The sequence below is a fragment of the uncultured Hymenobacter sp. genome, assembly GCF_964242765.1.
Lineage (GTDB): Bacteria > Bacteroidota > Bacteroidia > Cytophagales > Hymenobacteraceae > Hymenobacter.
Genome location: NZ_CAXTBM010000030.1, coordinates 1 through 57,671 on the forward strand (window position 1 = coordinate 1; position 57,671 = coordinate 57,671).

Sequence of the window (57,671 nt, forward strand, 5' to 3'; positions counted from 1 at the left end):
CGAGGACATTTTGCGGCGCATTTTCAATAATGCTCCCGTTACCAGCATGGGCAACTACCGCCAGACTATGCAGACGCAACAACTAGAGCAGCAGCGGCGCATGGGTTTGGGGCCTTCATTGCAAAGCAACAACCCGCTGCTAAACCCCTTTAGCTGGTTGCAGCTCATCAAGCAGGTGAAGGACGGAGAATTCAAAAAGAAGGAAGGCGAGGATTATTGAAAAATTGCCGTTGCATGCAGAGGCGGTGGGCACAACTAGCCAACTGCCACCGACTTTCTTACAGCAAACTGCATTTTCAAACCCAGAAGCCCTCGATGCTCATGCAGCTGTCGAGGGCTTCTCGCATTTCGGAAGAAGCCCTTCAACAAGAAGAATGGCTTTGTCGCATCGGCTTGCCATAACGGCTGTTAACGTAAACTCATCCATAACCTCAGCGCCGGTTTCGCGGTAAAGGAAGTGTTTGATCTTGTCTACTCGAAATGGATACCAACATACCTGTCACCTCGCAGCCGCGCATTGTTATCGTGGGTTGCGGCTTTGCCGGGCTGCGGCTCGCCAAAGACCTAGCGGATGCTCCCGTGCAAGTGGTGGTCATCGACCGGAATAACTACCACAACTTTCAACCGTTGCTCTACCAGGTAGCCACTGGCGCGCTGGAAGCCGACAGCATTGCCTATCCCATTCGGAAGATTTTTGCGGCTCAGCAAAATTTCTTCTTCCGCATGACGTCGGTGCAGCGTGTCGATACGGCCCGCAACGTTGTGGTGACCAGCATCGGTGAGATTCGCTACGACCACCTCGTGCTGGCTACCGGCTCGCTCACCAACTTCTTTGGCATCGAGAGCATCGAACGAAATGCCATGCAGATTAAGAGCATTCCGAACGCGCTGAACTTGCGTAGCTACCTGTTCCAAAACTTCGAAAAAGCGCTGCTGAAAGAGAACCCCGAAGAGCGGCAAGCCTTGCTCAACGTGGTGATTGTGGGGGGCGGACCAACCGGCGTCGAAATTGCGGGTTCGTTGGCCGAGATGCGCAAAGATGTGCTGCCCAAAGATTACCCGGAACTAGATCTGAAGCAGATGGAAATCTATCTGATGGAGGCAGGCCCCGCGGTGCTAGGCCCGATGTCGAAATTTGCGCAAGATAAAGCCAAGCGCTACCTCGATAGCATGAACATTCATGTGCGCTTGAACACGCCCGTAAAGCGCTTCGAAGATTGCAAGGCCTACATATCCGACACCGAATTCATTCGGACCGAGAACCTGATTTGGGCCGCCGGGGTGAACGGCAACGAAGTGCCAGGATTGCCAACCGATGTTATTGCGCGCAACAAGTGCATCAAGGTGAACCGTTGGAACCGCGTAGAAGGTGAAACCAACGTGTACGCCATCGGCGACGTGGCCAGCATGGTAACCGATGACATGCCCCGCGGTTTCCCGATGCTGGCGCCCGTGGCTATTCAGCAAGCCGAGCAGCTAGCTGCCAACTTCAAGCGTTTGCTACGCGGCGAAGCGCCCGTGGAGTTCAAATATTTAAATAAAGGCAGCATGGCCATTGTGGGCCGCAACCGCGCCGTAGTGGATTTGCCCGGCAACAAGCACTTCAGCGGCTTCCTGGGTTGGCTTACGTGGTTGTTTGTGCACTTAATGACGCTGGTCGGCTTCCGCAATAAAGTCGTGACCTTCATCGACTGGGCTTTCAGCTACGCCAGCTCCGACCGGGCTCTGCGCCTGATTATCCGCCCATATAAGCGCTCTGATTTCAAGGACGACAAAGGCAAAGTCACGGCCGAGCAAAACGCGCAAACCCCGCAGTACAATCCGTCCGTGCCAGCGCCTGATGCACAGGTGGTAGGAAGGTAGCACCAGGTTGTACGTACAAAAAAGCCCCGCACTGCGCTTCAGTTGCGGGGCTTTTTATTTAAGCAAAAGGGCTACTACTTGGTAGTACAGGCCGTGTGACTAACGTTTTCGAGATAAGCAAACGGGCCTGCCTGCGAGCAAATAGCTGTTCTAGGCCCTATAGCAGCCAGTTCAGTATCCGTGGCTTGGCGCACCGTGCAGAAGAAGGTAGCTCCGGCCTGCTGATAAGTAACCGGCACATTAATGGCCTTGATAACATACTCTGTGGCACCCGTGGTAGGATTAACCTGCGTGGTTGATTCCGCAACGGGACGTTCTAAACGCAGAAAGTAGCCCATCCTGCCACTGGCGGCTTGGCAGTCAGGGCCGACGACGTTGGCTTGCAAACAATCGGGCGCTGGCTCCGGCTCCGGGTCTTCGCACTGCCAGGCGCACAAAAGCAGGGTACACAATAAGAAACTACTGATACGGCGGAACATCGTCGTTAAGCTTAAAAAAAGTAGAGCAATCAGCAGGTAGATGCCTCCACCGCCCCAGAAGTTGCAAGCCTGACTTAGTAATTACAGCGCGTACTCGGCCAAGGCCCGGTTTACGTCGCGGATGCTTTGGTCGTCGCGGAAGGTTTTGCTGATAGGATCGGCTTGGCCACGCACCCATATTTTCAGTTCCGATTCGAGGTCGAAGTGGCCAGTGGTTTCCATCGAAAACCGCTCTACGCTGCGGTACGGAACACTGAGGTATTCCACCTTTTTGCCGGTTACGCCCTGCTTGTCCACTAGTATCAGGCGCTTGTTAGTGAATACTAACAGGTCGCGGATAACCGCGTAGGCCTTTTCCACTTGCTCGCCGTTGGCTAGCAAATGCGTCAGCTCTTGCTGAATAGATTGGGCGTCGCTTTCAGAAGCGTTGCCGAGGAGGCCGTCGAGAAGTCCCATGATTATTTATGTGTTTAAGAGAAATTTAACTTAAGCTAACGCAAAAGCCCCAAACCGAACACGATTTGGGGCTTTCCATTTGTTGTTCCGACCGGAGCGAGAAATCCGAGTGTGTTGGTCTACTCATATCACCCAGGTTCCTCTTTCCGGTTGAAATGACTGCCTAGTTGGTCCCACCAGCACCGGCGCCCGTGCTGCCGGGCTTCTGCTCTTTCTGCTGCATCGAGGTCTGCTGCTGCATGGGGTTGGGCTGGCTGCGCTGCTGCTGCTCGAACAACTCGAAGCGTGAGGGCGCGGCTTTTTGGGGCCAGGAGTTGTTACTCAGGTCGATGTCGGCAGTTTCCAGGTACGGGTCCAGCACGAAACTTACCACGGGCTTTTCGGTGATGAACACCTTGGTAACCTCGGCGTTGTTCTTGCGCCAGATTTCGGCCGGAATGTTTACCACTTCCTGTTTGCCGTCTTCATAAGTCATCTGCACGATGACGGGCATCGTGAGGCCGCCTAGGTTTTTCAGGTCAAGTTCGTAGAAATTTAGGCCCGCACTTAGACGTTGTTGCTGCTCGGGCTTGAGGGCTTTAACAAACTGCTGGTAGCGCTGCTTGTCGGCGTCGGTGGTGGCTAGCGGGTCATAGTTGTTGTAGAAGTCCTTCAGGTCGGGCTTCTCGTCTACCAAAGTTTTCTTGATGTCTTGGAGGTTGCGCTGCTGCGAGAGAGTTTGGGGCGCAGCGTTGAGCTGTTGGCGCTTGACGGTGTTTTCCAACTCCGGATTTTTGGAGTCTATCTTGTACCACTTCACAGTTTCCAAGGCTAGGTCGGTGTGCTCGGTGGTGTAGAACCAGCCGCGCCAGAACCAGTCGAGGTCGGTGCCGGAGGCGTCTTCCATGGTGCGGAAGAAGTCGGCGGGCTCGGGGTGCTTGTAGGCCCAGCGGCGCGCGTATTCCTTGAACGCGTAGTCGAAGAGCTGGCGGCCCATGATGGTTTCGCGCAGAATGTTGAGGCCGGTAGCGGGCTTGGCGTAAGCATTAGGCCCAAATTGCAGCACCGATTCCGAGTTGGTCATAATCGGGGTTTGCAGGTTTTTGCCGGTGCGCATGTAATCCACAATGTTCTTGGGTTCGCCGCGGCGCGAAGGGTAGTTTCGCTCCCATTCCTGCTCGGTGAGAAACTGCACAAACGTGTTCAACCCTTCGTCCATCCAAGTCCACTGCCGCTCGTCGGAGTTGACAATCATCGGGAAGAAGTTGTGGCCCACCTCGTGAATAATCACCGAAATCATGCCGTATTTCCGGTCGGCGGTGTAGGTGCCATCCTTCTCGGGGCGGCCACCGTTGAAGCAGATCATCGGGTACTCCATGCCACCCACCGGTCCGTGCACCGAAATAGCCACTGGGTAGGCGTACGGAATCGTGAATTTCGAGTAGGTTTTGATGGTGTGCGCCACTACCTCCGTCGAATACTTGCCCCACAGCGGGTTGCCTTCCTTGGGATAATAGCTCATGCATAGCACTGGCACGCCGTTCTGCTTGATGCCCATGGCATCCCAGATAAACTTCCGCGACGAAGCCCAGGCGAAGTCACGCACGTTTTTGGCGCTGTAAGTCCAGGTTTTGGTGCCCTTAGCGCGCTTCTGCTCGGCTTGCTCGGCCTCTTGCGGCGTCACAATTAATACCGGCTTTTTAGAAGTCACGGCTTGCGTCATGCGCTGCCGCTGCGTTGAACTCAGTACTTCAGAAGCGTTTTGCAGCGTGCCCGTTGCGCCCACTACGTGGTCGGCAGGAGCGGTAATGCTTACCCGATAATCGCCGAAGGGCAGCGCAAATTCGCCGTTGCCAAGGAACTGCTTGTGCTGCCAACCCTGGTTGTCGGAGTAAACGGCCATGCGTGGGTAGAACTGCGCTATTTCGTAGAGGTAGTTTTTATCCTCGGGGAAATATTCGTAGCCGCTACGCTGGGTGATTTTCGTTTGGTCGTTGATGTTGTAGCTCCACGCCAAACTGAACGTAACGGCCTGCTTGGGCCGTAGCGGCGTGGGTAAATCCACGCGCATCATGGTGTGGTTGATAACGTAAGGCAGTGCCTTGCCGCCTTTCAGTTCCACTTTAGAAATCTTGAAGCCACCGTCAAACTCGCTGCGCTGCAAGTACTCCAAGGCTTGGAACGGCATTCGGTCCTGAATCCGGCCGACCTGCGTAGCCGTGGTGATGGACGTTTTGTCCATGATGTTCTGGTCGAGCTGCACCCAAAGGTAGGTCAGCACATCGGGCGAGAGGTTGGTATAGGTGATGTCCTCGGAACCCGTAATAGCCTGCTTCTCATCGTCGAGCTTAACGCGGATGTTGTAGTCGGCCCGCTGCTGCCAGTAGTCGGTGCCGGGCGCGCCGGAAGCCGTGCGGTACGAGTTGGGGGTGGGCAGCTCGGTGCCGAGCTGAGCAAATTTATCGGTGCCGGAGTTAGTGGTCTGAGCCAGCGCTGGCCCCGCCAGCAGCATAGCCAGACTGGCGGCCGGTAGTAAGGTTTTCATCATAAGGAAGGGCAAAGAAGCGAAAAGCCGAAGAAGTAAATTTACAAGAAATCTGCCTAAAATACTGGATTAATGATTTATCGAGCAGGTGACTTTTCGATTTAGCTACGTAATTCGCGCTAACAGAACAGCAAGACTATCAGTTCATTGCTACTCTCTTCCCCTATTTTATAAGTTGTTCAGCAAAAGTATCATGGCAATACCAGTGGCAGCACCGGTCACGAGCAGCAGCCAGTCGCGGCGGGCAACACCGAGGACGCGCAGCAGAACAAAGCCCAGCAGCAGGATAATGCCAACAATAAGCAGTTGGCCCAACTCCACGCCTACATTGAAAGCTAACAGCTCTAACAGTGGTCGGCTCTGCCGGCCAAGCAATTCGCGCAGATAACTGGAAAAGCCTAAGCCGTGAATCAGCCCAAACAAGGCCGCTAGCAAATTAGGCCACGCGAGCAGCACGGGTTCCGGCCGGCGGCGGGTGGGCAGCCGCTCGCCAGTTCGTCCCATTTCTGTTGTATTTAGCAGACAAGTGAGCAGAATAGTCACCGGAATCAGTGTTTCAATCAGCTTGGCGTTGTACTGCAAGAAGCCCATGGTGGCCAGCGCCAGCGTGAGCGAGTGGCCAACTGTGAAGCTGGTAACCAGCGCCACCACTCGCCGCCAGTCGCGCAACACGTATGGCGCGCATAAAGCCAGCAGAAACACGATGTGGTCGTGGGCCCGCAGGTTGAAGATGTGGTAGAAGCCGAGCTGGAGGTAGGTTTGAAATACCGACATGGCGCAAATCTACGCAAGCCAGCTAAGGTTCACTGCGGTTGAGTTGTGGTAGTCTTGGCAGTGGGCTCTACTACTGAAAGCAGCCAAGGCCCTGCAGTACTACCTGCGAGGCCTTGGCTGCTTTCAGCAACAGAGCCGCCGCTACTGCTTTATGATGCGACGCACATCTGAACCACCTTCCGTACGAGCGCGCAGCAGGTACACGCCTGCCGGTAGTTGGTTGAGGGGTAGCGTTGTGCGCTGAATTCCGGCTCTACCCGGCACATCTACGCGCAGCACCTGCCGGCCCACGGCATTATAAACGCATAGTTCAGTGGCTTTGGAATAGCCGCTTAGCTCCACTTCCAAACGGCTCATTGCCGGGTTCGGAAACACGCTTAAGCTGCTGCCAGCCAAAGGCTTCGCGTTAGTGCTAAGTACCGTGGTGTTTTCTCCTTTCACCATTACGTTTTTCAGCAGGGCATACCGACCGGCACTGGTACTGCAGCAACTGAAGTAGAGCCGGATGGTGAGGGTCTGGCCCGCTAGCAGGCTAACACCGGTTGCGTTGTTGAGGGTTAGGCGGTAAGTGAGCGTGGGGCCACCGGTTTGGTTGGCCAACAGAATAGGGGTTAGGAAGGCCCCGTTGGCCGTACTCGGCAACCCACCGGTGGGGCCAGTGCCGCCCGTTGCATCGGCAGAATCGGTGGTGAAGTTGCTGCGCGAGTACGCCACGGCCAGCTTGGTATTGCTGGATGTATTGTAGAAGGCCGAAGTCAGGAGCAGCGAGTCGAGGCGCACCGTGGCGTTGGCAGCGGCCGTCACCGTGAATTGCTCATAGACGCGGCGACTAAGGTTGCCGCCGGGCCCGCCAACCGTTGTGGCCCAAGAGCCGTCGCCGTTGGGGGTGGCTCCAAAAGCCTGCCCGAACGTGTTGGAGTACGCCCGAATAGCCGGGACGGTGGTACCGTTGGAAACCGTCAAGCCCCGGAGGGTAGGGGAGCTAGCCACTACCGCCCTCGAACGCACCGCGCTGCTATCGGCGCTATTCGCCTTCAGCGGCCACCATTGCAGCGGCCCCGACACGGGAGCGGCAGTATTTACTTTGGTGCCGCCTACGGGCACGCTCACGGCGTTGGCTCCGGTACTGACGTGCGCAATGTCGCCGGAGTAGCTGCCTGCCGCCGTTGCATTCAGCCGTACACTAATTGAATTAGCCAGCGTATTGCTGGTGGGCACGAGTACCAGCGGGGCGGCCGCGGTAGCCCAACTAAGGCCGCCGTTAGCCGATACTTCAAAGCCTGCCGGGGGTGTAATGGTTACGTTGGCCGTGAGGTTGGTGCCCGCCAGCAAGTAGGTTTGCACGCCTGAGGCACCGGTTTGGAATTGGGCAAACGCACCTAATGTACCCGTGGCGGTAAGGGTTGGCGCGCTGGACACTTGAATGGTTTCGGTGGTGTGCGTTGCCAAGCCGGCTTTCGAAGCCCGCAGGTAATAATAGTAGATGCTGCCAGCCGGTGGCACAGCGTCGGGCAACTGAAAGTTGTAGAGCGAGTCGGTGAGTGCGGTTACTTCGCCCACCTTGCCGAAGGTGGCATTGTCGGAAGACCGAAACAGCTCGTACTTTATCTGGCTCATGGCCCAGCTGATGTTCCAACTCAGCGTGGAAGGCGTGGAGGCATTGCCTTTGGTTGCTCGAAAGTTTGAGACGGCAATTTCGGGCGCATAGCTCCCGCAAAAGCCCGCTGCCGTGGCACACGGATTCCAGGTGCCGCCAAACGCGCTAGTCACCGTGTAAGCGGCCGTATCCGCGGCTACCAACTGCCGCGACCAACTGACGCGCTGCCTCACGGGCACCAAGTTGCCGCTAAATGTCCTGCTCTCGTACTCGGCGTAGGTGATGAGGCTGGTATTGGTGCCCGCATCCCAAACAGCCCAACCGGTCGGCTGAATCAGGCCCGCGCCCAGGGTCGTTTTCATAAACACCACTTTGTTGTGCGTGGGCACGGCAAAACCAGTGGAATTCTGCCAAGGGCGGCCCAGCACATATTGCGTCCCGCCGGTGTTGGCCGGCAGCGTGCAGTTGCGAAACACATAGCCATACGGCTGGCCCGGTGGGGTATTGGCCGCCGTGATGTACGACGAGCCATTGCTGGTGCGCGTCTTGGCGTAGATCACGCAGCGGTCGAACACGGCTACCGAGCTGCCAAAGATGAAATCCACGTTGCCGTCGATGTAGCAGTCGCGAAAGTAGTGCCTTGGGGTGCCGTTGCCTTTGGTGTAGAGCGTATCTTGGTTGCCCAGGAAGCGGCAGTTTTTGAACGCGGCCCGGTCGGCGTTTAGCAGCACCGCTACAGCCTGCGAGCCATCCCCGAACGAGTTTTCAAACGTGATATTCAGCGCCGAAAAGTCGTCGGCATTCACCGAAAAGCTGGCGGAGTTTTGGGTGCCCAGCGTGCCACCACCGGGCGCCGGAGTGCTGGCGCCATCCTCATAAGTGAGAATGGTGTTGGCCACGCTTTCGCCTACAAGTTGCAGAAAGGGCTTGTTGGCCGGAATCGTGATTTTCTCTTTATAACGGCCATTTTCAATGAAGATGGTAAATACAGTAGTGCGGCTGGTAGGGGCCGCATCAATAGCGGCTTGCACGGTGGTGTAATCACCGGTACCATCCTTGGCCACCGTGAAATCGTAGCCAAAGGCGCGCGGCCCCAAAGCGGCGCAAAATACAAGTAGACAGAGCGTTAGCAGTGTTCGGCAAGCCGGCCCGCCACGCCGAAAGCATGTACAAGTTGAAGTCATAGCGTGGTAGGAAATTTTGGTGAGACTGTATAAAGTAGTGGTTACAAACTACACACTATTGGGTTGAGGCCAACTTTAATTTGCGCAGTCGTTGCCATAGCCGTTGTCGCTAACTACGAACGTGCAGAAAGGTGCGAGATAACTTCTTTCCGCATAACATAATAAGAACTGAAAGCAGAAGCCCCATTAGCAATCAGCTAATGGGGCTTCTTTATTGTAAGCTACGCAAACCAGTCCGTACGACGGTGTGCTAGGCTTTCAGGGGTATCTAGCTTTCTGAGAAGGTAATAGCTTAGAAACGGGCTTTAACAATCTCGAAGAACGGGGAGGTGCTTTGGTAAGGATATAGCACGTAGGCATCCGTTAGGCCCCGACGCGTGATAGTGGTAGGGCTAACCGGGCCGGTAGCAAAGGTGCCCGTAGTGGTAGAGCTAGCCCACCCATTGGTGCTGGACAAGCGGAACACGGTAGTTTGGCCCCCCGATACAACCAGCAGCGTTTGCGCATTCTGTAGCAACAACCCGTCGGCACCTGTCAAATTCTGATTGGTAGTCACTCGGGTGAAGCTGCTTGGGTTGTTGAGAGGCACCTTGAACAAGGTACCGTCATTGGATTTAGCCGTCAGCAGGTAACCGCCGGGGTGAAACACGATGCCGTTCAGCCCGAAGCCCGTGCCGCCACTCAACTGCTGATCTTCCAGAAACACAGAGGCATTTCCCTGCGGATCTACCTTGTAGATGATAGGCGAAGAACTGTCGGTCACGTAGGCATTGCCCTGAAGGTCGACCGCAATATCGTTGGCAAAGTGGTTTTGGTTTGGGCGCAACGCCCCCAAGTTTACGTATCGAAGCAGACTGCCATTGTTGGAGTTGAAAACCGCCAAGGCCGCCAAACGGCGCAGTGTGGCGGGCGTTGAGCGGGTGGTGTTGGCGCCGTTGTCGGAAACGGCGGCGAACAAGCGGCTGCGGCTTACGTCGAGGTTCAGGCCGATAGTGGAAATCAGCCGCGCATCGTCCGCAAATACAGTGTAGGTGCTGTCGTCTTTCACCGTGCCGATGCGTCCGCGGGTCCGGGAACTAACCAGGAAGCGGCGGTTTAGCTCGTCATACTGAATTCCTTCGGGCGACACCCCGGGTTGGGCCACGGTAATTCTGGTGGGCGCAACTGGAAACGAGATGTTGCCGTCATCATCTACGCAACCAGGCAGCAATCCAGCAATACCTACTGCCACTATTGCTAGGCGAATGATGCGCGGTAAAGCAAACCGGTTTGTTTGATTAGAAGAGAACGAGTGGGACATAGAGAAGGGGGTTAAGGAGCAACAATTCAGTCAAGTACCTACTACGCACACCAGCAGGAAATAACCAAGTAGAAATGGCATTATCTGCGGGTAAGATAGCACTCTTGAACTTGGAACCTGTGAATAAGTTCATGCTCTGTCCAGCGCCTGATTAGGCCCGTAGTGTAGTAGTTACTTGCTGTTAGCGTTCCTAAAAGCTTCTATTGACAACCTAACTCCGTTTCTCAACCTACTGTTTAGCTTGATTTTAACAATATCTTACACGGAATAAGTACTATGTACAAGTAATTAAGACAACTAAACCAACTTAGGTAAGCTCGACTATACGCAGTACGTTTAATCGAAGTACTATCTATATAGGGGTTTCTAGATTCGGGGGTTAGCAGGTATATTGCTGCCATTTTGTTGCTGTCATTCTATCAATTAACAACTAGCTTATGCTATTGCGCATACTTTGTGTTATTTCTATGTTGGCCGTAAGCACTGCCACTGTAAGCGCGCAAGCTCTGCCTGTTGCCGTGGCTTCTGCTGTCCCGGCGGCTGTTCCAGTGCCAGCTACAGCCATTTCCCTGACCCGCGCCGACACTGCCCGGGCCGTGCATGAGCTGTTTCGAAGCCGGCGCGGGGGTGGCATCGGTTGGTTTGCACTGGGAACGGCTGGCATGCTGGCCTCCATTTTGCCGGCCTAGCAGTCTACTAGTGCCGGGGTGTGGACGCCCGGCGTGGTAGCCGGCTCCGCGTTTGTTGGCCTTGGGCTAAACAAAGGCATTCAGTTCCGCCGAAGCCGCGAGCGGCGCTTACTGCGCGAGTTGGCTGCCACCGGCCACTTGCCAACCAGCATCAGCCGGCGTTTGAAGGGTAACTTCATGCCCTTGCACGGCACTGCTTCCGAAGACAACCCACTATTAGCGAAAGGAGTGGCTCCTGGTGGTCTTACGCCCATCATCCCAGCTGCCACCCCCGCTCAGGTGCTAGCCGATGCCCAGCAGGATACGCTCGATGCCGTGCAGGGATTCTTCAATGCCAAGCGCCTTGGTGGGCAGTTGCCCATTCTGGTGGCGTTGCCGGGGCTGCGCCTCATGACCGGTTCCAACGCTAGCAGTAGCTCTGGCTCCCCTTATGTACAGTCCCAAAACAGCGAGCCATCTGGGGGCCAAGTGGCTGCGGGCCTGTTGCTCGGGGTGGCTGGGGTCACGTACATGTTCGTGCACAACGCTCCTTATTCCGACGCCAAGTTTGCCGAGCTGCGCGCTAGCTACTTGGCTGGCGCGCCACTGCCCCCAGCCATCCGAACCCGGCTAAAGGAAAAGCATGTTGCTTTGGGGCGTACTTACCGCGCAAGAATGGAGCGCAAAGCCGCTCGTCGCCGTCGTTAGCCCGGTCCCTTATTCGCTTAGGCAACGATACGGTAGCGCAAAGAGAAAACCCCGCTGGCACTATGTCAGCGGGACTTTTTTATTATAGGAGTATAGGAGCAGCTACTATGGCAAGCATTTACTCTTGTCCAAGTTGTTTGTCTTCCTGAGTATTCTTTTCGTCTACCTGCTCGGTTTTGGGGTCTGTATCAATGAACCGCTCCCGCTTCTGATGGATAGGAGCGGCGCCTGTGAGTCCGACTCCCGCCGCAGCCAATAGCAGCATAGCCACCAAGCCGACCATGCGGCAAAACCGTTTAAAGCTTTCCATAACCGAGCTAAAAAAGAAAAAGCCCCGCCAGGGTGGGATGGCGAGGCTTTTAGGTTTAGAATACTCTAGGTGAACGAGCGGCCAGACTACACGCCGGGAATTTCCACGTCCACGTTCAGGAACCGGATCTGGCCGTCTTCTAGCACGGCTTCCACTACGGCGTCCTTGCTCACACGGCCCGACAGAATGTCTTTCGACAACTCGTTCAGCACCAAGCGCTGCAACACACGCTTCAGCGGACGAGCACCGAACTGCGGGTCGAAGCCTTGCTCGCCGAGGAAGTCGAGGACTTCGTCGGTGGCTTCCAGACGGATGCCAGCTTCTTCCAAGCGCTGCTGAATCTGACGGAACTGGATGTCCACGATGCGGCGGATTTCGCGGCGCTTCAGCGGCTGGAACATCACAATCTCGTCGATGCGGTTCAGGAACTCGGGGCGCATGTGCTGGCGCAGGCGCTCCACTACTTCCTCGCGGGTGCGGTCCACCACTTCGTCGTGGTTGTACTCGTTCAGCTCTTTGAAATTGCGCTGGATGATGTCGGCACCCGTGTTGGAGGTCATGATGATGATAGTGTTCTTGAAGTTCGCCACCCGGCCTTTGTTGTCGGTAAGGCGGCCATCATCGAGCACTTGCAGCAAGATGTTAAACACGTCGGGGTGCGCCTTCTCGATTTCGTCGAGCAGAATCACCGAGTACGGCTTGCGGCGCACGGCCTCGGTTAGCTGCCCACCTTCGTCGTAGCCCACGTAGCCCGGAGGCGCCCCAATGAGGCGCGATACGGCGTGGCGCTCCTGGTACTCGCTCATGTCGATGCGAACCATGCTGTTCTCATCGTTGAACAGGTATTCGGCCAGAGCCTTCGCCAGCTCGGTTTTACCTACGCCGGTCGTACCCAAGAAGATAAACGAACCGATGGGGCGCTTGGGGTCCTGCAAGCCAGCGCGCGAACGGCGCACGGCATCGGAAATAGCCCCAATGGCTTCCGTCTGGCCAGCTACGCGCTTGCCTAGCTCTTGCTCCAGGTTCAGCAGCTTCTCGCGGTCCGACTGCAACATCTTGCTCACCGGAATACCGGTCCACTTGGCTACTACCTCGGCAATGTCTTCGTGGGTTACCACTTCTTGCAGCATCGAGCCGCCGTCTTTATTAGCGTTGGCTTCGTCTTGCAAGGTTTTCAGCTTGTTTTCAGCTTCCGTAATCTTGCCGTAGCGCAATTCGGCCACGCGGCCGTAGTCGCCCTGGCGTTCAGCCTGGTCAGCTTCCAGCTTGTAGCGCTCGATGTTCTCTTTCTCGGTCTGAATGCTGGTGAGGGCCGATTTCTCGTTTTCCCACTGCGCTTTCAAGGTGTCGCGCTTGGCAGTCAGCTCGCTGAGGTCTTTGGTGAGGACGTTTTCCCGGTCGTGGTTTTCCTCGCGGCGGATAGCTTCGCGCTCGATTTCCAGTTGCATGATGCGGCGCTGCACCTCGTCGAGCTCCACGGGCATGGAGTTCAACTCGATACGCAGCTTAGCGGCAGCCTCGTCCATCAAGTCAATAGCCTTGTCGGGCAAGAACCGGTCGGTGATGTAGCGCGAGCTAAGTTCTACGGCAGCAATTACGGCGTCGTCGGTGATGCGTACGCCGTGGTGCAGTTCGTACTTCTCCTTGATGCCGCGCATGATACTGATAGCGTCCTCGATGGTCGGCTCATCTACCATCACGGCCTGGAAACGACGCTCCAATGCCTTGTCCTTCTCGATATACTTCTGGTACTCCTTGAGGGTAGTGGCCCCGATGGAGTGCAGCTCACCGCGAGCCAAGGCTGGCTTGAGCAGGTTGGCGGCGTCCATGGCGCCCTCGCCGCCCGCACCAGCGCCAATCAGCGTGTGCATCTCGTCGATGAACAGGATGATCTGGCCTTCCGAGTCGGTGACTTCTTTGATGACGGACTTGAGGCGCTCCTCAAACTCGCCCTTGTACTTGGCGCCGGCAATGAGCAAGCCCATGTCCAGCGACATGATGATCTTGTCCTTCAGGTTTTCGGGCACGTCGCCGGCCACGATGCGTTGGGCCAAGCCCTCTACAATAGCGGTTTTACCAACGCCCGGCTCACCGAGCAGGACAGGGTTGTTCTTGGTACGGCGGCTCAGAATCTGGAGTACGCGGCGAATTTCCTCGTCGCGGCCAATTACCGGGTCCATCTTACCGATGCGCACCTGCTCGTTGAGGTTGCGGGCGTAGCGGTTGAGGCTCTGGTATTGGTCTTCGGCGGTCTGGCTGGTCACCTTGCGGCCCCCGCGCAGCTCCTTGATGGCCGCTTTCAGATCTTTCTCGTTGAAGCCAGCGTCCTTCATCAGGGTAGCCACGGCGTCTTTGCCGCCCAGCAACCCCAGTAGCAGGTGTTCCACCGACACATATTCATCGTCAAACTCCTTCAGGAAACCGGTAGCGCGCTGCAGAGCGGCGGCCGCTTCGTTGGAGAGGTACGGCGAACCGCCGCTTACTTTCGGATAGCCGGCTACAATAGTATCGAGGCGGGGCGTGAGGATGTTCAGGTTCACACCCAGCTTCTTGGCCAGAAACGACAGTACGTTCTCGTCGCTCTGGAAGAGGCCCTTCAGCAGGTGGCCCGTTTCGATGGCCTGCTGCTGGTTGCCCCCGGCAATTTCAGTGGCCTTCTGCACGGCCTCCTGTGCCTTGATGGTATAGTTATTAAAGTTCATGGCTGCTAAGACTAGTTAGGTGCTTCGGGTTAGGAAGTTCTACGAGTGCCTAGCAAATGGGGTGCAGAAGAAGTTTTGCTGACGTTTTGGCTTATTTATAAGGTTTTTGAACCAGAAATAATGACAAATTATCATATTGTTGCATTGGCTACATTAAATATTGCCGAGGAAGTCGTCTATTCCAATATTTGTAAATCGATCTATTTCTGTTAACGCTCTTATTGCTTCTGTTTCGTCAATTCCAATTTTGATTCTGTCATTGCTAGCTAATAAAACATTTATCTTTTCAAAGTTGGTATGAGAATTTAAAATATCGTTTGGGTTTTCCACTATGAATTTAGGCTCATTATCACGAATGAAATCGTTAGGGCTAATTTCACCAAAGCTCCTCGCTTGTTTCTTCTGAATTTTAGTATTTATGCTAATGACGAGTGGATTTTGCTTCCTGTACAGAATTTCTATAATAGCTACCCACTTGCTATTGATTGCTATCAGACCACTTCCCAAAGGATAAATTGTAGAACTTCCTATTCTTTCTCCATCTAATATAAGTGACTCATGTTCAATATATTGCCTCATAGTATTATGCGCTTTTCCAGGTTCAGATTTGATGTTGTCACCGGCTAGTTTGGTAACAGCTTTATCTGAAAATAATAGATATCTCCTGTTGAAGCAGATGGATTTGCGTACCTGTAAATCGACTTTATCTATGCCGGAATACTTTGCAGAATATCCGAAATTATTTGTGTAATCTATAAAATCATTAATCAAGTTTTTTGTTATTGCTCTATTGAAAGTTGTGATATCTAAGTCGTAGTAGAGTTCTAATATATTAACGAATCTTTGTTGCTCTTTACTGTTGACGAACTTGTTTAGGTACATATCAGCTTCTCCTTTAGCGTCTGAAGAAACAAAAAGAGCCGCAAAATATTCTTGAAAAGATTTATGACTCCAACGGTAATATAGTCCATCTACTACAAATAAGGGGACGCTGCCTATTAAGTCTTTAACAAAATCCGATTCCGAAAAAGAAAGTCCCAAGCACTTGTTTCTTGCTTCATTTACGTGATTTAGTAATTCATCTAAAGAATATTTTACTTTGCCTAACCCAATAGTTTTTATTGCAAGTACACGTAATACTCTTGAAAATTCATCAATATTTAATTTTGATTTTTTGTCTCTAATAAAAGAGCCCCCTTTGGATAAATCGTGATTTTCGAATAGGGCTTCATATACCTGTCTGTAAAACATGTCTATTCGCATTGGCAATGTAGGCTTGAAGTCATAAGCCTTGTAAAGCAATGAAACGAGTAATGGATTTGATAAAAAGCTTTTTAGATTAGCATTGTGGTGCTCTTCTTTGAGCTTTTCAATAAGTAAATCAGCTGTTTCTCCTGAAGCACTGCTATTGCCTATAGTGTCTAGTTTTGTTAGTAGGGCAAATGCTTCATGTTGACGAAGAGGACTTATTTCATGCCTTTGAAAATCTGCAAATGAAGCTAACGCGCCATCTTGACGCGAGGTTAGGAAGAATTTGTTTTTTGATGCCTTTGCAATAAAGTCTTGTAAATGTTGAGTGGCGTACTTCCTTTCCTTCAAGGGGATTTCGTCAAACCCATCAAAAAAGAAAATAAAATTTCCTCTAGCAATTAATTTGAGTAAAAAGTCCTTATCAAAAATGTAATTAATTCCACTAATATCTTCGTGTATGATATCGACGATAGTCTTATTTAATTTTAATTGTCTTAACTCTAGAAATATTGGTATGCCGCTTCCTTCTTCTATAGTTTTTAAAAAAGATATTTGCTTAAAGTAGATTTTCCCATTCCGGCAGTATCAACTAATAATAATTTATTATTAGTTGGTAATAACTTTTTAGGAAAAGAATCTATTTTAATACGTTCTCCAGAATCTGAGTTAACAACAGTAAGAGGTGTGTATATTTGGTACAATGGCACCTGCATATTTTGAAAAACTAAGGTCTTTATATACCAGTGCTTTTCAAATGAACGTATTAAATAATCGTTGAATTTGTCGGTAACAAGATTCTCTAAATTATTCTTCCTTTTTTGAAAAAATCAGCAAATTCTTCTAGTGCTGGCTTCAAAAAAGCATTGATTACGACACCTGAAAAAGGGGCAGCTATTGTAGCAATATCTTTTGCAGTACTTAAGTCCATTTTGATGTCGATTTAAAGGCAAATAATATAAAATCGCCTCAACTCATGCGAGCTTGTAGCTCATGACGAGCTATAGGGTGGAGATTGTACCTCCACTAGTGCGAAGCACAAGCTACGCAAGAACAAGTGCGGTGGCAACCAGCATTGATTAAAGTAACTTCTTAGAACCTGCTACTCTAAGTTCCTATTATCTGCTGCGTTTCTTGAAAGCTACTGTAGCTTGCTGCACGGCCGCGGGAAGGAAAGGCTGTTTTCTCGTCAGAAAACTCAAGGGCATCTTTCGAACTAAGGATACACTGAAGCTCCGGTTTCGCTCACGTAGCTCTCGAAACGGCCATGGCACTTGGCAACGCCCTTTTATCGAACAAGCCCCAATGAAAGAGCCCTGGCAACCGCTAGGGCTCTTTCATTGGGGCTTGAAGCAACCGATTAACAGTCGGGTGCTAGTCCTTACAACTTGACGCCTTGCGCTTGTAGTTGTTTTTCCGATGCTGCTTGGTTGGCCGCGAATTGGGCATGCTGCTCGGGCGTGAACACAGTACCTAGGCTAGCTAAATGCTGCTGCACTTCGGCAGCCGGTAAATCGGTGCAGTACAGCGGCGAGCCTGGCTGCTGGCGCCACGACTCGTGCAGGCTGCCGCCGTCCACGGCGTCGAAGCCTAGTTCTTCAACGAGGGCCATTGCTTTCTGCTTGGCAGCGGCATCGTCGCCGGCTACCGTTAGCGCAATACGGCCGGGCGTGCCGGCGGGCTGTCCTGAGTTTTCAAGGTTCGCGGCGAAGATGTTGTTGAACACCTTTAGCACCGGGCGGCCTAGGTGCTGCTGCACCCATTCGCTTTCGGTCAGGTCGCCGCTTTCCAGCTCTGGCAGCTGGCCATCGCGCAACAAGGGGTAGTAGTTGCTGGTGTCGATTACCGGCACGCTGGCGGGTACGCCCTCGAACAGGTCCTTTGGCAGATCGGGGATTTTTTTCAGTGGAATGGTTACCACAATGATTTCGCCGTGGTGGGCGGCTTCTTTGGGCGTGACGGGGGTAGCACCGGTTTTTTCTGCCAGTTCCGTTAGCGTTTCGGGGCCGCGGGAATTGGCAATATAGACCGAGTGGCCGAGGCTGGTGAGCCGTACGGCCAGGGCACTGCCGATGTGGCCGGCCCCAATGATTCCAATGTTCATAAGCAGTAAGATGAGCGGATAGGATGTGAGCCGCTATTTGGTGAAGCGATTCGCTCTAATACCGCTCGCTCATCAGGATTGTTTTGCTTCTGTACCCTATCCACAGCAGACAAGCTGCGTACGAAATAGCCTCTCCGGAGGGAGAGGCGTAAAAACGGGCTTGGACTCAGAGGTCAACTTTGCAGCGGTCGCTCGAAAAGTGCAGCTTCTCTATTAGGAGATGCTAGTCCAAGGACGACTCTCGTACTCCGGACTAAACTGATAGCTTCCGTTTCTTCAGCGGCGCCGGCAGCAGGTAAGGCGGCGAATGGTTGGGCATTGGAAAAAGCATGATTCCGAGAATAGACTGCAAAGTGTTTATTGCACGCATCATAGGTGGTAAGGTGTTTTTTATTACGACACCTTATTCCAGCAGTTTGCATCTTTCCATATAACAACGGGATGGTCCGCGCTACAGGTAATTGCTCGATAGATTTAACCCATCTTTATTATTTGAAGTTAAAAACCAAGGGAAAAATAAACACTACAATAATTGTCCAGAAAGCATAGGTGGGTAAAAAAGAAGCTATGCTATTCTCGACTGTATGAATTTCACTCTGCCCTCTTGTTGCTTTAAATAGTCTGTAAGTTACAATTAAAAGATTAGTTAAAATAAGAACGTTGCCACCTAGAACGGCAAGTCTGTTAGGTGTAATTCCCCATTCTGAAATTCTGAACAGGATTGCTGAAAGCGCTATTCCGTTTACAACTATTGTTATAATAGAAAGAGCAAGCAGCATCAGATTCTCAATTTTATTGCCTGTGTTTTTGGAAGTTTCGGCAATCGAGAATAATATGATTGCCATTACTCCGATCAGGAGGGCATTGAAGACCATTAAAAACTCTCTGTTGTTGTAAGGGTCTTTGCCCGTGTAGATTACGGCAGAGAGGTAAATCACAAGCATCACCAAAACCAGCGGTGTGAATACTTTGGCAATTACCGGCGAAACCTTATTCACCAAGTGAGGATTCGTTTGAACAAGATAGGTTCCCACAATTGGGGAGGATGCAAGTCCCCAAATGACGACGTATTCTATGTAAAACTTTTCTATGCTAATGTTGATGATTTCGAATAACCCCATCGTAATGGCGCTCATCAAGCCACCTGCAAGTAGTATAATGGTAGTCATTACAACCAAGTCTCCGTTGTACCGGAGAAAATCCAGTCGTCTTTGAGGGTTTTGCAGATCATCTCCTGCATAAGTAGAGCCTAATACAGCCCATAATAACAGTGGTAGGTGAATACAAGCCAGAATCAATGTGTCACTCTCTTTATTATTAGGTAATAAATTAATGTAGGCGAGTGAAGCTACAAGAATTAAAGAGATGATGCCAATTCTTTTAGCTTGAAGTTTTTGTTTCCAAGCGAAATAGATAATCAGCAACGGGAAAACTACAAACGCAATATTTCTTGGGTAAAAGTATTCGGAGTTTATTCCGAAAAACTGAGGAAATTTAGCAATAAATCCTGCAATAAGTGAGGCTAATATAACGAAAGACAATTCCTCTTTGGTGCCCCAAGAAATTCCTTCATTTTCAAAATTTAATCTTTCATTCCAGATTTGAGCAACTGTATTTTCCTTGATATTAGGGTAGATAGAGTTGAATTCTCTTCTGAAAATTGTCTTGTTGTCCCGATATAGCTTTTCAAGCTGTCTGGGGTTGCCTAGGTTGTTTACGAGTTCTGCTTTCATTTTGCAATTGTTACTAAGTTTCTATCATTCGGTCGCTGATACTTCTGGACACAAATAATGTCGGCATCCCCTGCTCCCCCACAGTTAGGTGCCCGATGCTTTCTGCAAAGCCGCCAGACCGTCTGCGTGGTCGAAGTAAGCATGCGAGTTGAGCAGGATTTTCACGTCGGTGATGCTGAAGTCGAGGGTGGCAATCCTCTTCCAAATCATTGGGGCGGTGCCGGGGTAGCTCCCAGCAACTAGCACGTGGCCTTGAGGGCCGGTAAGCAGAAAAGGCTAACGTCCTGGGGCCCTACGTAGTAGAGGTTGCCGGCAATGCAAAACGGTTAGTTGGCCCTCGCTGTCGGTTAGTGGCTTCCACTTAGTGAAGGCAAATACTGCACCCACAGCAAAAATGGCCGTAGTTGCTACCATAATTTGGCGCTTGCTGGCCCTAGTACTTGGTGTCACTTCAGGTTTAGCCATGGTTGCACTTAAGTAAGCTTGCTAGTTGTTTATGACGCTTTCCAAAAGTACTTTGTTTTTCAAAGTATACAAGCAAGCAGTAAATAAATTTTCACTTCGGGCTAGCGAATTGCTTGGTGGTTACTTCAGGTGGATGGTGCGTTCCACGTGTAGCTGCTCCAGAAAATATTCGTCGTGCGATACCACAATGAGGGTGCCGTGGTAGTCGTTGATAGCGGCCGTCAGGATGTCCAGGTTTTGAAGGTCGAGGTTGTTGGTCGGCTCATCCAGGATGATGAGGTCCGGAGCCTGGTTGCCGATCATTAGGCAGCACAGCAGCAGCCGCATTTTTTCGCCGCCGCTCAAAGTACTGCACGGTTTGTCCCAGTATTCCTTGGTAAACAGGAAGCGGGTCAGGCGAATCTTGACTTCGTGTTCTTGCAGCCCCGACGCGTTGAATAGCTGCGCCTGCTGGTACACTGGCAGTTGGCCGTTAAGCAGCGAATAATCTTGGTCGATGAATACCGCTTTGTTGCCGGCCCGTACTAGCGTGCCAAGCGTTGGCTTTAATTCACTTAATAGCAGCTTAATCAAGGTGGTTTTGCCGGAGCCATTAGGGCCTTGCAGTGCCAGTCGCTCGCCGCTTTTAATCTGAAAACCCAGGGTCTCGCGCCACAACAGGCGCGAGCCATAGCTATAGTTCAAGTCGTTGGCAGTGAATAATATCTTGCCTTTGTGCAAGGTTGAGTTGTCGAAGCCCAGCTTTATTTTGTCGGTATCGGGCAGCTCCTTCCGCAGCTCGCTCAGCTTCTGGGAAATGGCGCCTACTTTCTCGGCGTGAATGCTTTTGAGGCGAGAAGAACTCTTTTCGGCGTTGTTGCGCATCATGTTGAGTACGATGATCGGCAGGCCGGCTTTGTCCTGGTTTTTCTTGCCACGGGCGTCTAGCTTTTGCTTTCTTTCCAGGGCCTCGCGCTCGGTTTCGCGGGCTTGGCGGAGGGCTGTTGAGCGGTTTTTCACATCCAGGTTCAGGGCATTGCTTTCCACCTGCTTTTGCTCGGCGTAGAACTCATAATTGCCGCCGTACATTGCAATTCCCCGTTTGCTTAATTCACAAACCGAATCGAGCAGGTTTAACAGCCTCCGGTCGTGGCTCACTACCACCAGGGTGTTCGGGCTGGTCTTGATGAAGTCGTACAGTAACTGTCGGCCGCCGCTGTCGAGGTGGTTGCTGGGCTCGTCCAGCAGCACTAACTCGGGTTGATGAATGGCGATGCCCGCCAGGAAAACCTTGGTTTTCTGGCCGCCGCTGAGGCTTGCCATTTGTTGCGTTATACTCAACTCGGCTAGCCCCCAGTGCAGCAAGGCTTCCCGGCTCCTGTCCTCGATAGTCCAATCATCGTCCAGCACGGCTAGATTCTCTTCCGTGGCCTTGCCATCCAGGATTTCCTGCAAGGCCACCACTTTGCCTTCAATGTTCAATGCTTGGGCCACAGTCAACTCATCGAACTGCCCGAAATGCTGTGGAATGTAATAGGGTGCGGTGCTAGCACTCACGCGCCCGCTGGAAGGCGACAAAATACCGGCAATTAATTGAAGCAGGGTAGACTTGCCTACGCCGTTATTGCCGATTAGCGCAATTTTCTGGTGGTAGTTGACAGCCAGATTCAGGTTGTCGAACAGCACATCTTTATTGGGGTGTGCATACCCGAGGTTTTGTAGAAGTAGCATAAGTTCTTTCTTGAAAAGCGAATGGATAGCACAACCCACTCAGTGGGTTGGCTACTCGATTTTTGAAAGAAGTCAGCTATTACATAAACCGGTGCTGTCTGTTTGTGAAAGCAAACTTAAGCGTTCCTGCTTAATCCTGCTCAGCAGACCTGATACAAGGTATAGGCGGTTGCCCTGCAAGCGTAGCATCAAGCAACAGTGGAACCGCTTTGCCTGTAAGTATCGAACAGTGATGTTATCCGACAAGCACGTTGTGCTAAACTCGCGTCAGCATTAGCAGGTGCTTTGAGTTACTCTCGGCTGCTGGTGTGGTGTAAGTTAGCTTGCTACTTTGCAGGCAATGCGTTTACGAGGTGAAAAGCTACCGGGAAAGAGAAGCTAGGTACGGGGCGCAAGTGGAAAAGAGAAGCTTAAAGCGCCGGAATGCTAACTGTAGATTAGCTATATTCAAGCAAGTTCTAGATCTGCTTATTCACTGCTTTTGCCCCGTAACGATGAACACTAATATCCTCTTAGGCCCACTCAAAAACGCCGAAAGCCGCGAAATAGGCGGCGTGCAAGTTGATGTAGTGCGTACTGGCAACTCCCGCGTCAAGCGGGTGGTGTACCCGGTGGGGTTCCGCTGGTCGAAAGACATAAAGCCAGTGATTGGCACCGAACTGTGCCAGCACGCCCACGTCGGATTTTTGGCTGCTGGTCGCCTCACCATTCAGTACGCCGATGGCGCTTTAGAAGAATACGTGGCGCCGCAGGTGGTAGCCATTGCGCCTGGCCACGACGGCTGGGTGGTAGGCGAAGAACCCGCCATACTTATTCAGTTCGACTTCGAAGGCGAAACTGTGGAGCGCTTAGGCTTGAAACGGTCGTAAGCGAAGGCCCCGATCTGAATTGCAAGAGCACACTAACAGCTTGAATTAAAAGCGACAACGCCTCCAAGCCACAAATAGGCAGGAGGCGTTTGTCATGGTGGCTTGAATAGTAGCTTATCAGCTTATTTCTGAGTGGAGTGTAGCTGCGTGTTCATGAGTGTAGCTAGCATGGAGTCGGGCAGAACTAGGCTAGAGAAAAAGTTGACTTTGGCGCTGATAGTGGGCAAAGACCGCGCGGCGCCTTCCATCAGGGCATCGTAGCCTTCTTCGGCCACGTCGCGGGCGGAGGCAGGATGAGCAGCCGCGCGGGTGTTTTCGGCGTGCGCGACGTGGAAGAAGTTGGTATCGGTAGGGGGCGGGCAGAGAATAGTCATTGTTACGGCCGATTTCTTTTGCTTCAGCTCGTGCTGCACGGCCTCGGTGAAGCTAAGCACAAAGGCCTTGGTAGCGGCGTACACGGCTTGGCAAGGACTAGGCGAGAACGAGGCAATAGAGCCTAACTGCATAATGCGGCCTTCGTTGCGCTCTACCATGTCGCGCAGGTAGAGCTTGGTTAGATGCACGAGCGAGGCTGCGTTCACCTGAATCATGTCGAGCTCGGTCTGCATGTCGGTATCAGTGAAGTAGCCGGTTTCCCCGAAGCCGGCATCATTGACTAAGGCATCGATTTGGAAGCCGCGTTGGTTGGTTTCCGCATAAATCTGATCGGCCGATTCGGGGCGGCTTAAATCGAAGGGGAGCAGCACGATATCGACACCCCGAAATTCTTGGTGAAGCAGCCGGGCAGCTTCCTTTAACTCATCGAGGTGGCGGGCAACAAGCACAACCCGGTAATCGTCGCGGGCGAAGCAGCGGGCCAGTTCGAAGCCGATGCCACTGGAGGCGCCAGTAATGAGGGCGGTTTGGTCGTTCATAGCTGAGAGGGTTTAGTGTGGACGAGAGTATTCTTGATATAATATACTGATAAACAGGTAATTTATTCTATTGCATGTCTCTAAACCCGCGTCCTATTTCGAGCACCCAAAACCAAGCTACCGGCAACCGAACCAGCAGCAACAAGACCTTGGGCAGCAGCTGCAACTAAGTTTCCATCTGTGTGCTCAACCACAAGGGAAGCGGCAGCCTAGTTAAAATAAAGTGAAGCCCTCGGCGACTGATAGCAGGATTTGCGTAAGAGCACCACACACCGCCCCTTGCTATGCCCACTATGTACATCGGTTGTTCCGGCTTTTCTTACCGCGACTGGAAAGGTATCTTGTACCCGGAAGGCCTGCCGCCGCGCAAATGGTTTGCCTATTACTGCACCCAGTTCAACACATTGGAAGTGAACGTAACCTTCTACCGCATGCCGGAGATGAAGGTGTTCGAGACGTGGTACGCGCAAAGCCCCGCCGACTTCCGGTTTGCGGTGAAAGCGCCGCGCATCGTGACGCACTACAAGAAGTTCAATGCCGAAGCCGGCCCGGTACTAGCCGATTTCTACGGCGTAGTGCGGGAGGGCTTGCGCGAGAAGCTTGGCCCCATCTTGTTGCAGTTGCCGCCGAAATCCGCGTACACCGAGGAGCTACTCGGCCGCATCTTGGAGCATCTCGACCCGAGATTTCACAACGTGCTGGAGTTCCGGCACCCAAGCTGGTGGGAAGGCGAGATTATGCGCGAGCTGGGGCGGCACAATATCAGCTTCGTTGGGCAGAGTTACCCAGCTGCGCTGCCTGATGAAGTAATCATCAACACGCCACAACTGTATTACCGTTTCCACGGCGTGCCAGTGCTGTACACCTCGGCTTACAGCGCGGAATTTTTGGAGCGGGTGGCGCACGATATTCAGGTTGAGCCCAGCGTGCAAGAGGCCTACGTGTACTTTAATAATGGTATTGGCGGGGCAGGGGTAGTGAATGCCCGGCAGCTCCAACAGTTGCTGGGAGGTGCGCCGCGGGCGTGATTGTGTCTTGAAATGCTGCGAACCACTTGGTGCCCTTGCTCCTACTCTCCACCGTACTTGCTTTTGCCACCACCGCCCGCGTCCATTCGCACGATGCGCGGCATGAACGAGCCCAGTACATCCACTAGGTCGCGCTGGTGGGCCATAACCTGATGAATGTCTTTATAGGCCATTGGTGCTTCATCGAGGCCACCGCCAATTAGCTCGATGCCTTGGTCACGGAGGTGGCGGCGAAGGTCACCCTCCGAAATGTTCTGTTTGGCTTGCGTGCGCGACATTTTGCGCCCCGCCCCGTGCGAAGCCGATTGGATGGAGTCCCGTTCGCCGCGGCCCCTTACGATAAAGCCCGGTGCCGTCATAGAGCCCGGAATCACGCCGAGCACACCTTGGCCGGCGGGCGTGGCGCCCTTGCGGTGCACAATAGCCTCGCGGCCATCGGGTAGGGTTTCTTTCCAAGCAAAGTTGTGGTGGTTTTCCACCTTCGCTACGGGTTTGGCGCCCAAGGCCAAGCTCAGGCGGCGGTGAATGTCGTGGTGGCAGGCAGAGGCGTAGTCGCCGGCCAGATTCATGGCGCGCCAGTATTCCTGGCCTTCCTGGCTGTCGAGGTCGAGCCAGGCCAGGTAGCGCGCCTCAGGCGGCAGCGGACACTTGTTCATGGCTATTTTGGTGTAGTGCTGCGCAATGGCCGCTCCCAAGCCCCGCGACCCGCTGTGCGAAAGCAACCCCAAGTACTTGCCAAGCGGTAGGTCGAGGTCGTTGTTTTCGGTGGTGATATCTACTATGCCCCACTCCACAAAGTGGTTGCCCGAGCCCGAAGAACCCAACTGGTTGATGGCGGCTTCGCGTTTGCCCTTTACCACCGCTATTTCCTTGAACTCGGGCCGGTCCAGTACCGGGTCTTGAGCGGGGTTCTTGAACACTTCCTTGGCCCCGAAGCGCGTGTGGTTGTGCAGCAGCTTTTTCAATTCCTGCGTGCGCTGCTCGAGATAGTGCGCCGGCAAATCAAACACCGATAAGGCCATGCGGCAGCCAATATCCATCCCCACGCCGTAGGGAATGACGGCATTGTCAACGGCCAGCACGCCCCCGATGGGCAAGCCGTAGCCCTGGTGCGCATCGGGCATGAGCGCGCCGTCTAGCGTTACGGGCAGCTTCATGGCGGTGTCCATTTGCTTGCGGGCGCCATCCTCGATGAAGGCGTCGCCGTAGCGGCGGTAGTCTTTTATTTCCGGGTTCAGGCTGACGTCGCGGCTGGGATCGGGCACAAATTCCTTGGCCAGTTCCCGCCACAGCGAGTCGCGGAGGTAGGCGTAGGGGTCTTCCTTGATTTTTTGGAGAGTAGCCAAGGCGCTGCCTTTGTCGAGCTTTTTCAATTGCCGGTCTTCCAAAATGTCCAGTGCCAAGTTGATGGCTCGGCCTTCAGGATAGCCGATTTTGCGCAGGTCGTTGCTGCGCAGCTTCAAGGTTGCCATGGGAGAGGAGGGATAGGTGAGACTAGGTGTAGCGCGAATTGGGTGCCCCGGGTTATGGCCGAGCTACAACAAACCAAAGCCAACCCAGCGTTACCGAAGAGCCTTGTCCAAGCAACATAGAAGAGGTAATAGCAAGACCCGATTGAAAGGGTAGGTGCAGGAGACGCCGTAGGTGTCGTCGTTGCTGGAGTTGTTTAGCTGTTATTCCGGTCGTTCAACGACGGAATGCCACGGAGGGCGCTTCTGCACCGTTCTGTTATTTCGCTAACTAAAACAAATCTTCAATTACATCGCACGACAAACCAAGCCACCGATGTCACCAACGCCGCTGCCGCCAAGCGCAGCAGTAGAAATACCCAGGCAGGCAATTCAGGTTTTTGGGGAGCTTCCGACATAAGCGAGGAGGGTAAGTCGATTTTGTTGTACGAATGGCACGTGAAACAACAGGGCAGCACACGGCCACAAATTATGTCGTCAGCTTAACGAAGTAAATACCGTTGGGGACACAGATAAAATAGGCGGGCAACCGGCTTTATGACCCGTTTAGAAGAACCCTCACTTCCCGGCCAGCGTTATGAATAGACATCCTGTTGATGCGCTGTTCCACTCTTTCCCAACTCTCTTATGTGCGGCCGCTACACCACCCTTGCTCCGAAACCAGTGCTCGAAAAACGTTTTGATGCTTCTTTTAAAGCGGAAGCCGACCCCAATTACAACGCTGCTCCCTCGCAGCGCCTGCCGGTTATTCTTAACACCGAGCCGGGCCAGATTCAGCTTTTGCAGTGGGGCCTGATTCCGGGCTGGGTGAAAGATTTGAAAGCGGCTCCCAAACCCATCAACGCCCGGGCCGAAACCCTGCCCGAAAAGCCGTCGTTCCGGCAGCTACTCCAGCGTCGCCGCTGCCTCGTACCCGCCGACAGCTTCTACGAATGGCAGGTAACGGCGCAAGGCAAAGTGCCACACCGCATTCTGCTGCGCAACGAGGAACCGTTTGCATTTGCCGGCCTCTGGGACGAGTGGGTTGATAAGGCTACGGGCGAAGTGCGCCCCACGTTCACCATCATCACCACCGACCCCAACGAGCTGATGGCGCCCATCCACAACCGCATGCCCGTCATGCTGCAAGGCCGCGACGCCGAACTGGCGTGGCTCGATGATGCCGTCAGCGTAGCCGACCACCAGGCGCTCTTGCAGCCGTATCCGGCCGAGCTGATGCGCGAATACATCATTACCACCCGTGTTAATTCGCCATCTAACAACGATGCTAGCTTGCTCGAAGCAGCTTAATCTGTTGTAGGAGGTGGGCAACGACAAATCAGACGGTTGAGACGAGTCTGAAAACGCATCGACCCGGATACCACGCAAAAAAGCCCTGCCCGAAGTGTTTCGGGCAGGGCTTTTTTGCGTGGTGCCGCCGCAACTTATGCAGTTGGAGTCGGTGCTTTGTTGGCTTTGGGCTTCGGCTTGTCTTCGGCTTCCGGAGTTGATACATCCACTACTTCACCTTCGCCTTCACTGTCGTTCTGCTGGCTTTCAATGCGCGCTATTACGGCCACGGCCGCAACGGCAACCCCCGCAATACCCAGAATCAGCTGAGTGGTAGTGAAGCGCTGGGCGGCTTTGCGGATCAGCGTGCCGCCATGGCGCAGTAAGTCGTCGATTTTGTCATGGTCGCCCTGGAAGATGACGTGATAGGCGCTTTCCAGCGTCCGGGAAATATCTTCTGGTGCAATGGGGTCGATTTTTTTCTGTAGTTGTTCCATTTGTGGCGTTGTGGTAGCGGTTGTACGGGTGAGCACTGCAAGTGGCTAAGCCACTGGTGGGCGTGTACGCAAAAAGCTCGCTCCGGGCTGCCTCGATACCAGGATTTTTGAAGAGCAAGACAAAGAAAAAACAAGCTCGACTAGGTTAAACGCGTTTAAGTTCAACCAATATTTCACCCGCAAAACCCTGCTTAATTAAGCGTATTCGCAAGGTTTTGGCGGTGCAAAGCCCGGCAGTAACTCAGGCTATTCCACTACCACCAACCGCGAGCTAACGCGCGGGCCTTCCTGTACGTGGCAGTGATAAGAACCGGCCGCGAGGCGCGAAACATCGAGCGGAATCTTGTGAGGCCCGCGGGGCAAGACCCGGTCCACGACGCGGACTGCTTCACGCCCCAGCGCATCGTAGAGCAGCACTTGGACGTGGCCGCCTTCGCCCGTAAATTCCACCGTGGCCCGGTCCCGAACGGGGTTGGGGTACACGCTGAAGCCTGCCACGTTGGTAGCGGCGGCCGAGGCTGTACCATTTACTACCGCTGGCCGGATGACGGGCACGTAGGAGAACGGGCTATTCGTGGAAGGCAGCAGCTCGTTGATCGTCGTTTGCGACACCTTGAACCAGTCTTTCAGGATACTGGCGTAGATGGCCCGGAAGTCGAACTGCATGGCCACTTGGTCGTTGACGCCGGCGTTGGCGGGCAACACGGGGTTGGTGCCGTGCAAAATCGGGTTGACGCTCGTGCCGAACACCACAAGCGGAGCCGCCGCGCCGTGGTCGGTGCCTTTCGAGGCATTGGCCTTGATGCGGCGACCAAACTCCGAAAACGTCATCCCGACCACCCGGTCCTGCACGTTCAGGCGGCGCAAATCATCCTGGAAAGCCTCTAAAGCCTGCGAAATTCTGCCCAGTAGCGTGGCGTGGGTGCCCGTAGTGGTGCTGCCCGTAGTAGGCACCTGCGCCGAGTGCGTATCGAAGCCGCCGAGGTTGCAAACGTAGATGCGCGTTTGCAAGCCGCCGGCTACCAGCTGCGCCACAATCTTGAGCTGGTCGGCCAACGAGTTTTGCCCCGCCGTAGGGTAGAGTGGCGAGAGGTTGGTGGCCCGCCGGGCCGCCGCTTGGATGGCTGTGGTGTAGACCTGCGTCTGGGATATTACCTGCCGAATAAACGTCAATTCGTGGCCTGCTGGCGTGTTCGGGGCCGCGTCTACGCCGCCCGAAAGCAGTTGGTAAAACGACGAAGTGCTGGCAATGGCCATGCCCATGTTCACGCTCGGCCCCTGCACGCAGTTGCTCACCACCGACCCAATACTGATGGCCAGCGGGTCGGGGTTGGCGGTGCTGGGGTAGCCGGTGGGGTAATCAGCGTATTCGCCGTTGAGGTAGCGCCCGGCCCAACCCGAGGTAATGGTTGCGTTGGAGTCGGAGCCCGAGGTCCAGATGTCGGTGGCCCGGAAGTGCGAGAAATTGGCGTTCGGGTACCCTACGGCCTGCACCACCCCAATCTTACCATCATCAAACAGATTTTTTACGCCCGCCATGGCCGGGTGAATGCCCGTGGTAGCGCTCAGCGGCAGCACCTGGTTTTGCGGAATGGCAATATCGGCCCGGGCATTCATCAGCGCCGAATACTGGTCGGTGGGGATAATCATGTTTAGCCCGTCGTTGCCGCCGTTCAGCTGAATAAGCACCAGCACCCGGTCGGTTTGGGTGGCGCCGCCGGTTATGTCGAATAGCTCCGGCGAGAAACCGTAGGCCCCGATGGGCAAGCCCCCGAGTAGTGTGGGCAATACCGTAGCAGCAGCGGTAGTTTGAAGGAAATGTCTGCGTTTCATGTCTGTCTGGTGGTTAAATGACTGATTTTTCCATTGGTGAATTGGTCGGCGAGCCGTTAGTAGAGCCCGCCAGTGAGTCATTCAATCATCAAGACAAATGATATTCAGCCAGCCCCATCATGGTGCGCAGCAGAGACCGAAGCTTGGTTTCGACGGCAGCTCTGCGGGTGGCGTTGGTCGGCGCAGCCAGGTATTGCTGCCACTCCACGGTCCATTCGAAATCGGGCAGGCCGGGCAGCAGCGTATCGTTGAGGTAGGTGAGTTGGTTGGCCGTGAGGGGGATAGGCAGCAGCAACTGGGCCAGTTCCGCAATCAGCAGATTGGGGTCGGCGGCGGTGGCGGGCGGCAGCGAAAGCACCAAGTCAATAGAATTGATCCTGATATTGGCGCCATTGCGGGTGTAGCCGTTGGTGCTGATGAACAGGTCAGTGAGCTGGTTGCGGCGGGGCAGCGTCACGGCGTTGATCCACATTTCGTAGTACTGTGGGGTTTGCCAGTAAGCGGGCCAGCCCGCTACGTTCGGCGGGTCGCCGAGGTACTGCTGCTGCACGTTGGTGGAGCTGTTGAGGTAGTCCCACATGCCGTATTGCGCCGTCAGGTTGCTGGCCGCCGGAAACACCATCTGCAATTGCCGACACGTGCCCACCGTAAAATCAAGGGGGCTCTTAATCACGCAGCCCATGTTCACGGCATCATAGAAATGCTCGCTCGACAGCAAGGCTCGCAGCACGGGCGCCACGTTGTAGTTGTTGGCAACGAGCAGTTGCGCCAGCGGCTGAATTACTTCCGTTTCGGTGGTAGCATCGATGACGTAGTACACAAACCAGCGGTAGAGCTTGCGGCACAGGAACTTAGCGGTTTCCTGCTGCGTGAAAATCAAGGTAATGAGGGCCTTGTATTCCTGGTCGCCGAGGTTGGCGATGGTGGCGTTCTGGAAGGCACCACTGAATTGCTTGGTGGTGGTATTGTGGCGCGAAGCGGTGTAGTAGCCGGCAATGGTGGTCGTGTTGTCGCGCCAGCCAGTCAGGACCTTGGCCGCGGCCTGCACGTCGGCCTCGGTGTAGTTGGTGTAGTTGCCGGGCCCAATCAATGGGCCTTTGCCCACCGTGAACAGTTCTAGCAGCTCCCGGCCGTAGTTCTCGTTGGGGGCGTTGGCCGTGCTTTGGTTGCCGTTGAGGTAGCGCAGCATGGCCGGAGCCACGGTCACTTCTTCGGTAAGCTGCTTGATGTTGCCGAGTGCGTGTTGCCGCAACAGCGCGCAGTAGTGGTAGCCGTAACGGGCGTCGTTGATGTCGCCGAGCTCAATCACAAAGTGGTTGTGCCAAAACAGCGTCATCTTCTCTGCCAACGAGGTGCCCTGCCCCAGCAGTTGCCCCATCCACCACGCCCGCAACGACGAACGCCGAGCCCCTTCAAAGGTTTGGTTGAAAGGTTCGGTCACCCACGTCTGGCCCTGCGGCACGCTCGTATCCGTGGCCGACACGTTGCGCGGCGGCGCGGGAGCGGCTGGCACCGTTAGCAACCCAGTTACCACTTGCTCCAGCGTCTGGCCCGCGGCCGTATTGATTTCGGTGCGCGTAGGACCGAACAGGCAGCGGCGCAACAGGTGGGCCGCCTGCGCAGAACCCCACGGACCAGTATACGGGGCTAGGCCTGCCAAGGAGCGCGGCTCGGTCGGTAAGCGGGTATTGGCGAACCGGCTGATGGTTTCGCCGTCTCCGGGCGGATCGTCAGAACCGCTGGTTGGTCGCGCCGCTACTGCCACTCGTGGGGCGGCTAAGGTGGTGGCAGGTTTGCTGAGGAAAGCTCTACGGTTCATAGGCAATAGGGTGGGAGTGGCGTGAAAAGGAAATAAGGGGTTCGGAAGTAACTCATTGCCGGCCCTATTAGCAAGCTGTTTTCTAAGGACTTATTAAAATAGTGGAAGTTTAATAAACAATTCTTTTCTAGGTCCTACCAATTGTCCAAGCGCAAAGTGCTTGCCTCCGCCCAACCAATGAAACCCATAAGCCACAACAAAAAAGCCCCACCAGAAACCGGCAGGGCTTTGTGCTAGCAGATAGCAATTAAGGCAGAGGACTTGATTAGGCAGAACCCCAACTCAGTGAATTGCGAAGCTTTTCTTATTCGTACACTTTCACGACAAACACGTAGTCCTGGAGCTTGCGAATCTGGTTCGGCCGGGAGTTGCCCGCCAGCTGATTGCCGCGCGGCAAGGAATAAGGGTGCCCGGCACCAGCCGCCGACAACGAGTCAACCAAGCGCATCAGATAGGAGGACTTGGTGGCAAATGCGGCGCTTTGCACGTCCATCTGCCGGCCGCTGATGACGCCAATCAGGTTGCCCCGCTCGTCGAGCAGGGGCCCGCCCGAGTTGCCGGGGTTCACCGGAATGCTGATTTGGTAGAAGGCAGAGTCGCCTTCGAAGCCCGAGCGGGCACTCAGCGAGCCGTCGTTGAAAACAAGGTCTTCGCGCGGATACCCCAGCGTGTATACTTTCTCGCCGAGGTCGGCGGTGCCGCGCTTAAACGAGTAGGGCAAGCGGCCGAAGCCCCGGAACGACTTGTCCTTGATGCGTAGAATAGCCAAATCGTGGGCCACGTCGGTGAACACGGGCTCGGCGCGGAAGCGCTGCTGGTCGCGGCCCTCAATGAGCAGCGAATCAGCATCCTGAATAACGTGGTAGCTGGTGACGAGGTAGCCATCGGCGGTGAGGGCAAAACCCGTCCCGCTAAATTTGCCTTCCTTGGCGGATTCGGGGGTGTCGCCTTGGCCCTGCATGGCGCGGTTCATGGCCCGTTGTGTGCGCTTGATGCGCTCCACTTCGCGGCGCAGCACCGTGTAGCCGTACAGCGAAGGCTTCTGGGAGGCGCGCCACCACTCGATGCCGAGCAAGGTGGTGAACACGGCCATAACGGCTACCGAAGCCGCCACCATCATGGTAGCCCGGTGGCTCTGCCAAAACTCACGCAGCTTTAGTTCGGTGCGCGAAATATGCAGCTTCGGCATGGTGGGGTGGCCCGTTTCCAGCACTTCCCCATCGGTGTGCAGCTTCACGGCCTGCTCGGCATCAATCTCGGCCTGAATGGCCCGTAGCTTGCGGCGCGTGTTGAGGCGGTGCCCGTAGCCGCTCAGCGTGCTGGTTACGTCTTCGAATTCAGCAAAGCGCTGCGCCAGCACCGGGTCGGCAGCAAGGCGGCGTTCGAAGTTTAGGCGAGCCGGAATTTCCAGCTCCCCTTGTCGGTAGGCGTCAAATAAAGCGTAATAGTCAGCTTCAGTCATCATAGCATTAGCGCGGGTGGTTGAAGTCCGCAGGTATTTAGGTAGGGCTTAGAGATGAGCGTAGTGCCGCCAAAGGCCGGCTGCACTACGCTCATCTCTCACTTCTGTACTCTTAAGATTCCGACTCCTGGTAGTTGGTGAAAAACAGCTTTTTCAATCGTACCAGGCACTTATACTTCTGATTTTTGGCATTGTCGGCATTAGTGTAGCCGAATTCTGTGGTGAGTTGCTGCATCGACTTATCGAGCAGGTAAAAACCTTCCAAAAGGGAACGACATGGCTCGCCAATTAGGTCCAAGGCTTCGCTCATTGTCGCAAAACGTCGGTCCCGTTCTTCGGCCTCCACTAGGTCGGCTTCCGCACCGGTTTCGAGGTAGGGCTCGTGGTCATCGAGGTGGCCGCCGAAGCGGGTTTTCTCGGTGAGTCGCTTCAGCCACAGCCGGCGGCACACGGCGTAGAGGTAGGTCTTGATTTGGCAGCTTAGCTCCAAGGAGCCGTCGCGTACTTTTTCATAGAACACCATTATCCCTTCCTGATACACATCCTTGGCTTCGTCTTCGGTGCCGCTGTTTTGCAGCACGTAGTGCGAAATCATGGGGAGGTGCAGCCGGTAGAGTTGCGCCAGGGCCCGGTCGTCGCCGCAGCGGATAGCCGCCACAAACTCGTCATCGGTGTAAGAATAAGAAGCAGTGGCCTTCGCCATTCACTTTAGTTGTTAATACAATGAGGGAAGCCCGGTAACCCGCTCGGTAAATATATTTTACTGTTGGGTTACCTTTTCTATTGTCGAGTATGAAGGGTGTTTTTCAAACAAAACTTTTCAAACCTACGATCAAATGAACAACCTGCTGAAAGTATCCGCTCTGTTTTTCGCTGTGACGCTTGCTTCTTGCGAATCAAAGCCGGCTACTACCGAAGGCGCAGAAGGCGCAAGCACCGAATCTACGACTACCACCGAAACTACGGCTCCTGCTATGGACTCGTCTGCTATGGCCGGTGATACTTCAGCTATGGCCGCTCCAGCCACTACCGAGTCGACTACCACCACAACCACCGAAGAGAAGAAGTAAGGAACAGCCAAGTAATTGGCTTTCATGATACTGTAAAGCCCGGGCTCCGCTGAGTTCGGGCTTTGTTTTTTCAGTGTGATGAGTATAATCCCGAGCACCTTAACAATCTAGTACTGGAATTCTTTCCAAATGAAAAACAAATCGTCGAATATTATAAAATAGGTTATTTTATATATAATATTGCAAATGTTATGTTGTAAACATTGAATTCGATGAACTACTCACAAAGCACATCAGGTAGTTCGGTCACTAATTGCACCACACCAGAGAAACATAGTCAACAGGAACACTTGGTTGAAGATGCTTGGCCCGCTGTCAGTTCGGCGGCGCAGGTGACGCTTCCGTTGGGAGCGTTAGTGGTATTGGTAGTGGGCGGTTATAATGTAGGGCTCGCAGGAGATACAGAGCCGTGCTTAGGTGGTCACCCAGATATTCGCTACTAGCGGCTGCACAGAGCCGGCCGCGGCTGTGAGAGGTGGCCTTCCTGATTTGGAACGGAGAGCGTTGAAACGCAAAGGACCTATAGTTTCTCTTCGAGCCACAAGAAACCCGCTGCCAACACAAACAACCCAAAAAACCACCCAATTGGCCACGGTTCGGCGCGCTGCAAGGCCGGAAGAGGTTTTGCTGCCGACGTAAGCCACGAAATAGCGCTCTGGCTTCGGCGCTGTAATTCGGGACCCTGCCAGTCGGAATTAGCAAACACGTAAAACCATTGGGTTGGCTGCCCCGACAGTTGAATCTGGTGCCAACCCGGCGCGGTGGGCCAGTACGTAGCAGTGCTCCATTCGGGCAGTGCAGGGTCTTGTTGCAGCGGCAATCGGGCCAGGGGCGTATTAGTGGCCCCGAGCACCAAGGGCTGCTGGGCAGGGAAGGAGCCCGCCAAGCGGAGTGGCAGAGGCAGTTGAGGACGCGGCCACGGGTCAGCTAAGGTCCAGCGGGCGGGGAGAGCAACAGGACGAGCGGCAGCGCTCAACAACCGGCTCCAGTAGCTTTCATAGGTGGCCGGGGCATTTTGTAGCAGCCAAGAGTAGGTTTCGGGCAGCGTGGATATCACCACATTGCCGAGCCCCACGCGCTGGCTGGCCACTACGGCGACCTCCGAACCCACCAACGTCACGAGGGGCCGCGCGGCTCCCGCTAGCGTGAGCGTGCCGGGCACTATAGTGGTAGCCAAGGGCGCATCAGGCCAGTGTATGCGTTGAGGACGGTTGAGGGCGTTGTTTTGTAGTACCAAACGCACTTGCGCGCGTCCTGGCACGGCCGCCGGTAGCGCGGCAGCTTCCGTTAACACCACCACGCCTAAGCCGGCCGTTCGCTGGGCGGCCCGTAGCGCTTGGGCTTCGGCGGTGGGCAAAGCGGCTAGCACGCTAGCTTCCGTAACCACCACATCGTAGCGAGCGAGCAGCGCGGGCGTGAATTGGCTCAAATCAATAGTGGGTTGGTTGCTGAACTCGGTTTGGGTGAGGCCCCGGCTGATGCCGGCCCGCCACGCAACGGCGTGCTGCCGGGCTGCCAAATGGTTTTTCAGGAACTTGAGTTCAAACGAAGGTGTGACAGCCAGCAGCAACACGCGCAAAGGGCGCGGCGGCACCACTTCCAGAGGCACGGGTTCCTTGGCCAGCAACTGGTGGCCCGGCCCCGCCGAAACGGTAGCTACTAACCGCCCCGCCGTTTTCGGTACGTAGCGCAGCCGGAAGGTGCCTTGCCCCGCCGGTAGCCGCACGGAGTCGCGGGGGGCACCGGCTACTTGCAGGCGTACCCAGATTGGGCCCGGCTGGCGGGCAGCCGAGGATGCAAAATAGCCTTCCAGCACCAGTGGCTGCCCTAGCTCTAAGGTGCGGTTCCAGTGGGTGTTGCGGAAACCAGCGTAGGAAGGCGAAGTGTGTTGAACCAGGCGCACAGGGCCCAAGGCCGGCAGAGCCGCCGCGGGCAGCCCACGGCCTAATAGGTGCAAGCGGCGTAATGTGGGCATCTGCTCGCGCAGGGTGGTTAGGCTGGTTACGGTAGGCGTGTCGGTTGAAGCTGGCTGTGCGTTGCCCAAGGCGAAGCGCCACACGCGGGTATGAGCGCCAAAACGGTTCAGTAAAGCGCGTAGCGTGTCGGGGTGGTAGCCGTCGGTGAGCAGAATAGCTTCGGCTTGGGGTTCGTCTACAGTGCGGTGTGGCGGGTAGGCCATCAGCCACAGTCCCACTACGGCTAGCAAACCCGCCAGCAACCGGGCGGCGCGCCGCCGGGTGTGGGCCCGGCGCCAAGCGGCCACCGACACGCCCAGAGCTAGGAGTAGGCACCCCGCGAGCAACACGTAATAGATGGGCGGATTAGACATGGTGATTGGTTTTTGTGCCTCATGCTTAGCACCTAATGGCTGTCCTTCCGACGCAGGAGGAATCTGAGGATAAGAATAGTCAACGATAACACTCAGATTCCTCCTGCGTCGGAAAGACAACCATCTTATTTAGGGTCGTGGTGTGAATTCCAGCTGCCCCGAGCCTGGTCAACTAAGCATCAAGCACTAACTCATTGGGAATTTAAGTTTTGAAAATAGCGCTGACTCAATCGGCCACCGTTGTTAGTGCGGACGGGAGTTGCCGGTGGTGCCGGGAGCAAGGCAGTCAGGGCTGATTCGGCGGGAGCGAAGCACGTAGCACAGGCGGCGCGGCTGGCGCGGGCATCGGTAGTTAGCTGACGCAGGGCCCGCACGGCGGTTAAGTAGGCGCCGGGTCGTTGCAGCGCGGCTTGCGCTACGGCTTGGCCGGCTCGTTCCAGCGTCAGGGCATCGGTAGGGCGGGCGACTTGGCCGGTGCGCAAGGCAGCCAACAAGCGCAGAGCCTCCCGAATTTCGGGTTGCGTGGCGGGCCGGGTGGTTTGCTGCTGCAAGCGCGGCGTGGCGGCCCCGGCCAGGTCGCCGGAAAGGCGGGCGGTGGCTTCGGGCAGTACGGGCGCCTCGAAGCCGGATTTACGGACGTAAGCGCGGGTTTGCTGCTGCACCTGCTTCAGTAGGCGCAACGCACGGTACTCGTAAGGGCGAGCCTCGGCCGGCTTGGCTAAACGCAGGCGCAGTTCAGCTTCCCACATCTGGTTCAGGACGCCCCGGAGCTTGGCTTTCACGGCGGGCTCCAGGAAATCAGCGGTTTCGGCGTCGTCGTGGCGGTGGATGTAGGGCTCCATTAGCGCGGCAGCGCTGTTGGCGGCTTCGCCCCCGGCTGGCGTTTCGGCAGCATGGTCGTGGCCGTCATCGGCGGCATGGCCAGCTTCGGTGGCTTTCTCACCGGCGTGTTCTTCGTGGCTGGTATCGGTGCTTGCAGGCGGTTGGGGGGCCGAACCACTTTCCGATTCTTCCCCCAAAAACTTGCCGTAGCGCAACCGCAACATCTTTTGGTCGAAGCCCAGGTTGTTGGCGCGCTCAGTGAACGTAGCGACGGGCAGGCTGGCGCGCTCGGCCATCAGCTTTTCGGTGTCGATGATGATTTGGCGCTGACTGCGGAAGTACGCCGGCACCACATTCACGCTCATCGACATATCGGTGAGGCCGTCTTGCACGGTGGTATCTTCCCACTGCACCAGGTAGGTGTCGGAGCGGGTGAGGTGGCGGGCATTGTCGCGGGCCCTGACGTAGAAGTACACTTCGTCGCCGTAGGTGAGGCCCAGAGCTGGCAGGCGCAAACTAGTCGTTAGGGTTGCCTGGCGGGGCTGGCCGCGCAACTGGCCGCTGAGGTTGGTAACCACTTCCTTGAACTTCACGGCTTCGCCCTGGCCTTGCGCTACCGTGGCCACTAGCTGGGCTTCGCTCAGGCCGTAGTCGTCGCGCAGGTCCACGCGCACCGGCACCGTCGAGCTCTGGCCAAACTCAACGAGGGTGTACGGCTTGGGCGTTTGAATTTTCAGGCTGGGCGCTTGGTCGGGCACTGCATCGAGGGCGTAATCATCGGAAACTTGCCCGGCGAAGCGCAGGCGGTACAGGGCTGAAACTGTCACCGGTACTTCGGCCACAAACTTTGTCGGCTGATTGGCCACACTGCGGAAACTGATGCGCTTGGAACCTAGCTCTAGCACTGGGGCAGCTCCGGTGGCCCGGTTTACGCGCACCGTCCAGCGCACCCGCGAGCCGGTAGGGCAGCTAAAGGACAGGCTAGTAGGCGTAAAAACCGCGCGGCGGGTGTAGGCCGGTGGCCGCACGAGCAACCGCGTATCCAGCAGCTTGGCCGGCACCGGCTGACCCGGCCGGCGCGGCGTTTCGGTGGCCGGAAAGTGAACGGGCAATGCCGCCTGCGCCGCTGATTGAGTTGGCCGATGCCACCACAGGCCAGCTGCCATTAGCAGCAGCAAAACAGCAGTAATGAGCACCGTGGGTTGCCACGAGAAAGGCAGCAAATGGGAAACTTCAGCTTGAAGGGCCGCTAGCCGGGCCATGATGCGCTGCTGCTGCAACTGTTCCAGTAGGTTTAGCGGCGGTTGACTTTCAGCGCGCAGCAACAGGCCGGTGCTGTCTTCCAGCTCGGGGTGCAGCCGGTCGAGGCGTTGGGCGAGTGCCGTTAGCCGGGGCTGACGCAGGTTATACAGCCAGAAACCCGCACCGAGCAGTAACACCACCAGGCCCGCGCTGAAAAGCAATGGGCCCGCCGACCAGTGCCGAACCCAAGCGCCAAGGGCTAGAATAGCCGCCGCCAACGGCATCAACAGCGCTATAGTGCGGCGGTTGGCCTCGCGCCGACTGATTTCGCGCAGCAGCTCTCGGCCAGTAGCGGAAGATGTAGCAACAACACTCATAACTAGCTGGCGGTTGATATTGAGTGGTTAGTGCTAAGATGTAAGTAGTGAGTATTACGCATTAAGGGAAAAGAAAACCCATTGATTGTTAAGTAGGTGCAGTCATTCATTCTTGCAGCTTGCTACCAAATACTAACTACTAACCGAGGTGCGGCGGGTGGCCAGCCAACGTTCTACCGCAAACAGCACCAACGCCGCCAGCACCGCCCACGGCCGCAAGTCAGTGCTTGCTAGTAGCCGATCTTCGGTCAGCGGCGCGTTAAGGTCAGCGGGCTGTTGAGGAGTAGCAGAATGGGTTCCCGAAACCAAGGAAACCGGCGCCGAAAGCTGGCGGGTGTCTACCTGGCGCAAATCGTTTGAGCTGGCGTAGGTGTCGGGCGGGGCAGCGGGGCGCAGAAGCTCTAGAAACAGCTCGGGTAGTGCGGGGCTGTCGGGGAGGCCGCTCCAGGTGGGTTGCAAACGAGTCGTTAGCTGATAGAGGCCGCCGGTGCCGCTCGACTGGTGAGTGAGCACCGGCCTGCCCGTACCGTCTTGCCACACCACCAGTTTGGTGGCACTAGCCTTGGCGGTGGTATCGAGGCGGCTGATAGCTACGGAGGGAATAGCTAAGCCGGTCAGGTCTAACTCGGTTTCAACCTTTGTGCCCGCACCAGTGGCTTCCTGCCAAAGCTGCGCCCCCCGCTGCGTTTGCGCGCGCCAACCCGTAGGGGCGGGCTTGTCACTCAGCCAGAAAAGCCAGTTAGGGGGCGTGGCTTCTGCAAAAGCAGTTGCCGACGAGCCGGACGTTATTTCCAGGCGCTGCGCCAAGCCAAGAGCGGCAGCTTCCAGCGCCGCCCGCACATAGCGCGCCGACTCAATGTGCGAAGCATCGGCATAAAGCACCACCCGCAACGGGTTGGCCGCCACCGGTACCCGCGCCCGGTTGGGCTGCTCGATGGTAGCGGAGTGGCCAGCTTGGGCGGGTTGATAGTGTAGTTCCGGCAGGCCGCCCACCGTTAGAGAAGTAGCCGCGCGGGGCAATGCCTGCTGCACCACCCGAAACGTGGTGGCATCTTCTGCACTTCGCCCCACCAGCAAGCGCAGTGTGCCGGGTTTTGCTACTGCTGCTTCGGCAAGCCAAACCACCGAGTCGGGTAGGGGCACCGCTTGCCACGTCAGGCGGGCTGGCAGGGCCGGGCGCGGGCCAGTGAAGTACTTACGAGCCGCACCCGATACTACGCGCAGCGGCTGGTTGGGGAAAGAGTCGGTAGCCTGCTGCGCCCGGGCCCAATAATCATCGGGCAACGTAGCCGACCCCGAAACCGAGGGTGCTCCCGCCGCCAGCGCCGTAGCGCCCGGAGCGGCCGACAGCTTGGCTAAAGAGTCGGGGCTAGCCCAGGCCTGCGCGGAAATAGCTTGAAAACCTGACGCAAATAGCCGCAGCGCAAACCCGCGGCGGCGCAATGAATCGACGCTGGGGCGCAGAGCGGGCAGCACCTCAGGGCGCAGTACCTCGGGCGAAAGCAGCACGTGGCCGCGCACCGGTTGCTGGGGCAGGCTGCGTACCCAAAGCGGCTGCGCCACAGCCAGCGCCAGCAACAGCACCACCGCGGCGCGCAGCAGCAGCAGCCACACCTGTTCGAGGCGCAAATTGCGCAGGCGCCGGTTGGCCGCAGCCGCCAGCCAGCGCACACTCCCTACTTGTACCATCCGGCCCGGGCGGCGGTTCCAGAGGTGAATAGCGAGCGGCACTGCCAGTCCCAACAGGGCCAGCAGCCCGGCCATGGCATCGATGAGACTATAGGAGGTAAACGAACCCAAAGCAGGTGATTAGAGGAAGTGAATAGGTTGTTGCGAGGTTGCGGGCGCCATCAGTCAGGCCAGGAGGGTTCTTCGCCGCATAAACTCCCGCATGGCCCGGTCCAGCGGGTCCGAGGAACTAAGTTGATGGTAGTCGAAGCCGTGGCGGCGGGCTTGCTGGGCGGTGGTTTCCAGCCATGCCTGTAGCTGCTGCTGCCAAGTGGTGCGTTGTTGGTCGGCGTCGAGTTGCAGGCGCTGGCCGGTTTCCAAGTCCTCGAACGTGACGGCCCCGCGAAAAGTGAACTCCAGCTCGTTGCGAGCCAGCAGGTGCAGCAGCAGTACTTCGCCCGAAGTAGCCCGCATACGCGTCAGCAACCCTTCAATCTCCGCATCCTGCTCGTACAAATCACTTACGCACACAGTAAGCGCGCGTTGGCGACGCGCCGTAAGCGGGGCCAGCGTGCCGGCATCCGGAAAAGCGCCGGTGGCTTCGGTGATTTCGAGGGCGTGGTAGAGGCGGGCCAGTTGGCGGGCATCGGCGCGGGGCGGCAAGTGGTGCAGGCCCGCCGGGTGCAGGACGGTGAGGCCAACAGCATCGCCCTGCTGGGTGGCTATGTAGGCCAAGGCCGCCAGCAGCAGGCGGGCATAATCGAGCTTGCGCAGGCCGTTGTCGTCGCGGTGGTTCATGCTGGCCGTGGCGTCGAGCAGCAAATGCACCGTCAGGCTGGTATCCACCTCCGACTCGCGCAGGTAATACCTATCGGAGCGGGCGGCCAAGCGCCAATCGAGGCGGCGCAGGTCATCGCCGGGCTGGTAGGGGCGGTATTGGCTGAATTCCATGCCCACGCCGTGCCGCCGGCTTTGGTGCTGGCCGTGCAAAAACCCTTCCGCCGCCTGTTTGGCAGCCAGTGGCAGGTTGTGCAGGGCATAGAGGAGTTCAGGGGAAAGCATTAATCAATTAAAAATTGAGAGTTAAGAATTAAAAATTTGGTGCTGTTTGTGTGGAACGGCTGCGCCTTTGCGTGCAGGATTTACTGAGCAGATGAAAGACTCTGTTGCGTTGAAAGAATCTTTAATTCTTAATTCTCAATTTTTAATTGACTTTCACCCCTTTCAACAATTCTCGCACGGCGTCATCGGCCGTCAGGTTCTCGGCTTCAGCGTTGAAGTTGAGCAGCACGCGGTGGCGCAGCACGGCTGGGGCCAGGGCGCGAATGTCTTCCAAGGTGGCGGCAAAGCGGCCTTGCAGCAGGGCGCGGGCTTTGGCGCACAAAATCAGAGCCTGCCCGGCGCGTGGACCGGCGCCCCAGCGGCCGTAGTCCCGGATGAACTTCACTTCGGAAGTGGCCGGACGCGTGGCCCGTACCAGACGGTTGACGAAGCCGAGTAGCTCATCACTCAAACTTACTTGCCGGACCAGCTGCTGCAATTGCCGTACATCGGCGCCACTGAGCACGGGGCGCACCTCCGGGCGGGCAGTGCCGGTGGTACCGCTAAGCACCGCCAGTTCCTCTTGCTCGGTGGGATAGCCGATGCGGATGTAGAGCAGAAACCGGTCGAGCTGCGCTTCGGGCAGCGGGTACGTGCCCGACTGCTCGATGGGGTTTTGGGTGGCCAGCAGGAAAAACGGCTTGGGCAGGGCGTGTTCCTGACCGGCGTAGGTTACGTGGCCTTCCTGCATGGCTTCGAGCAGGGCCGCCTGCGTTTTGGGAGGCGTCCGGTTGATTTCGTCGGCCAGGACGAGGCTGGCGAAGATGGGGCCTTCGTTGAACTTGAAGGACCGGTGGCCGGTGCCGTGGTCTTCCTCCAGGATTTCCGTGCCGAGAATATCGGTCGGCATCAGGTCGGGAGTGAACTGGATACGGCGGAAAGGCAGGTCGGTGGCGGAAGCCAAGGTGCGTACGAGCAGGGTTTTGGCTAGGCCTGGTACACCTTCGAGGAGCGCATGGCCCCCGGCTAAGAGGGCCACAAGTACCTCATCTAACACCTCGTGCTGCCCTACAATTACCTTGGCAATTTCTTCGCGTAGCGGTGGCAGCTTGGCCAGGAGGCGGGTTACGTCTTGTTCGGTCACGCAGTAGGGTTGGAAAGCGAATACAGTGTAAAGTCTGCTTTTAAGGCGCAAGGCTGCTTGTAGCTTGTGTTTTCAGCCACAATGGCTCCTATTAGCACCTGGATTGGTGGCAAAGGTGGGGCAAAAACGGCTTTTGGCCCTATGATTTCAGGGCCATAATACGCAACAACATTGGTACATCCAGTGGCAGCGACAACCTAGCGGACAGTGCTTCCGCTTTTGCGCAGCGGCCCCGCAAGCAGTTCGCACGGAATAACAGGGCTTCTACGCGCAAGATTTCAGCAGTGATTGTGCGCAGAAACCCTGCGCGTGCTACTCTCAATTTAGTAATCCAGACTTAATCAGGAAGTGATGTAGGAATCCAACTTTTGCGCTGAACTATCCTACCAGCCATGAGAAACATTCTACTCCTTTCCACCGCCTGCTTGCTGGCCGCCACTGCTTGTCAGGATGACGACAGCAACACCGTTCCATATAACACCCTCGACGGCCGGCCCCCGTTGGTGGTGGCGCACCGCGGAGCTTCGGGCTTTCTGCCGGAACATACGCTGGAGGCTTACCAACTCGCCATCGACCAGGGAGCCGACTTTATCGAGCAGGACTTGGTGCTAACCAAGGATTCGGTGCTGGTCTGCCGGCACGAACCGTTTCTTTCGGGCACTACCAACGTGGCGGATTTGCCGCAGTTTACGAGCCGCAAAACCACCAAATCACTGGACGGCGTACCAGTAAACGATTGGTTTGCCAGTGACTTCACCTTGGCGGAAATCAAAACCATGCGGGCCAAGCAGCCGATGGCCGACAGGCCGCAGCAATATAATGGCCTCTATAACATTCCTACATTTCAGGAAGTGCTTAATCTGGTGAAGGCGCAAACCATAGCCAAACGGCGGATTATCGGTATCTACCCCGAAACCAAGCACCCGACCTTCCACCAGAACCTAGGATTGCCGCTCACCGACAAGCTGATGCAGGCCCTGACCGCCGCGGGCTTGAACAGCCGCACGGCGCCGGTGTTTGTGCAGTCGTTTGAGGTAGGCAACCTGCGGGCTATTCGCAATCAATACCGCTCGACCGTGAAATTGGTGCAGCTCCTAGATGCCGCTGATGTAGACGCCAACGGCACCCTGATCATGCAGGCGCCGAATGCACAGCCCTACGATTTCGTGGTTTCGGGCGACTCGCGTACTTACTTGGACTTGACAACCAATGCCGGGTTGGATTTCATTAAAACCTATGCTGATGGCATTGGGCCCTGGAAACCGTACGTGCAGCCGTATCGGTCAACCGATATGAGCTTGTTGCCCGCTACCAACCTTATTTCGCGGGCGCATTCGCGCGGCCTGCTCGTTCATGCGTACACGTTCCGCAACGAGCCGCGCTATTTACTGCCAGCTTACGGCAACGACCCAATCAACGAGTATAAAAACTTCTACAACTTAGGGCTCGACGGCGTGTTCACCGACTTCACCCCGGCGGCACTAGATGCCAAAAACTTTATTCCAACAAAGGCCTCCGCCAAGAGCAAATAGGCCTCAGCTTAGCCTAGACTAGATAAACGATTCGCAACGAAACAGTAGCCCCGGTGGAACGGCCTGTGTGCCCTTCCGCTGGGGCTTTTTGTGGTGAAGCTTCGGGGTAACGCCGTCAGTCGATAGCTGAAAACCGGAAAACTTGCCTGTCGTTGCGAGTGAAGCAAGAAATTCAACTATTTCAGTTGGAATTAACTCTCCGATTCCTTCCTCATTCGGCACGGCAGCCGGGCCTGTATCCGTTTCTCAGCCACGGCTTGTCTGGTAGCTTGGCGCTGAAACCGCACTGGCTTTTAGCTTACTGCTTTCACTTCCGGCATGGTTTCGAGCAGCCAGTGGTAGAGCCGTTCGGCGTCGTCTTTCTTGAAGAGTTCAGTGCCTGAGTTCATGGTAGCGGCCGTGCCGCAGGCTACGCCCATGCGTACTACTTCCCGTATCGACCTGCCGTCGGCGAGGGCGCAAAGCATGCCTGCTACCATGCTGTCGCCGGCGCCGACGGTGCTGCGCTTTTTGACGGCGGGCGCCGGAACGTGGTCTATCAGGTCGTCGGTGACGATGCAAGCCCCCTGCGGCCCCAGCGAGACTACAATAATCTGGCATTTGCCTTCCCTAATCAAGGTTTTGGCAGCTTCCCCTACGGCGCGGCTGTCGAGCTCGTCTACGCCCGCCATGCGGCTGAGTTCGCCCACGTTCGGCTTAATTAGAAAAACCCCTTCCTCCAGCACCCGCTCCAAGGCAGGCCCCGACGTATCGACCACAACTTTGGTGCCGACAGCGTGGGCTTGCTGCACCACCTCGGCCAGGAAATCGGGCGCGATGCCGGGCGGTAGGCTGCCGCTTATTACCAGGTACTCAGGGGCCGGATCGAGGGCTTGCAGGGTTTCCAGAATTACGTGCTGCTCATCGGTGGAAATCTCCCGGCCCGGCATACCGAAGCGGTACTGCTGGTTGGTCGAGGTATCGACGACAATGAAGTTCTCGCGGGTCCAGTTGATAGTGGTAATGGGCTGCTGCGCAATGCCTTCCTGCGTGAGTAAGTGCTGCAAGAGCGTGCCGGCCGGTCCGCTCGACGGAAATATGGCCAACGACTCGGTGCCCAGGCGCTTGAGTGCCCGCGACACGTTGATGCCACCTCCGCCCGGCTCGAATTTGGGTGGGGCGCACCGGAGCTTATGCTCGGGCACAATCTTATCTACCGAAGTGCTTTTATCTACCGTCGGGTTCAGGGTGAGCGTGACGATCTGAGCCATATGGAAAGATGCTAAGGGTTAGGGCGCTACGAAAAGGGCGTTGCTGCCCTTATGTACTTGCCCAACAGAGCTAAGTTGCAAAACGCCGCGAATTAACCAACCACTGTCTGGCTCTACCCGAAAGCGCCCTCTCAAGCGCGGAAGTCCGTAAACTCGACCATAACCCCATGCCCCCGGCGCTGCGTAGGTGCCAGGTACATGACAATCCCAAAGACAAGTGCCCCATACCGCGCGGCAATACTAGCCGGCTGGCTACTGTGCTGGCTGGCCCCGCCCGCCTGGGCGTGCCGCGTGTGCCGCCCGCGTGTACAAGCCACCATTCACGCCCCCGATTACGGCCACAATCTTCTGCTCATACTGCTGCCGGTCGGCTTGCTGGTACTGCTGGGAGTAGGGCTCTTCTTTGCCGATACGCTCACTCGCCGTTTCACTTCACCTGCCCTGCATGACTAATCAGCTCCACCGTTCCCCCTTGATTTCCGCTGGCGTGTTGATGGGGGCTGGCCTCGGCGGCTTTGTTGATGGCATTGTGCTGCACCAGATTTTGCAGTGGCACAACATGCTTTCCAACCAACTACCACCCGACACGCTGGTGGCGGCCAAAGTGAATATGTACTGGGACGGAGTATTTCATGCGGCCGTTTGGATCATGACGGCCATTGGGCTGCGGATGCTGTGGTCGGTGGGCAACCGGCGCGACGTGCCGTGGTCGGGGCGTACGTTTATGGGCGCGCTATTGCTCGGTTGGGGCTTGTTTAACGTGGTAGAAGGCATCATCGACCATCAACTGCTGGGGCTGCACCACGTCCAGGAATATGCCACCAACAAGCTGCCCTGGGACTTAGCTTTCCTTGGTTTCGGCGGGCTGTTGCTGCTGAGCGGCTGGTCGCTCATCAAAGCCGGCCGCCACGATACCGCCAGCCGAAGCGTGGCGGGGGAGTATCGGTAAAAGTTCACTCCAGTTGCTTGTCATTCCGCCATTCCGCGCTTCAAGCGGCGAGAGAAATCTGAGGATGATCGTTCTGCGGCCATAAGTCAGCTTCCTCTCGCCGTTTGAAGCGCGGAATGTCGGAATGACAAGCAGCCTGAATACTCTCATAGTGTAAGTGTCGCCTTCATTTCACCTTACAACTCACGCTATGCCCATCTGGCACGTTGGCTGTTCCGGCTATCATTACCGCCACTGGAAAGGCGTTTTCTACCCTGATAAGCTGCCGCAGCGCTTGTGGTTCGAGTTTTACAGCCAGCACTTCCGCACGTTGGAGCTGAACGTGACGTTCTACCGCTTTCCCCAACTGTCGTTTCTGGAAAACTGGTACCAAATCAGCCCTGCCGATTTCAAGTTCTCGGTGAAAGCACCGCGCCTGATTACCCATTACAAGCAGTTCAACGACGCCGCTCAACTGCTCGCCGATTTCTACGGCACAGTGCAGGAAGGGCTAATCGAAAAGTTGGGCCCAGTGCTGTTCCAGCTGCCGCCGCGCATGGCCTACTCCGACGACCGGTTGCAGCGGATTTTAGATAGCCTCGACCCGGCGTTTCACAACGTGCTGGAATTTCGGCACCCGAGTTGGTGGGAAGGGCACGTGTACCAGGAACTGGCCCGGCGCGGCGTAGCTTTCTGCGGCCAAAGCCACCCGCAGCTCCCCGATGAGGTAGTAGCCAACAGCAACGTGCTTTATTACCGCTTTCATGGAGTGCCGGAACTGTATAAGTCGCCCTACAACGAGGAACAGTTGCGGCAGGTAACCACGCAGATTGAAGCGGCCCATCAAGTCCAGGAAGCGTATCTCTACTTCAATAATGACATCGACGCTTCCGCTATCGGCAATGCCCGCCAGATGCAGGAGTTGGTAAGTGCCAGATAAGTTGCCGAAGCCAAGCAACTCAGGGTAAGCATCAAGCAGGCTACAGTAGTAACCCCCGGTAATGCGCTGCGTTAGCAAGTAACATGAGCCGAGCATTCACCAAAGAAGACGATTCGCTAGAAGCCCCCATTATTCCGCCGCGGCCCGCGTTGCCGCCGGGCACGCCCAACTACGTAACGCCGCAAGGCCTAGAGCAGCTGCGGGAGGAACTGGCAACTATGGAAGCCCGGCGTACGCAAGCGGAAGCAAACCGCGAAAACGAAGCAGACCGTACCCGGCAACTGACCATCCTCAATGCCCAGCTCACGGCGCTCAACCAACGTATTGCCACGGCTAAATTGGTGGACCCAGCCAACCAACCGGCCAACGAAGTTCGATTTGGGGCTACCGTTACGCTACGTACCCACAGTGGTGGCAAGCCGGGGCAAGTACGGCGCTTTACCATTGTAGGGGTTGACGAAGCGTCGGTGGCAGAAGGCAAAGTAGCTTTTGTGGCGCCCATAGCCCGGGCGGTAGTTGGTGCCCGACTAGCAGAAACCGTAACGTTGCATCTGGGGCCAAAAGAGGAAATAGTGGAAGTGACTTCTATAGCCTATTAGAGCCGCCTGTTCTCACCGCCATTGCTTGCTGCCTCTAGCTCTTCCTAAGTATAGGCCTTAATAGCCACGGCTCAAGTTGACTTGATTTTCCAGGGGTTCACCTTGCTCGAAGCGGAGCAGGTTGCGCAACAGAATTTCCACCTTGCCTTCATCCTCGCCGGGTTGGCCGCCACCGCTGTGCTGCGTGAGCAACACGTTGGGCAACTGCCAAAGGGGATTGTCGAGGGGCAAAGGCTCTTGATTGGTTACATCGAGGATGGCACCAGCAAGGCTGCCCGCTTGGAGGGCGGCCAGCAGAGCAGGCTCATCGGTGGTGTTGCCGCGCCCCACGCTGGCGTAGAGGCTGTTGGGCGGCATGGCCTGCACCAACTCGGCCGAGAAAAAGTTTTCGGCGCTGCCGGGCAGGCAGTTCACTACAACGTCGGTTTCGGGGAGGGCGGCCAGCAGTTCTTCCTTGGTGTGCAGTTGCGCCTGCGGGTCGGTGCGGGCTAGAAACTGGACGGCGCAGTCGAAGCCCGTTAGTTGCTTGGCCACTGCCTGTCCGATAGCCCCACTACCCAAAACAACAACGCGCTTGCCCCGCAGCAGCCCAAGCCGCTCGCGAATGGGCGCGCCTACCCAGTTCTGCTGCGCCTGCAACACGGCCAGTTCCGGAATGTGTCGGTACCAGCCCAGGATGCCGGCAACCATAGTTTCGGCGCAGGGCCAGGCAAAAAAATCACCCACGTTGGCCACTTGCGCTGGTGTTTGCACTTGCTTGTACCGGTCGATACCTGCCGAATCAATCTGCCAAAAGCGTAGGGCCGTTGGAGGGACGTCCGTAAACCATTCAACTGGTGGATTTCCTAGTAAGACGTCGGCTAGCCCGAAAGTGGCAGCTTGTTCGTTTTCCTCAAGGTCCTGGCGGAAGGTAGTAGTGATATGCGGAGGCAGCTGCGTGAGCAGCAGGTGCCGAGCGTGGTCGTTGAGCGTGGTGTAAACGAATAGGTGCATATGGCACATACTGCCTAATGAGGCTGCAAGGTTGCGTAGTGAGTTTAGCAATGGTATGCTCTGGATAATGAGCAAAAAGCCCCGCGCCAACTGGCACAGGGCTTTTCATAAACCATAACATCTTGGTTACTAGTCTTTTTTGGAGTACTGCTCGTAGCGTACCGGGTCTTTCTTTTTGTCTTTTTTGCGGCCAATAAGAGCTCCGCCAACTGCTCCGGCGGCACCACCCACTACGGCACCGGTTGCCCGGTCTCCTTTACCAGCAATTACGGCGCCAGCTACAGCACCCGTACCAGCACCAATAGCGGCGCCTTTGCCTTTTTTACTCCAGCCTTTCTTGGTGGTTTGCGCTGCTACTTCAGGGGTGCCAACGGTACTGCCCAGCATCAGAACGGCAGACAACATAGCTACATATAATTTGAGCGTCTTCATGGCAGCAAATTTTAGGAACAGAAACTTAAACTGAACTATAGCCTAAAACGCAGGCGGTAGAAATCGGGTTGTGATAACGGCATAATATTGTACAGTAAATAAGTGGAATATTTCTACTTAGGCGGGGTTCTGTTAGTAGTTACCTCCTTCATCAGCGCACGTTGCCCACGTTGTCGGTAGTGCAAATGCAAAAATACCCCCAAGCTGAAAGCCTGAGGGTACACACTATACTAGCAAAGGTAGGCTACTCCGCTACGGCTTGGCCGGTGGTGGCAGCGGCAGGAGCTACTGGTATGCTCACCATGTGCGTGTCCAGCCAAGAATTTATTTCCCGCAACACGTACATAGCGGCCTCACGGGTGGCATAACCCCGCGACTCAACTGGTGGCGTGATGTGTTGCGCAACAGTCCCTTGGTCTTTCACGGCCTTGTAGAACCGTTCCAACTCACCGGTACTCGCGCTAGCTTGGTTATCGACCCGGCCATCGATGATCAAAAGAGGCGCCTTGATTTCGCTAACGGAATCGAGGGGCAGCATGCTGGCGTACGTCTCGGTGCCTTGTTGAGTGGGAATATCTTCACCTCGGAAACCGAACGGCGCAAGAATACGGTCGTAGTTGTCGGTGCGCATGATGGCAGCCCGGAACAAGCTGGAGTGCGCCAACAGATTAGCCGTCATGCCTGCTCCGTAATTGTGGCCCATAACCGCTACTCGCTTCAGGTCCACTATGCCTAACCGCTGGCCTTCATCAATGGCCGCTTTGGCCGAGGCCACAAGTTGCTTAGTGTAAGCTTCGTTGGGCTGCTGCATACCCTCGCTCATCATGGGCATGCTCGCCCCCTGGAGTACTGCGTAGCCCTGTGCTACCCAGAATACAGGCGAGCCCCAACTCAACCGCGAGAACATATAGGGCGAGCCTTTTACTTGGCTGGCCTTCTTGGTTTTACGCTCCATTGGGTAGGCTTCCAGCAGTGTGGGCAGAGGTCCATCCTGCTTGTTGTAATTGGCTGGCAAATACAGGTTGGCCGTTAACTCCACGCTGTCAGATAGCCTGAGCTTGTACCTAATTACCTGCTTCTTGAAGCTGCTTAGGCTGGCGTTGGGATTGGCAAAAGTGGTTATCGGTGTGAGACGCCCGGAGCGTGCCTCCCGTAAAAAGTAGTTCGGCGTTTCCGTTGCTGATTCACGGCGCGTAACCAAGTGGTGCTTGTTGGCATCCAGAATAGCAACGGGTACCTCGTAAAAAGGTCCTTCAGCATGCCACCACCGCACACTTTTCTTGGTTCGCACGTTCAATTCGTCCACAAACGGTCGGTCGCCTTCCGGTGAAGCGCCGTTGCCAAACAAGTACACAACGTCGCCTTTTACATTGGTGCTCAGCACTGGGCGGCCCAACTCGTTGCGCTGCATGTAGGGTGTGCCCGGGTCGGTGTACGTATCGTCGGTTGAGCGGTCGAAAAGGACCGTGAGAGAAGTTTTGGTGGCTAGGTCCAGCGTCCAGGTGGTTTGGTGATGGTCGGCCCAGCGGAAACCTTGCACGAGCGCCAAATTGTCGGTGCCCCAGTAGATAGTAGCAAAGCGCAACGGCAAAACGGCTAGCTCCAGTGGCTTACCGTCGAAGGGGGCGGGCATACCCAATATTTTGTCGCGGATAGGGGAGGCCGTTTGGGGGTTGCCGCCGTCTTGCGCTTCCACCCAATATAAGGTAGCGGGCGCATCTTCGCGCCAGTTGTGGTTGCGCGGCCCAGTGGGCACCGCATCGGGGCTAGCAGGCAAGCTGTTGACGATTGGCAATTCGGCCAGCTCTTTTACCAGCAGTCCTTCCATGTTCAGCACCTCCACTCGCAGCGGAAAAAAGCTAACGGGCAGCGTATGAGAAAAAGGACGGTGCCGGGTTTTAATTAAAGCAAATTGGCCGTTGGGAGAAGGTGAGGCTTGTTGAATAATGCCTGGTGAACCCATTGGCTGCATCCGGCCATCAATACTTAGCTTCACCACCTGGGCCAGGGCGTAGTAGTTGAAAAGGAGTTCGTCGGTAGGATTTTTCACCCACCCCTGCTGAGCATTAGCGTCGGGTTGAGCAGGCAACTGAGTGGCCGCCTTCGCAGATGTAACGGGCGCTTCGCCCCGGCCGCCCACAATAGCGCGCACCAGCAGCGTTTTGCTGTCCGATACCCACTCGTAAGAAGACCCAAATACGCCATTCAGGAAGATATTGGGCGCCATACGAGCCGAAGCCGACTCTACATCGACGATCCACAACTCGATGTGGTTGCTGGTAGTATGGGTGAAGGCGATTTTGGTGTTGTCCGGCGACCAAGTTACTTCGCTGATGCGGGCGTTAGCGGGCAGCCCCTGCACCAATAGTTCTTTGCCCGTGGGCAGCCGCTTGAGGCGCAGATTAGTAGCATAGCTCACTCGGCTTTGGCCGTTGGTGCGCGGATTGATGCGCAAACCACCCAGGCGCAGCTCCGTTTGCATTAAATCGGGCGTGAAGGGAATTTCTTGCACATCAAGCACCAACCGCCATTCTCCATTAGGTGAAATACTCACCTTCGGCGTTGGCGAAACCTCGGCTAGCGCAGCAATAGCTTTTGGAGGACCTTGGTTAGGTAAGACTTGCGCCCAGCCCGCAACACTTAGTACACTCAGGGCAAGCACGAGTAAACGTTGTTTCATACAGCAAGTAATTCGGATAATTCCGGGACAAAAGTCGGAAGAAATTTCCGTGATTTTATAAATATCCCATCATTACTTCCTGGTTTATAGTCTTGTAAGGATTATTCAACGAATAAATTGTGGTTGATAAATATGGAATTTTCCAGCCTTAGCAGTTAAAGGTTAATATCAATCCTTCGCTAGCTAGTTAGGTGCGCAGCCTATCATTGTAGCGGCCATCCTGTACCTTCTTCAAGCACTAAAAACGCACTGTCAGGAATCTGTTTGGCACGTAAGGCTTTTCGCAGATCCGTTACCGGCTCCGTCAGGCCATCATCCGCCAACTGAAAAGTGCCGAAGTGGGTGGCAATACTACGGGCCGCTTTCAAATCAAGATGAGCTTGCACGGCCTCGGCGGGCGCCGTGTGAATGGGTTGCATAAACCAAATGGGCCGATACGCGCCAATGGGCAGAATAGCCAGCCGGATTGGACCTTCGCGGCGCCCGATTTCACTGAAATGTGGTCCGTAGCCGGTGTCGCCGGCGTAGTAGAGCGGACCGGCGGCGGTGCGCAACACAAAACCGGTCCAGAGGGTTGCGTCCCGGTCGCGGAGGCCGCGGCCCGAGAAGTGCTGCGCCGGTACACTCACTAGTTGCACCGTTGGGCTGAGGGGGTGCTGCTGCCACCAATCCAGGTCGGTGGCGTTGGCAAGGTGTTCTTTCTCCAGAAAAGTCCGCACTCCCAGACCGGCAAAAATGCGCGGCTGGTCGCGGGCAGCAAGGCGGCGCAGGGTGTTCAGGTCGAGGTGGTCGTAGTGGTTGTGGCTGATGAGCACGGCGTCAATCTTCGGCAAATCCTCGAATCGTATACCCGGTGGCCGTAATCGTTTCGGCCCGATCCACTGGTAAGGACTGGTTCGCTCGCTCCAGATTGGGTCGGTCAGCACATTCAAACTGTCGAATTGAAGCAGAAACGTGCTGTGATTTATGAATGTAACGCGCAGCTTACCAAACCCCACCCGCGCCGGCGGCTTGGGGCCGTATGGCAAATCTGGCCGCTCTGGGAAGTTGCCTTTGTCGCGGTGCAGTTGCCACCGGAGCAGCGGGCCGAGGCCTTCCTGGGCGCGGACCCCGCCCGCGTTCTGGAACTGTTGGCCGTTGAAATGCGCACTTACTGGCCCCTGGTAGCGCGGCGCGGAAATAGAGCAGCCAATCAGAAAACCACCGCCCGCCAACAAAACCAACAGCGCCATTATCCCCAGAAGTACACGGCGCTTGGTCATAGAGCAGAAGGTAAAAACAGATCAAAGCAAAGCACGAAGCTCCGGCTTCGCGGACCGTTACCGCACAACAACCGTTGTTACGGCGTGGCAGTCAGCAACGATACACAAAGCCGAAGCTTCGCACGACAAGCAACGTAAGCGCTAATGGTTTATGGGCGCTTCAATGATAATAAACTTGCTTTCGGCAGAGCATTCTATGTTCACCGTACCTGTTTCCCACAACCCAATGCTTTCCCGTTGCGCTATGGCTTCGCCGTTCACGGTTAGGGCGCCTTCCATCAGGAAAATAAACACGCCTTTGTTGAGTGGATTCAGGCTATAGGACACGGTTTGGCCGGCGTCGAAGTAGCCGAGTGAGAGTTTGGCGTTCTGGTTGATCCAGCAGTGCGCCGTGCCTTCCTCGTTGCTGACAACGGTGGTGAGCTGGTTGCGGCGCTTCTCGGCGGGGAAATGGCGGCGCTGGTAGCGGGGCGTTACGTTTTGCAGCTTGGGCTCCACCCAGATTTGCAGGAAGTTCACTTCGTCGTCGCCGATGTTATATTCCTCATGACGCAGGCCGGTGCCGGCACTCATAATCTGCACCCAATCGGTGGAAACTTCCTCCTTGAAGCCCAACGAATCGATGTGGTTCATGCGGCCCGCCAGCATCACCGAAATGATTTCCATATTGGCGTGGGCGTGCAAACCGAATCCGTTGCCGGGCTTCACGAAGTCGTCGTTGAAGACGCGCAACAAGCCGAAGCCGCTCCGCCCCGGATTCGCATACGGTCCGAAGCTGAGCGAAAAGTTGCTTTGCAGCCAGCCAATGTCTTTCAAGCCGCGGTCGGCCGCGCGAATTATGGTATGGGGCATTGTGGTAGGTGAGTGGATGATGGTGGGTATGAGGCTGTAGCGCGAAGCTTTTGCTTCGCGTATCGCTGAACGTTATTGTTGTGTTGAGGCGGCGCGGGTTCTGTTTGTTCAGCAAGCCAAGCGCCGCCTGCTAGTACGTTGTTCAACGATACGCGAAGCGCAGGCTTCGCGCTACCACCTATTTCAATTGGCCGTGAAAGGCAATGTCGCTAACGGGTTTGCGCTGGCGCGGCGCTTTCTCGCGGCTCAGAAACGGCTCTTCCAGTAACTCGGCCTCGCCGAGGTAGCCTAGCGCAATTATCACGGTGGGTTGCAGCGTGTCGGGCAACTCGAACAGCTCCTTGGCACGGTCCCGGTCGAAGCCGCCCATGAAATGGGTGTGCAGGCCGAGGGCCGTGGCTTCCAACGACAAGTTCCCGTTGGCCATACCGAGGTCGTGGAGGGCGGCCCCGTTGGGGGTGCCATTGTCGTAATGCGTTTTGGCGAGGGCCAGAATCAATACGGGCGCGTTTTTCGCCCAGGGTTGGTTGCCGGGCACCAAGCAGTCCACCATTTTCTGGAAGTTTTCCTGGTCGGCATGGTGGGCGTAGATGTATCGCCAAGGCTGCTCGTTCATGGCGCTAGCGGCCCAGGAAGCGGCTTCAAATACTTGGGTCAGCGTTTCGGGCGCGACGGGGTAGCTGGCAAAAGAGCGGGGGCTCCACCGTTTGCGAATGGTTTCAAGCACGGGATACGTGGTGGTGGCGAGTTTCATAAATTGCTGATTTATGCTGATTAAAATGATTTCACTGATTGTTGTTCCTCCTTGTGTGTCCTTCCGACGCAGGAGAAATCTGGGTTAAGTCGTTCAACGATAAGGACCAGATTCCTCCTGCGTCGGAAGGACACACAAGGGAACGGATTGCTGTTACAGGGTCATGGGTACGTCCATCAACAACAGGCGAGTGCTGCTATCGGCCTTGATGGGAAACGAATCGGTGTCCCAGATTCCGAAACCGTCGCGGCGGTGCAGGAGTTGGCCGGCTACGGTGGCGTCGCCTTCCAGCACGAATACATACACGCCGTTGCCGGGTTGCTTCACTTGGTAATCAGCCGAAAAGTTGGCATCGAAATCAGCCAGGTGAAACCACGCGTCTTGGTGAATCCAAACGCCCGCATCGTCGGGGTTCGGTGAGAGGATTTGCTGGAACTGGTTGTGGCGGTCGGCGGCGCGGAACGTTTGCTGGTCGTAGCGGGAAGGCACGTTGCGCTTGTTGGGGAACAGCCAGATTTGCAAAAACTTCACTTCCTCACTTTTGCTGTGGTTTTTCTCGCTGTGCGCGATGCCCGTGCCCGCACTCATCACCTGTACGTCGCCGCTCTGGATAATGCCGTGGTTGCCGGCGCTGTCCTTGTGCTCCAGCGTACCGGAAAGCGGAATGCTGATGATTTCCATGTTGTCGTGCGGGTGGGTGCCAAAGCCCATGCCGGCCGCTACCGTGTCGTCGTTGAGGACGCGCAGAACACCAAAATGCACGCGCTGCGGATCGTTGTAGCCCGCAAAGCTGAACGTATGATAGGAATTAAGCCAACCATGGCTGGCATGACCACGCGAATCGGCGGGGTGGAGGAGCGTTTGCATAATCTGAGTTCTAAGCCTACTTGATTTTCTGTCAAAGATACGAAATATATGTACATACATCAATTAGCTAACAAAGTTCATTTTTCATCTATATATCGTTATGGAAATTGTTTAGCTGGTTGTGGCCTCTGTGCAACGAAAGCGGGAGAGTAGGGTCTTGAGTACCACAAGTACAGCGTGCTGCCTGCTGCTACCTGGCTCCAGGCCGGCGGCCAGACCAAGCAAGACGAGTACGCATTGTGTAATTTCACCCACCTTTCACCTTTTACCGATTAAAGCTTTCCACATGCTTAGAATTTGCACGCGGCGAATGGTCGCAGTGATATGTTTTTTTCAGCTGCTTCTTGGAACCCAAGCGCAGGCGCAGTTCGGGCCGGGCACGCAATGGACCAAGGACGGCTACAGTTACATGAATGCCGAAAACGGGGAAATCGTCCAGCTCGACGCCCGCGACAAAACCAAGCGCACCGTGCTGGTGGGCAAAAGCCTGCTGACCCCCCAGGGCCAGTCAGCTCCGATTGAAGTGCGGCGCTTTGCTTTCTCCGACGACGGCCAGAAAGTGCTGATCCACACCAACACCAAAAAGGTGTGGCGCTACGACACCCGCGGCGACTATTGGGTGGCCGACTTGAAGGCCAATACGATGAAGCAGCTCGGTAAAGGCCGGCCGGAATCGTCGTTGATGTTCGCCAAGTTCTCGCCCGACGGCACGCGCGTGGCCTACGTGAGCGAGCATAATATCTACGTGGAGGATTTGGCTGCGGCCAGCATCAAGCCTCTGACCACCGACGGCACTGTCTCGCTGATTAATGGGACCTTCGATTGGGTGTACGAGGAAGAACTGGATTGCCGCGATGGGTTCCGCTGGTCGCCGAACGGGCAGAGCATTGCCTATTGGCAGCTGGACGCCGGCAAAACCAAGAACTACCTGATGCTCAACACCACCGATCAGCTATATCCCTTCACGATACCCGTGGAGTATCCGGTGGTGGGCGAAGACCCGAGCCGTTGCCGCGTGGGCGTGGTGCCCGCGCAAGGTGGGGCTACTACCTGGATGAAGGTACCCGGCGACGCCGTGCAGCACTACATTCCGCGCATGGAATGGGCCGCTAATTCCACCGAGCTGATCATTCAGCAGCTCAACCGTCGCCAAAACGAAAGCAAGCTGATGCTCTGCACCGCCAGCTCCGGCGACGTGAAACCCATCTACTCGGAAACCGACAAAGCCTGGATTGATGCCAAGGCCGAAGCCGTGGGTTGGGACTGGGTTGACGGCGGCAAAAGCTTCGTCTGGTTGAGCGAGAAAGACGGCTGGCGCCACATCTACGCCATGACCCGCAACGGCCAGCCGAAGCTGCTCACCAAAGGCGACTACGACGTTATCAGCATGCAGCTGGTGGATGAGAAGAACGGGGTTATCTACTTCACCGCTTCGCCCGAAAACGCCACCCAAACCTACCTCTACAAAGTGGCTTTGAAAGGCGGCAAGGCCGAACGGGTAACCACCAAGGAACTGGCCGGCACCCACGGCTACGACATTTCGCCGAACGGCAAGCTGGCGCTGCACACGTTCTCCAACGCTTCCACTTTTCCGGTGGCCGATGTGGTATCGTTGCCGGATCATAAGCGCCTGAGCGGCGGCGAAATTCCGGAGCGGGCCCGCGGCGTGAAGCTGCCGAAAGCGGAATTCTTCCAGGTGAAAACCGTGGATGGCGTGACCATGGACGGCTGGATGGTGAAGCCCACCAACTTCGACGAGACCAAGAAGTACCCCATCGTGTTCTACGTGTACGGCGAGCCCGCCAGCCAAACCGTAACGGACCGGTTCGGGACGGGCCTTAACCGCCTCTACGCCGGTAACATGGCCGACGACGGCTACATCTACGTGTCGGTGGAAAACCGGG

General features: G+C 55.8%; 47 protein-coding genes and 1 pseudogene (1 of these 48 running past the window's edge). 14 read left to right on the forward strand and 34 right to left on the reverse strand.

What is annotated here, in order from left to right; all coding sequences use genetic code 11:
• Both ACFE7X_RS13740 and ACFE7X_RS13745 read left to right on the forward strand, forming a co-directional pair.
• Positions 1–220: pseudogene (locus ACFE7X_RS13740) on the forward strand (hypothetical protein); the annotation flags it as partial.
• Positions 221–480: 260 nt separating this feature from the next.
• Positions 481–1,863, forward strand: a complete 1,383-nt coding sequence (locus ACFE7X_RS13745) for an NAD(P)/FAD-dependent oxidoreductase (RefSeq protein WP_375436246.1) — start codon at positions 481–483, stop codon at positions 1,861–1,863.
• 74 nt (positions 1,864–1,937) lie between these two features.
• On the opposite strand, the gene ACFE7X_RS13750 is transcribed toward ACFE7X_RS13745, so the two are convergent.
• From ACFE7X_RS13750 to ACFE7X_RS13775, 6 genes are all read right to left on the reverse strand, one after another.
• Positions 1,938–2,342 carry a hypothetical protein gene (locus ACFE7X_RS13750; RefSeq protein WP_375436247.1) on the reverse strand — a complete coding sequence of 135 codons (405 nt, stop codon included), beginning with the start codon at positions 2,340–2,342 and terminating at the stop codon, positions 1,938–1,940.
• An 81-nt stretch (positions 2,343–2,423) separates the two neighbouring features.
• A complete protein-coding gene (locus tag ACFE7X_RS13755) occupies positions 2,424–2,798 on the reverse strand; it encodes a PH domain-containing protein (protein WP_375436248.1) in 375 nt (124 codons plus the stop codon).
• Between the two features lie 163 nt (positions 2,799–2,961).
• On the reverse strand, positions 2,962–5,322 hold the full coding sequence (locus tag ACFE7X_RS13760; protein WP_375436306.1) for a M1 family metallopeptidase: 2,361 nt from the start codon (positions 5,320–5,322) through the stop codon (positions 2,962–2,964).
• Positions 5,323–5,490: 168 nt separating this feature from the next.
• Positions 5,491–6,096, reverse strand: coding sequence for a HupE/UreJ family protein (locus tag ACFE7X_RS13765; RefSeq protein WP_375436249.1), 606 nt, complete (start codon positions 6,094–6,096; stop codon positions 5,491–5,493).
• Positions 6,097–6,237: 141 nt separating this feature from the next.
• On the reverse strand, positions 6,238–8,790 hold the full coding sequence (locus tag ACFE7X_RS13770) for a pectinesterase family protein (RefSeq protein WP_375436250.1): 2,553 nt from the start codon (positions 8,788–8,790) through the stop codon (positions 6,238–6,240).
• 379 nt (positions 8,791–9,169) lie between these two features.
• Positions 9,170–10,177: a gluconolaconase gene (locus ACFE7X_RS13775; RefSeq protein ID WP_375436251.1), complete on the reverse strand. Its 1,008-nt coding sequence runs from the start codon at positions 10,175–10,177 to the stop codon at positions 9,170–9,172.
• A 467-nt stretch (positions 10,178–10,644) separates the two neighbouring features.
• Here ACFE7X_RS13775 and ACFE7X_RS13780 point away from each other — a divergent pair, with 467 nt between their 5' ends.
• Positions 10,645–10,866: a hypothetical protein gene (locus ACFE7X_RS13780; protein ID WP_375436252.1), complete on the forward strand. Its 222-nt coding sequence runs from the start codon at positions 10,645–10,647 to the stop codon at positions 10,864–10,866.
• A gap of 18 nt (positions 10,867–10,884) precedes the next feature.
• Positions 10,885–11,553, forward strand: coding sequence for a hypothetical protein (locus ACFE7X_RS13785; RefSeq protein WP_375436253.1), 669 nt, complete (start codon positions 10,885–10,887; stop codon positions 11,551–11,553).
• Positions 11,554–11,671: 118 nt separating this feature from the next.
• On the opposite strand, the gene ACFE7X_RS13790 is transcribed toward ACFE7X_RS13785, so the two are convergent.
• The 8 genes from ACFE7X_RS13790 to ACFE7X_RS13825 form a co-directional block, all read right to left on the reverse strand.
• The gene (locus ACFE7X_RS13790; protein ID WP_375436254.1) at positions 11,672–11,863 is read right to left on the reverse strand and encodes a hypothetical protein; all 192 of its coding nucleotides are present in this window, start codon (positions 11,861–11,863) and stop codon (positions 11,672–11,674) included.
• Between the two features lie 86 nt (positions 11,864–11,949).
• Entirely contained in the window at positions 11,950–14,565 is a 2,616-nt protein-coding gene (clpB, locus tag ACFE7X_RS13795) for an ATP-dependent chaperone ClpB (RefSeq protein ID WP_375436255.1), read from the reverse strand.
• A 153-nt stretch (positions 14,566–14,718) separates the two neighbouring features.
• A complete protein-coding gene (locus tag ACFE7X_RS13800) occupies positions 14,719–16,164 on the reverse strand; it encodes an NACHT domain-containing protein (protein ID WP_375436256.1) in 1,446 nt (481 codons plus the stop codon).
• Positions 16,165–16,615: 451 nt separating this feature from the next.
• Positions 16,616–16,744 carry a hypothetical protein gene (locus ACFE7X_RS13805; protein ID WP_375436257.1) on the reverse strand — a complete coding sequence of 43 codons (129 nt, stop codon included), beginning with the start codon at positions 16,742–16,744 and terminating at the stop codon, positions 16,616–16,618.
• 450 nt (positions 16,745–17,194) lie between these two features.
• Entirely contained in the window at positions 17,195–17,917 is a 723-nt protein-coding gene (locus ACFE7X_RS13810) for an NADPH-dependent F420 reductase (RefSeq protein ID WP_375436258.1), read from the reverse strand.
• Between the two features lie 488 nt (positions 17,918–18,405).
• Entirely contained in the window at positions 18,406–19,650 is a 1,245-nt protein-coding gene (locus ACFE7X_RS13815) for a hypothetical protein (protein WP_375436259.1), read from the reverse strand.
• An 84-nt stretch (positions 19,651–19,734) separates the two neighbouring features.
• A complete protein-coding gene (locus ACFE7X_RS13820; RefSeq protein WP_375436260.1) occupies positions 19,735–19,860 on the reverse strand; it encodes a hypothetical protein in 126 nt (41 codons plus the stop codon).
• A gap of 375 nt (positions 19,861–20,235) precedes the next feature.
• Complete coding sequence (locus ACFE7X_RS13825; protein WP_375436261.1) at positions 20,236–21,825, reverse strand: ABC-F family ATP-binding cassette domain-containing protein; 1,590 nt, start codon at positions 21,823–21,825, stop codon at positions 20,236–20,238.
• A 494-nt stretch (positions 21,826–22,319) separates the two neighbouring features.
• Between ACFE7X_RS13825 and ACFE7X_RS13830 the strand changes: the two genes are divergently transcribed.
• A complete protein-coding gene (locus tag ACFE7X_RS13830) occupies positions 22,320–22,694 on the forward strand; it encodes a hypothetical protein (protein WP_375436262.1) in 375 nt (124 codons plus the stop codon).
• A 122-nt stretch (positions 22,695–22,816) separates the two neighbouring features.
• On the opposite strand, the gene ACFE7X_RS13835 is transcribed toward ACFE7X_RS13830, so the two are convergent.
• The gene (locus tag ACFE7X_RS13835) at positions 22,817–23,608 is read right to left on the reverse strand and encodes an SDR family NAD(P)-dependent oxidoreductase (protein WP_375436263.1); all 792 of its coding nucleotides are present in this window, start codon (positions 23,606–23,608) and stop codon (positions 22,817–22,819) included.
• Between the two features lie 284 nt (positions 23,609–23,892).
• Here ACFE7X_RS13835 and ACFE7X_RS13840 point away from each other — a divergent pair, with 284 nt between their 5' ends.
• Positions 23,893–24,636 (forward strand): DUF72 domain-containing protein, encoded by a 744-nt coding sequence (locus tag ACFE7X_RS13840; protein ID WP_375436264.1) that lies wholly within the window; start codon positions 23,893–23,895, stop codon positions 24,634–24,636.
• A 41-nt stretch (positions 24,637–24,677) separates the two neighbouring features.
• On the opposite strand, the gene ACFE7X_RS13845 is transcribed toward ACFE7X_RS13840, so the two are convergent.
• Positions 24,678–26,108 (reverse strand): RtcB family protein, encoded by a 1,431-nt coding sequence (locus tag ACFE7X_RS13845; protein ID WP_375436265.1) that lies wholly within the window; start codon positions 26,106–26,108, stop codon positions 24,678–24,680.
• A 624-nt stretch (positions 26,109–26,732) separates the two neighbouring features.
• On the opposite strand from ACFE7X_RS13845, the gene ACFE7X_RS13850 reads away from it, so the two are divergent.
• Positions 26,733–27,395 (forward strand): SOS response-associated peptidase, encoded by a 663-nt coding sequence (locus tag ACFE7X_RS13850; RefSeq protein WP_375436266.1) that lies wholly within the window; start codon positions 26,733–26,735, stop codon positions 27,393–27,395.
• 134 nt (positions 27,396–27,529) lie between these two features.
• Here ACFE7X_RS13850 and ACFE7X_RS13855 read toward each other — a convergent pair whose 3' ends face one another.
• The 5 genes from ACFE7X_RS13855 to ACFE7X_RS13875 all read right to left on the reverse strand — a co-directional run bounded on the left by ACFE7X_RS13855 (position 27,530) and on the right by ACFE7X_RS13875 (position 33,688).
• A complete protein-coding gene (locus tag ACFE7X_RS13855; protein ID WP_375436267.1) occupies positions 27,530–27,871 on the reverse strand; it encodes a hypothetical protein in 342 nt (113 codons plus the stop codon).
• Between the two features lie 246 nt (positions 27,872–28,117).
• The gene (locus ACFE7X_RS13860) at positions 28,118–29,704 is read right to left on the reverse strand and encodes a DUF1501 domain-containing protein (protein WP_375436268.1); all 1,587 of its coding nucleotides are present in this window, start codon (positions 29,702–29,704) and stop codon (positions 28,118–28,120) included.
• 88 nt (positions 29,705–29,792) lie between these two features.
• Positions 29,793–31,523 carry a DUF1800 family protein gene (locus ACFE7X_RS13865; protein ID WP_375436269.1) on the reverse strand — a complete coding sequence of 577 codons (1,731 nt, stop codon included), beginning with the start codon at positions 31,521–31,523 and terminating at the stop codon, positions 29,793–29,795.
• A 304-nt stretch (positions 31,524–31,827) separates the two neighbouring features.
• The gene (locus ACFE7X_RS13870; protein WP_375436270.1) at positions 31,828–32,988 is read right to left on the reverse strand and encodes a trypsin-like peptidase domain-containing protein; all 1,161 of its coding nucleotides are present in this window, start codon (positions 32,986–32,988) and stop codon (positions 31,828–31,830) included.
• 109 nt (positions 32,989–33,097) lie between these two features.
• Positions 33,098–33,688, reverse strand: coding sequence for an RNA polymerase sigma factor (locus ACFE7X_RS13875; RefSeq protein WP_375436271.1), 591 nt, complete (start codon positions 33,686–33,688; stop codon positions 33,098–33,100).
• A gap of 133 nt (positions 33,689–33,821) precedes the next feature.
• On the opposite strand from ACFE7X_RS13875, the gene ACFE7X_RS13880 reads away from it, so the two are divergent.
• On the forward strand, positions 33,822–34,055 hold the full coding sequence (locus ACFE7X_RS13880) for a hypothetical protein (protein WP_375436272.1): 234 nt from the start codon (positions 33,822–33,824) through the stop codon (positions 34,053–34,055).
• 520 nt (positions 34,056–34,575) lie between these two features.
• Here the strand turns inward: ACFE7X_RS13880 and ACFE7X_RS13885 are convergent.
• The 5 genes from ACFE7X_RS13885 to ACFE7X_RS13905 all read right to left on the reverse strand — a co-directional run bounded on the left by ACFE7X_RS13885 (position 34,576) and on the right by ACFE7X_RS13905 (position 42,678).
• Positions 34,576–36,384 carry a hypothetical protein gene (locus ACFE7X_RS13885; RefSeq protein WP_375436273.1) on the reverse strand — a complete coding sequence of 603 codons (1,809 nt, stop codon included), beginning with the start codon at positions 36,382–36,384 and terminating at the stop codon, positions 34,576–34,578.
• 191 nt (positions 36,385–36,575) lie between these two features.
• Positions 36,576–38,825 carry a hypothetical protein gene (locus ACFE7X_RS13890; protein WP_375436274.1) on the reverse strand — a complete coding sequence of 750 codons (2,250 nt, stop codon included), beginning with the start codon at positions 38,823–38,825 and terminating at the stop codon, positions 36,576–36,578.
• Between the two features lie 132 nt (positions 38,826–38,957).
• Complete coding sequence (locus ACFE7X_RS13895) at positions 38,958–40,625, reverse strand: BatA domain-containing protein (RefSeq protein WP_375436275.1); 1,668 nt, start codon at positions 40,623–40,625, stop codon at positions 38,958–38,960.
• A gap of 54 nt (positions 40,626–40,679) precedes the next feature.
• Complete coding sequence (locus tag ACFE7X_RS13900) at positions 40,680–41,555, reverse strand: DUF58 domain-containing protein (RefSeq protein ID WP_375436276.1); 876 nt, start codon at positions 41,553–41,555, stop codon at positions 40,680–40,682.
• Positions 41,556–41,697: 142 nt separating this feature from the next.
• Complete coding sequence (locus tag ACFE7X_RS13905; RefSeq protein WP_375436277.1) at positions 41,698–42,678, reverse strand: AAA family ATPase; 981 nt, start codon at positions 42,676–42,678, stop codon at positions 41,698–41,700.
• A gap of 392 nt (positions 42,679–43,070) precedes the next feature.
• Between ACFE7X_RS13905 and ACFE7X_RS13910 the strand changes: the two genes are divergently transcribed.
• A complete protein-coding gene (locus tag ACFE7X_RS13910) occupies positions 43,071–44,210 on the forward strand; it encodes a glycerophosphodiester phosphodiesterase (protein ID WP_375436278.1) in 1,140 nt (379 codons plus the stop codon).
• 293 nt (positions 44,211–44,503) lie between these two features.
• Here the strand turns inward: ACFE7X_RS13910 and ACFE7X_RS13915 are convergent, their stop codons facing one another.
• Complete coding sequence (locus ACFE7X_RS13915) at positions 44,504–45,460, reverse strand: 1-phosphofructokinase family hexose kinase (RefSeq protein ID WP_375436279.1); 957 nt, start codon at positions 45,458–45,460, stop codon at positions 44,504–44,506.
• 198 nt (positions 45,461–45,658) lie between these two features.
• On the opposite strand from ACFE7X_RS13915, the gene ACFE7X_RS13920 reads away from it, so the two are divergent.
• The 4 genes from ACFE7X_RS13920 (at position 45,659) to ACFE7X_RS13935 (ending at position 47,927) form a co-directional block, all read left to right on the forward strand.
• Complete coding sequence (locus ACFE7X_RS13920; protein WP_375436280.1) at positions 45,659–45,913, forward strand: hypothetical protein; 255 nt, start codon at positions 45,659–45,661, stop codon at positions 45,911–45,913.
• On the forward strand, positions 45,906–46,409 hold the full coding sequence (locus ACFE7X_RS13925; protein WP_375436281.1) for a DUF2243 domain-containing protein: 504 nt from the start codon (positions 45,906–45,908) through the stop codon (positions 46,407–46,409). Before ACFE7X_RS13920 ends, ACFE7X_RS13925 begins: the two co-directional genes overlap by 8 nt.
• A 190-nt stretch (positions 46,410–46,599) precedes the next feature.
• Positions 46,600–47,328: a DUF72 domain-containing protein gene (locus ACFE7X_RS13930; RefSeq protein WP_375436282.1), complete on the forward strand. Its 729-nt coding sequence runs from the start codon at positions 46,600–46,602 to the stop codon at positions 47,326–47,328.
• Positions 47,329–47,411: 83 nt separating this feature from the next.
• Positions 47,412–47,927: a GreA/GreB family elongation factor gene (locus ACFE7X_RS13935; RefSeq protein WP_375436283.1), complete on the forward strand. Its 516-nt coding sequence runs from the start codon at positions 47,412–47,414 to the stop codon at positions 47,925–47,927.
• 57 nt (positions 47,928–47,984) lie between these two features.
• Here the strand turns inward: ACFE7X_RS13935 and ACFE7X_RS13940 are convergent, their stop codons facing one another.
• The 7 genes from ACFE7X_RS13940 to ACFE7X_RS13970 form a co-directional block, all read right to left on the reverse strand.
• Positions 47,985–48,920, reverse strand: a complete 936-nt coding sequence (locus ACFE7X_RS13940; protein WP_375436284.1) for a D-2-hydroxyacid dehydrogenase — start codon at positions 48,918–48,920, stop codon at positions 47,985–47,987.
• A 129-nt stretch (positions 48,921–49,049) separates the two neighbouring features.
• On the reverse strand, positions 49,050–49,352 hold the full coding sequence (locus ACFE7X_RS13945) for a glycine zipper domain-containing protein (protein WP_375436285.1): 303 nt from the start codon (positions 49,350–49,352) through the stop codon (positions 49,050–49,052).
• Between the two features lie 244 nt (positions 49,353–49,596).
• The gene (locus tag ACFE7X_RS13950) at positions 49,597–52,032 is read right to left on the reverse strand and encodes a prolyl oligopeptidase family serine peptidase (protein WP_375436286.1); all 2,436 of its coding nucleotides are present in this window, start codon (positions 52,030–52,032) and stop codon (positions 49,597–49,599) included.
• A 203-nt stretch (positions 52,033–52,235) separates the two neighbouring features.
• A complete protein-coding gene (locus tag ACFE7X_RS13955) occupies positions 52,236–53,294 on the reverse strand; it encodes an MBL fold metallo-hydrolase (protein ID WP_375436287.1) in 1,059 nt (352 codons plus the stop codon).
• Between the two features lie 141 nt (positions 53,295–53,435).
• Positions 53,436–54,146: a pirin family protein gene (locus ACFE7X_RS13960; RefSeq protein ID WP_375436288.1), complete on the reverse strand. Its 711-nt coding sequence runs from the start codon at positions 54,144–54,146 to the stop codon at positions 53,436–53,438.
• Between the two features lie 178 nt (positions 54,147–54,324).
• Positions 54,325–54,900: a nitroreductase family protein gene (locus ACFE7X_RS13965; RefSeq protein WP_375436289.1), complete on the reverse strand. Its 576-nt coding sequence runs from the start codon at positions 54,898–54,900 to the stop codon at positions 54,325–54,327.
• Positions 54,901–55,053: 153 nt separating this feature from the next.
• On the reverse strand, positions 55,054–55,767 hold the full coding sequence (locus tag ACFE7X_RS13970; RefSeq protein WP_375436290.1) for a pirin family protein: 714 nt from the start codon (positions 55,765–55,767) through the stop codon (positions 55,054–55,056).
• Positions 55,768–56,053: 286 nt separating this feature from the next.
• On the opposite strand from ACFE7X_RS13970, the gene ACFE7X_RS13975 reads away from it, so the two are divergent.
• A protein-coding gene (locus ACFE7X_RS13975) for a S9 family peptidase (protein ID WP_375436291.1) crosses the window boundary here: on the forward strand, positions 56,054–57,671 show its 5' portion. 560 nt of this gene lie beyond the right edge of the window; only the first 1,618 of its 2,178 coding nucleotides appear in the window; it begins with the start codon at positions 56,054–56,056; the stop codon falls past the right edge of the window.

Excerpts from the sequence above, each read along its gene's own strand:
- ACFE7X_RS13810 (WP_375436258.1), bottom strand. The coding sequence starts at position 17,917 with ATGAACATTGGAATCATTGGGGCCGGCCACATCGGCAGTGCCCTGGCC.
- ACFE7X_RS13860 (WP_375436268.1), bottom strand. The coding sequence starts at position 29,704 with ATGAAACGCAGACATTTCCTTCAAACTACCGCTGCTGCTACGGTATTG.
- ACFE7X_RS13890 (WP_375436274.1), bottom strand. The coding sequence starts at position 38,825 with ATGAGTGTTGTTGCTACATCTTCCGCTACTGGCCGAGAGCTGCTGCGC.
- ACFE7X_RS13970 (WP_375436290.1), bottom strand. The coding sequence starts at position 55,767 with ATGCAAACGCTCCTCCACCCCGCCGATTCGCGTGGTCATGCCAGCCAT.
- ACFE7X_RS13835 (WP_375436263.1), bottom strand. The coding sequence starts at position 23,608 with ATGAACGACCAAACCGCCCTCATTACTGGCGCCTCCAGTGGCATCGGC.
- ACFE7X_RS13945 (WP_375436285.1), bottom strand. The coding sequence starts at position 49,352 with ATGAAGACGCTCAAATTATATGTAGCTATGTTGTCTGCCGTTCTGATG.
- ACFE7X_RS13830 (WP_375436262.1), top strand. The coding sequence starts at position 22,320 with ATGAACACTAATATCCTCTTAGGCCCACTCAAAAACGCCGAAAGCCGC.
- ACFE7X_RS13960 (WP_375436288.1), bottom strand. The coding sequence starts at position 54,146 with ATGCCCCATACCATAATTCGCGCGGCCGACCGCGGCTTGAAAGACATT.
- ACFE7X_RS13900 (WP_375436276.1), bottom strand. The coding sequence starts at position 41,555 with ATGCTTTCCCCTGAACTCCTCTATGCCCTGCACAACCTGCCACTGGCT.
- ACFE7X_RS13855 (WP_375436267.1), bottom strand. The coding sequence starts at position 27,871 with ATGGAACAACTACAGAAAAAAATCGACCCCATTGCACCAGAAGATATT.
- ACFE7X_RS13910 (WP_375436278.1), top strand. The coding sequence starts at position 43,071 with ATGAGAAACATTCTACTCCTTTCCACCGCCTGCTTGCTGGCCGCCACT.
- ACFE7X_RS13820 (WP_375436260.1), bottom strand. The coding sequence starts at position 19,860 with ATGATTTGGAAGAGGATTGCCACCCTCGACTTCAGCATCACCGACGTG.
- ACFE7X_RS13790 (WP_375436254.1), bottom strand. The coding sequence starts at position 11,863 with ATGGAAAGCTTTAAACGGTTTTGCCGCATGGTCGGCTTGGTGGCTATG.
- ACFE7X_RS13840 (WP_375436264.1), top strand. The coding sequence starts at position 23,893 with ATGCCCACTATGTACATCGGTTGTTCCGGCTTTTCTTACCGCGACTGG.
- ACFE7X_RS13765 (WP_375436249.1), bottom strand. The coding sequence starts at position 6,096 with ATGTCGGTATTTCAAACCTACCTCCAGCTCGGCTTCTACCACATCTTC.
- ACFE7X_RS13815 (WP_375436259.1), bottom strand. The coding sequence starts at position 19,650 with ATGAAAGCAGAACTCGTAAACAACCTAGGCAACCCCAGACAGCTTGAA.
- ACFE7X_RS13745 (WP_375436246.1), top strand. The coding sequence starts at position 481 with ATGGATACCAACATACCTGTCACCTCGCAGCCGCGCATTGTTATCGTG.
- ACFE7X_RS13965 (WP_375436289.1), bottom strand. The coding sequence starts at position 54,900 with ATGAAACTCGCCACCACCACGTATCCCGTGCTTGAAACCATTCGCAAA.
- clpB (WP_375436255.1), bottom strand. The coding sequence starts at position 14,565 with ATGAACTTTAATAACTATACCATCAAGGCACAGGAGGCCGTGCAGAAG.
- ACFE7X_RS13755 (WP_375436248.1), bottom strand. The coding sequence starts at position 2,798 with ATGGGACTTCTCGACGGCCTCCTCGGCAACGCTTCTGAAAGCGACGCC.
- ACFE7X_RS13825 (WP_375436261.1), bottom strand. The coding sequence starts at position 21,825 with ATGCTACTTCTACAAAACCTCGGGTATGCACACCCCAATAAAGATGTG.
- ACFE7X_RS13880 (WP_375436272.1), top strand. The coding sequence starts at position 33,822 with ATGAACAACCTGCTGAAAGTATCCGCTCTGTTTTTCGCTGTGACGCTT.
- ACFE7X_RS13940 (WP_375436284.1), bottom strand. The coding sequence starts at position 48,920 with ATGCACCTATTCGTTTACACCACGCTCAACGACCACGCTCGGCACCTG.
- ACFE7X_RS13935 (WP_375436283.1), top strand. The coding sequence starts at position 47,412 with ATGAGCCGAGCATTCACCAAAGAAGACGATTCGCTAGAAGCCCCCATT.
- ACFE7X_RS13925 (WP_375436281.1), top strand. The coding sequence starts at position 45,906 with ATGACTAATCAGCTCCACCGTTCCCCCTTGATTTCCGCTGGCGTGTTG.
- ACFE7X_RS13750 (WP_375436247.1), bottom strand. The coding sequence starts at position 2,342 with ATGTTCCGCCGTATCAGTAGTTTCTTATTGTGTACCCTGCTTTTGTGC.
- ACFE7X_RS13870 (WP_375436270.1), bottom strand. The coding sequence starts at position 32,988 with ATGATGACTGAAGCTGACTATTACGCTTTATTTGACGCCTACCGACAA.
- ACFE7X_RS13955 (WP_375436287.1), bottom strand. The coding sequence starts at position 53,294 with ATGACCAAGCGCCGTGTACTTCTGGGGATAATGGCGCTGTTGGTTTTG.
- ACFE7X_RS13875 (WP_375436271.1), bottom strand. The coding sequence starts at position 33,688 with ATGGCGAAGGCCACTGCTTCTTATTCTTACACCGATGACGAGTTTGTG.
- ACFE7X_RS13845 (WP_375436265.1), bottom strand. The coding sequence starts at position 26,108 with ATGGCAACCTTGAAGCTGCGCAGCAACGACCTGCGCAAAATCGGCTAT.
- ACFE7X_RS13950 (WP_375436286.1), bottom strand. The coding sequence starts at position 52,032 with ATGAAACAACGTTTACTCGTGCTTGCCCTGAGTGTACTAAGTGTTGCG.
- ACFE7X_RS13775 (WP_375436251.1), bottom strand. The coding sequence starts at position 10,177 with ATGTCCCACTCGTTCTCTTCTAATCAAACAAACCGGTTTGCTTTACCG.
- ACFE7X_RS13780 (WP_375436252.1), top strand. The coding sequence starts at position 10,645 with ATGTTGGCCGTAAGCACTGCCACTGTAAGCGCGCAAGCTCTGCCTGTT.
- ACFE7X_RS13850 (WP_375436266.1), top strand. The coding sequence starts at position 26,733 with ATGTGCGGCCGCTACACCACCCTTGCTCCGAAACCAGTGCTCGAAAAA.
- ACFE7X_RS13760 (WP_375436306.1), bottom strand. The coding sequence starts at position 5,322 with ATGAAAACCTTACTACCGGCCGCCAGTCTGGCTATGCTGCTGGCGGGG.
- ACFE7X_RS13865 (WP_375436269.1), bottom strand. The coding sequence starts at position 31,523 with ATGAACCGTAGAGCTTTCCTCAGCAAACCTGCCACCACCTTAGCCGCC.
- ACFE7X_RS13930 (WP_375436282.1), top strand. The coding sequence starts at position 46,600 with ATGCCCATCTGGCACGTTGGCTGTTCCGGCTATCATTACCGCCACTGG.
- ACFE7X_RS13915 (WP_375436279.1), bottom strand. The coding sequence starts at position 45,460 with ATGGCTCAGATCGTCACGCTCACCCTGAACCCGACGGTAGATAAAAGC.
- ACFE7X_RS13920 (WP_375436280.1), top strand. The coding sequence starts at position 45,659 with ATGACAATCCCAAAGACAAGTGCCCCATACCGCGCGGCAATACTAGCC.
- ACFE7X_RS13805 (WP_375436257.1), bottom strand. The coding sequence starts at position 16,744 with ATGGACTTAAGTACTGCAAAAGATATTGCTACAATAGCTGCCCCTTTT.
- ACFE7X_RS13885 (WP_375436273.1), bottom strand. The coding sequence starts at position 36,384 with ATGTCTAATCCGCCCATCTATTACGTGTTGCTCGCGGGGTGCCTACTC.